This window comes from Paenibacillus sp. MT86 (assembly GCF_058792535.1).
Genome location: NZ_CM179499.1, coordinates 2,156,029 through 2,213,699, shown reverse-complemented (window position 1 = coordinate 2,213,699; position 57,671 = coordinate 2,156,029). Strand labels below are relative to the sequence as shown.

Annotated in this window: 52 protein-coding genes, 1 pseudogene and 1 riboswitch (2 of these 54 only partly in view); of the genes and pseudogenes, 17 read left to right on the top strand and 36 right to left on the bottom strand. The window is 51.6% G+C overall.

Going from position 1 to position 57,671, the window contains the following annotated elements; all coding sequences use genetic code 11:
- Positions 1 to 376: the 3' portion of an MFS transporter gene (locus AC3RCL_RS09545; protein ID WP_492535264.1), read on the top strand. The gene continues 863 nt to the left of window position 1, outside the view; the window shows 376 of its 1,239 coding nt (coding positions 864-1,239); its start codon lies beyond the left edge, outside the window; its stop codon occupies positions 374 to 376.
- Between the two features lie 124 nt (positions 377 to 500).
- On the opposite strand, the gene bcbE is transcribed toward AC3RCL_RS09545, so the two are convergent.
- The 5 genes from bcbE to AC3RCL_RS09520 form a co-directional block, all read right to left on the bottom strand.
- Entirely contained in the window at positions 501 to 1,805 is a 1,305-nt protein-coding gene (gene bcbE / locus AC3RCL_RS09540; protein WP_306436892.1) for a bacillibactin exporter BcbE, read from the bottom strand.
- A gap of 85 nt (positions 1,806 to 1,890) precedes the next feature.
- Entirely contained in the window at positions 1,891 to 3,594 is a 1,704-nt protein-coding gene (locus AC3RCL_RS09535) for a methyl-accepting chemotaxis protein (protein WP_492535263.1), read from the bottom strand.
- Between the two features lie 312 nt (positions 3,595 to 3,906).
- Positions 3,907 to 6,237, bottom strand: coding sequence for an RNA polymerase recycling motor HelD (gene helD, locus AC3RCL_RS09530; RefSeq protein ID WP_492535262.1), 2,331 nt, complete (start codon positions 6,235 to 6,237; stop codon positions 3,907 to 3,909).
- Between the two features lie 292 nt (positions 6,238 to 6,529).
- Complete coding sequence (locus AC3RCL_RS09525; protein WP_015736402.1) at positions 6,530 to 7,588, bottom strand: FUSC family protein; 1,059 nt, start codon at positions 7,586 to 7,588, stop codon at positions 6,530 to 6,532.
- A gap of 107 nt (positions 7,589 to 7,695) precedes the next feature.
- Positions 7,696 to 8,382, bottom strand: a complete 687-nt coding sequence (locus AC3RCL_RS09520; RefSeq protein ID WP_492535261.1) for a phosphatase PAP2 family protein — start codon at positions 8,380 to 8,382, stop codon at positions 7,696 to 7,698.
- A 185-nt stretch (positions 8,383 to 8,567) separates the two neighbouring features.
- On the opposite strand from AC3RCL_RS09520, the pseudogene AC3RCL_RS09515 reads away from it, so the two are divergent.
- Positions 8,568 to 9,165: pseudogene (locus AC3RCL_RS09515) on the top strand (SDR family oxidoreductase).
- 163 nt (positions 9,166 to 9,328) lie between these two features.
- Here AC3RCL_RS09515 and mnmH read toward each other — a convergent pair.
- Positions 9,329 to 10,381, bottom strand: coding sequence for a tRNA 2-selenouridine(34) synthase MnmH (gene mnmH / locus AC3RCL_RS09510; protein ID WP_492535260.1), 1,053 nt, complete (start codon positions 10,379 to 10,381; stop codon positions 9,329 to 9,331).
- A 45-nt stretch (positions 10,382 to 10,426) separates the two neighbouring features.
- The gene (gene selD, locus AC3RCL_RS09505; RefSeq protein WP_277746420.1) at positions 10,427 to 11,479 is read right to left on the bottom strand and encodes a selenide, water dikinase SelD; all 1,053 of its coding nucleotides are present in this window, start codon (positions 11,477 to 11,479) and stop codon (positions 10,427 to 10,429) included.
- A gap of 296 nt (positions 11,480 to 11,775) precedes the next feature.
- Between selD and AC3RCL_RS09500 the strand changes: the two genes are divergently transcribed.
- The 4 genes from AC3RCL_RS09500 (at position 11,776) to AC3RCL_RS09485 (ending at position 15,667) form a co-directional block, all read left to right on the top strand.
- Complete coding sequence (locus AC3RCL_RS09500; protein ID WP_192571237.1) at positions 11,776 to 12,846, top strand: permease; 1,071 nt, start codon at positions 11,776 to 11,778, stop codon at positions 12,844 to 12,846.
- A 131-nt stretch (positions 12,847 to 12,977) separates the two neighbouring features.
- On the top strand, positions 12,978 to 14,150 hold the full coding sequence (locus AC3RCL_RS09495; protein ID WP_015736408.1) for a peptidyl-prolyl cis-trans isomerase: 1,173 nt from the start codon (positions 12,978 to 12,980) through the stop codon (positions 14,148 to 14,150).
- A 152-nt stretch (positions 14,151 to 14,302) separates the two neighbouring features.
- A complete protein-coding gene (locus tag AC3RCL_RS09490; protein WP_009590070.1) occupies positions 14,303 to 14,647 on the top strand; it encodes a LytTR family transcriptional regulator DNA-binding domain-containing protein in 345 nt (114 codons plus the stop codon).
- Between the two features lie 198 nt (positions 14,648 to 14,845).
- A complete protein-coding gene (locus AC3RCL_RS09485) occupies positions 14,846 to 15,667 on the top strand; it encodes a YwaF family protein (RefSeq protein WP_096776749.1) in 822 nt (273 codons plus the stop codon).
- Positions 15,668 to 15,765: 98 nt separating this feature from the next.
- Here AC3RCL_RS09485 and AC3RCL_RS09480 read toward each other — a convergent pair whose 3' ends face one another.
- The 4 genes from AC3RCL_RS09480 to AC3RCL_RS09465 form a co-directional block, all read right to left on the bottom strand.
- A complete protein-coding gene (locus tag AC3RCL_RS09480; RefSeq protein WP_277746423.1) occupies positions 15,766 to 16,758 on the bottom strand; it encodes an aldose 1-epimerase in 993 nt (330 codons plus the stop codon).
- Positions 16,759 to 16,871: 113 nt separating this feature from the next.
- Complete coding sequence (locus AC3RCL_RS09475) at positions 16,872 to 18,602, bottom strand: glycerol-3-phosphate dehydrogenase/oxidase (protein ID WP_492535259.1); 1,731 nt, start codon at positions 18,600 to 18,602, stop codon at positions 16,872 to 16,874.
- Between the two features lie 187 nt (positions 18,603 to 18,789).
- Complete coding sequence (glpK, locus tag AC3RCL_RS09470) at positions 18,790 to 20,280, bottom strand: glycerol kinase GlpK (RefSeq protein WP_096776752.1); 1,491 nt, start codon at positions 20,278 to 20,280, stop codon at positions 18,790 to 18,792.
- A gap of 70 nt (positions 20,281 to 20,350) precedes the next feature.
- A complete protein-coding gene (locus tag AC3RCL_RS09465) occupies positions 20,351 to 21,553 on the bottom strand; it encodes an ROK family transcriptional regulator (RefSeq protein WP_249732814.1) in 1,203 nt (400 codons plus the stop codon).
- 431 nt (positions 21,554 to 21,984) lie between these two features.
- On the opposite strand from AC3RCL_RS09465, the gene AC3RCL_RS09460 reads away from it, so the two are divergent.
- The 6 genes from AC3RCL_RS09460 to AC3RCL_RS09435 all read left to right on the top strand — a co-directional run bounded on the left by AC3RCL_RS09460 (position 21,985) and on the right by AC3RCL_RS09435 (position 28,415).
- Positions 21,985 to 23,247, top strand: coding sequence for an ABC transporter substrate-binding protein (locus tag AC3RCL_RS09460; RefSeq protein WP_015736414.1), 1,263 nt, complete (start codon positions 21,985 to 21,987; stop codon positions 23,245 to 23,247).
- 47 nt (positions 23,248 to 23,294) lie between these two features.
- A complete protein-coding gene (locus tag AC3RCL_RS09455; protein WP_492535258.1) occupies positions 23,295 to 24,236 on the top strand; it encodes a carbohydrate ABC transporter permease in 942 nt (313 codons plus the stop codon).
- A 16-nt stretch (positions 24,237 to 24,252) separates the two neighbouring features.
- The gene (locus AC3RCL_RS09450; RefSeq protein ID WP_492535257.1) at positions 24,253 to 25,089 is read left to right on the top strand and encodes a carbohydrate ABC transporter permease; all 837 of its coding nucleotides are present in this window, start codon (positions 24,253 to 24,255) and stop codon (positions 25,087 to 25,089) included.
- Between the two features lie 42 nt (positions 25,090 to 25,131).
- Entirely contained in the window at positions 25,132 to 26,154 is a 1,023-nt protein-coding gene (locus AC3RCL_RS09445; protein ID WP_277746425.1) for a Gfo/Idh/MocA family protein, read from the top strand.
- Positions 26,155 to 26,273: 119 nt separating this feature from the next.
- Positions 26,274 to 27,257 (top strand): Gfo/Idh/MocA family protein, encoded by a 984-nt coding sequence (locus AC3RCL_RS09440; RefSeq protein WP_096776756.1) that lies wholly within the window; start codon positions 26,274 to 26,276, stop codon positions 27,255 to 27,257.
- Positions 27,258 to 27,452: 195 nt separating this feature from the next.
- Positions 27,453 to 28,415: a Gfo/Idh/MocA family protein gene (locus AC3RCL_RS09435; RefSeq protein ID WP_492535256.1), complete on the top strand. Its 963-nt coding sequence runs from the start codon at positions 27,453 to 27,455 to the stop codon at positions 28,413 to 28,415.
- 169 nt (positions 28,416 to 28,584) lie between these two features.
- On the opposite strand, the gene AC3RCL_RS09430 is transcribed toward AC3RCL_RS09435, so the two are convergent.
- From AC3RCL_RS09430 to AC3RCL_RS09410, 5 genes are all read right to left on the bottom strand, one after another.
- Positions 28,585 to 30,009, bottom strand: a complete 1,425-nt coding sequence (locus AC3RCL_RS09430; protein ID WP_452516124.1) for an NAD-dependent succinate-semialdehyde dehydrogenase — start codon at positions 30,007 to 30,009, stop codon at positions 28,585 to 28,587.
- A 186-nt stretch (positions 30,010 to 30,195) separates the two neighbouring features.
- Entirely contained in the window at positions 30,196 to 31,167 is a 972-nt protein-coding gene (locus AC3RCL_RS09425; RefSeq protein WP_096776758.1) for a siderophore ABC transporter substrate-binding protein, read from the bottom strand.
- A 205-nt stretch (positions 31,168 to 31,372) separates the two neighbouring features.
- A complete protein-coding gene (locus AC3RCL_RS09420) occupies positions 31,373 to 32,131 on the bottom strand; it encodes an iron ABC transporter ATP-binding protein (RefSeq protein WP_009589818.1) in 759 nt (252 codons plus the stop codon).
- Positions 32,128 to 33,075, bottom strand: coding sequence for an iron chelate uptake ABC transporter family permease subunit (locus AC3RCL_RS09415; RefSeq protein WP_009589942.1), 948 nt, complete (start codon positions 33,073 to 33,075; stop codon positions 32,128 to 32,130). The genes AC3RCL_RS09420 and AC3RCL_RS09415 overlap by 4 nt, the downstream gene beginning before the upstream one ends.
- On the bottom strand, positions 33,065 to 34,018 hold the full coding sequence (locus AC3RCL_RS09410; protein ID WP_015736422.1) for an ABC transporter permease: 954 nt from the start codon (positions 34,016 to 34,018) through the stop codon (positions 33,065 to 33,067). The genes AC3RCL_RS09415 and AC3RCL_RS09410 overlap by 11 nt, the downstream gene beginning before the upstream one ends.
- Before the next feature lie 522 nt (positions 34,019 to 34,540).
- On the opposite strand from AC3RCL_RS09410, the gene AC3RCL_RS09405 reads away from it, so the two are divergent.
- The gene (locus AC3RCL_RS09405) at positions 34,541 to 35,143 is read left to right on the top strand and encodes a nitroreductase family protein (RefSeq protein ID WP_009589776.1); all 603 of its coding nucleotides are present in this window, start codon (positions 34,541 to 34,543) and stop codon (positions 35,141 to 35,143) included.
- A 182-nt stretch (positions 35,144 to 35,325) separates the two neighbouring features.
- Positions 35,326 to 35,428: riboswitch (TPP riboswitch) on the top strand.
- An 85-nt stretch (positions 35,429 to 35,513) separates the two neighbouring features.
- The gene (locus tag AC3RCL_RS09400; RefSeq protein WP_492535255.1) at positions 35,514 to 36,116 is read left to right on the top strand and encodes a YkoF family thiamine/hydroxymethylpyrimidine-binding protein; all 603 of its coding nucleotides are present in this window, start codon (positions 35,514 to 35,516) and stop codon (positions 36,114 to 36,116) included.
- Between the two features lie 73 nt (positions 36,117 to 36,189).
- Here the strand turns inward: AC3RCL_RS09400 and AC3RCL_RS09395 are convergent, their stop codons facing one another.
- Positions 36,190 to 36,285 carry a hypothetical protein gene (locus tag AC3RCL_RS09395; protein WP_015736424.1) on the bottom strand — a complete coding sequence of 32 codons (96 nt, stop codon included), beginning with the start codon at positions 36,283 to 36,285 and terminating at the stop codon, positions 36,190 to 36,192.
- A gap of 116 nt (positions 36,286 to 36,401) precedes the next feature.
- Positions 36,402 to 37,100, bottom strand: a complete 699-nt coding sequence (locus AC3RCL_RS09390) for a nucleotidyltransferase domain-containing protein (RefSeq protein WP_452516130.1) — start codon at positions 37,098 to 37,100, stop codon at positions 36,402 to 36,404.
- A 142-nt stretch (positions 37,101 to 37,242) separates the two neighbouring features.
- Between AC3RCL_RS09390 and AC3RCL_RS09385 the strand changes: the two genes are divergently transcribed.
- The gene (locus AC3RCL_RS09385; RefSeq protein WP_492535254.1) at positions 37,243 to 37,965 is read left to right on the top strand and encodes a class I SAM-dependent methyltransferase; all 723 of its coding nucleotides are present in this window, start codon (positions 37,243 to 37,245) and stop codon (positions 37,963 to 37,965) included.
- A 183-nt stretch (positions 37,966 to 38,148) separates the two neighbouring features.
- Positions 38,149 to 39,399 (top strand): methyl-accepting chemotaxis protein, encoded by a 1,251-nt coding sequence (locus tag AC3RCL_RS09380; protein WP_492535253.1) that lies wholly within the window; start codon positions 38,149 to 38,151, stop codon positions 39,397 to 39,399.
- An 83-nt stretch (positions 39,400 to 39,482) separates the two neighbouring features.
- Here the strand turns inward: AC3RCL_RS09380 and AC3RCL_RS09375 are convergent, their stop codons facing one another.
- The 18 genes from AC3RCL_RS09375 to AC3RCL_RS09290 form a co-directional block, all read right to left on the bottom strand.
- Positions 39,483 to 40,055, bottom strand: a complete 573-nt coding sequence (locus tag AC3RCL_RS09375; protein ID WP_492535252.1) for a histidine phosphatase family protein — start codon at positions 40,053 to 40,055, stop codon at positions 39,483 to 39,485.
- Positions 40,052 to 40,510, bottom strand: a complete 459-nt coding sequence (locus tag AC3RCL_RS09370) for an NUDIX hydrolase (protein WP_096776764.1) — start codon at positions 40,508 to 40,510, stop codon at positions 40,052 to 40,054. Before AC3RCL_RS09370 ends, AC3RCL_RS09375 begins: the two co-directional genes overlap by 4 nt.
- Entirely contained in the window at positions 40,504 to 41,220 is a 717-nt protein-coding gene (locus AC3RCL_RS09365) for a class I SAM-dependent methyltransferase (protein WP_492535251.1), read from the bottom strand. The genes AC3RCL_RS09370 and AC3RCL_RS09365 overlap by 7 nt, the downstream gene beginning before the upstream one ends.
- Positions 41,221 to 41,325: 105 nt before the next feature.
- A complete protein-coding gene (locus tag AC3RCL_RS09360; RefSeq protein WP_452520500.1) occupies positions 41,326 to 41,874 on the bottom strand; it encodes a nucleotidyltransferase family protein in 549 nt (182 codons plus the stop codon).
- A 239-nt stretch (positions 41,875 to 42,113) separates the two neighbouring features.
- Positions 42,114 to 42,299, bottom strand: a complete 186-nt coding sequence (locus AC3RCL_RS09355) for a hypothetical protein (protein WP_081746334.1) — start codon at positions 42,297 to 42,299, stop codon at positions 42,114 to 42,116.
- Positions 42,300 to 42,449: 150 nt separating this feature from the next.
- The gene (gene rbsK, locus AC3RCL_RS09350) at positions 42,450 to 43,361 is read right to left on the bottom strand and encodes a ribokinase (protein ID WP_096776766.1); all 912 of its coding nucleotides are present in this window, start codon (positions 43,359 to 43,361) and stop codon (positions 42,450 to 42,452) included.
- 20 nt (positions 43,362 to 43,381) lie between these two features.
- Positions 43,382 to 45,502, bottom strand: coding sequence for an ADP-ribosylglycohydrolase family protein (locus tag AC3RCL_RS09345; protein ID WP_492535250.1), 2,121 nt, complete (start codon positions 45,500 to 45,502; stop codon positions 43,382 to 43,384).
- Positions 45,503 to 45,566: 64 nt separating this feature from the next.
- The gene (locus tag AC3RCL_RS09340) at positions 45,567 to 46,721 is read right to left on the bottom strand and encodes an ADP-ribosylglycohydrolase family protein (RefSeq protein WP_492535249.1); all 1,155 of its coding nucleotides are present in this window, start codon (positions 46,719 to 46,721) and stop codon (positions 45,567 to 45,569) included.
- Positions 46,722 to 46,734: 13 nt separating this feature from the next.
- A complete protein-coding gene (locus AC3RCL_RS09335; protein ID WP_096776769.1) occupies positions 46,735 to 48,228 on the bottom strand; it encodes an extracellular solute-binding protein in 1,494 nt (497 codons plus the stop codon).
- Positions 48,229 to 48,293: 65 nt separating this feature from the next.
- Entirely contained in the window at positions 48,294 to 49,166 is an 873-nt protein-coding gene (locus AC3RCL_RS09330; RefSeq protein ID WP_009589953.1) for a carbohydrate ABC transporter permease, read from the bottom strand.
- A 14-nt stretch (positions 49,167 to 49,180) separates the two neighbouring features.
- A complete protein-coding gene (locus AC3RCL_RS09325) occupies positions 49,181 to 50,074 on the bottom strand; it encodes an ABC transporter permease (RefSeq protein WP_009589957.1) in 894 nt (297 codons plus the stop codon).
- Between the two features lie 3 nt (positions 50,075 to 50,077).
- Positions 50,078 to 50,404, bottom strand: a complete 327-nt coding sequence (locus AC3RCL_RS09320; protein ID WP_015736436.1) for a DUF4387 domain-containing protein — start codon at positions 50,402 to 50,404, stop codon at positions 50,078 to 50,080.
- A 13-nt stretch (positions 50,405 to 50,417) separates the two neighbouring features.
- On the bottom strand, positions 50,418 to 51,767 hold the full coding sequence (locus AC3RCL_RS09315) for an acyclic terpene utilization AtuA family protein (protein WP_015736437.1): 1,350 nt from the start codon (positions 51,765 to 51,767) through the stop codon (positions 50,418 to 50,420).
- A gap of 91 nt (positions 51,768 to 51,858) precedes the next feature.
- Positions 51,859 to 52,557, bottom strand: coding sequence for a FadR/GntR family transcriptional regulator (locus AC3RCL_RS09310; RefSeq protein ID WP_015736438.1), 699 nt, complete (start codon positions 52,555 to 52,557; stop codon positions 51,859 to 51,861).
- A 291-nt stretch (positions 52,558 to 52,848) separates the two neighbouring features.
- Positions 52,849 to 53,145, bottom strand: coding sequence for a hypothetical protein (locus AC3RCL_RS09305; protein WP_492535248.1), 297 nt, complete (start codon positions 53,143 to 53,145; stop codon positions 52,849 to 52,851).
- Positions 53,146 to 53,193: 48 nt separating this feature from the next.
- Complete coding sequence (locus tag AC3RCL_RS09300; RefSeq protein ID WP_015736440.1) at positions 53,194 to 53,985, bottom strand: lipid II flippase Amj family protein; 792 nt, start codon at positions 53,983 to 53,985, stop codon at positions 53,194 to 53,196.
- Between the two features lie 95 nt (positions 53,986 to 54,080).
- Positions 54,081 to 54,992 (bottom strand): sugar phosphate isomerase/epimerase, encoded by a 912-nt coding sequence (locus AC3RCL_RS09295; RefSeq protein WP_492535247.1) that lies wholly within the window; start codon positions 54,990 to 54,992, stop codon positions 54,081 to 54,083.
- Positions 54,993 to 55,034: 42 nt separating this feature from the next.
- Positions 55,035 to 56,111 carry a Gfo/Idh/MocA family protein gene (locus AC3RCL_RS09290; protein ID WP_492535246.1) on the bottom strand — a complete coding sequence of 359 codons (1,077 nt, stop codon included), beginning with the start codon at positions 56,109 to 56,111 and terminating at the stop codon, positions 55,035 to 55,037.
- A gap of 521 nt (positions 56,112 to 56,632) precedes the next feature.
- Between AC3RCL_RS09290 and AC3RCL_RS09285 the strand changes: the two genes are divergently transcribed.
- Positions 56,633 to 57,671, top strand: the 5' portion of a protein-coding gene (locus tag AC3RCL_RS09285) for a spore germination protein (protein WP_492535245.1). Its footprint extends 494 nt past the window's final position; the window shows 1,039 of its 1,533 coding nt (coding positions 1-1,039); the start codon lies at positions 56,633 to 56,635; its stop codon lies beyond the right edge, outside the window.

Here is a 57,671-nt window from a genome sequence, read left to right as displayed (position 1 = left end):
TCTGATGGTATCCGGTTTGCTCCTGCTTACCTTCGCCACATCGACGGGATCCATGCTGTTATCGGCACTTTGCTACGGCATAGGCTTTGGGGCGATGCAGCCGTCCATCCAGACCTGGATGATTCAGGAGGTTCATCCGCTGCAGCGCGGCATGGCCAACGGCATGTTCTTCAACTCCCTGGATTTCGGCGTGGCCATCGGCTCGATCGCGCTCGGCGCCATCGCCAAATCTACATCCTATGCCATCATGTACCGATACTCGGCGATTGCGCTCGTGCTGTTGATCCTGATTTATATCATCATGCAGGCAGCCGGCAAGTCGCGTTCCCAATCCACCACGGCAGTCGAGGACACCGAGGCTACCGCGGCAGGTTAACGAACAAAGCGATAACGAAAAAGCTTCGTCAGCCGGAATGCACGAAAACCGGGATGATGCTTGGCCACAAGGAAAGGGATCGGCCATCCAAACGGACCCGGCATATGAGAAAAGGTCTTGTCCATTATTTATGGACAAGACCTTTCTTTTTCAATCCTTGCGGTTTCTTGAAATCGACCCGGTATGAATTCCCTCCGGAATCGTCTTCTTTTGCCTCCGGCTTCACCGCGAACAACGTAAGCAGGCCGCCTACAGCCGCCACGGCTGCCAGCGTGCCAAACATCACCCAGTGGTTCGCGCCCAGCAGGAGAGAAACGACCGGCGGCCCCAGCGATACCCCGATAAAACGCATGCTGCTGTAAAGCGAGGTGATGGTGCCGCGCTGCTCCTTCTCCACGCCTTCCGTCAGCAGCGTATCCATGCACGGCAGCACCATGCCGATCCCGATACCGCCAAGCGTCATCATACCGACGACAAAATAGATCTGTTCGCTAAAGCCGGTGACGATCAGGGAAGCCGTCAAAATAACCATGCCGGCGAAACCGGTCCACTTCTTTGCCGCTTTGTTTTTGCCCGTAAATTTACCGGCTAAATAAGAAGATAGGCATAATAAAGCCAGTGGAATTGCAAGCACCAATCCTTTTACTACGCCATGTAATTTGTAAGTGCTTTCCAGCGTCTCCGACAAATAAAAAAGAACGCCGAATACGCCAAACATTGCGATGCCGCCGATGGCGAATATCGCATACAACCATCTTCCCTTCTCATGCAAAACCCCCTTGGTCGTTTTCAAAAACTCACGCAGAGATTGTTTATCATTGTTATTCGACTTTGGCGTCTTCACGAGAAAAATGACGAGCACGAGTGAAATCAGGCATAGAACCGGAATCGATATGAAGGGCAAGAACCAGATGAAGCTTCCCAGCAGCGCACCCAATATCGGACTGACAACCTTACCGAACGTGTTGGAGGTTTCGATGATTCCCAGGCTTTTGCTAACCTCTTCTTCCTCTTTGAACATGTCGCCGACAAGCGGGATGACGATCGGGAAAGCCCCCGCTGCGCCGATTCCCTGTAGAAACCGGCCGGCTAATATGACATAATACGCCCCTGTCCCGCTTAGCAGCCAGGCAGCTACCGCGGACACAGCTCCGCCTAACGCCGCAATAATCAGACTCGGGATGATGATCTTCTTTCTTCCATACCGATCCGACAAATACCCGGCGATCGGAATCAGCAAGATGGCTACAACAGCATACACCGTTATCAGCATACTCACTTTGAAGGAGCTGATCCCTAAAACTTTGGAAATTTGCGGCAAAATGGGAATCAGCATGGAATTGCCTAACGTCATGATGAGTGGTATGGATGCTAGGGCAACCAGATCCCATTTCTTGTTTTCCATGAGAGAAGACCACCTTTGCGTTATCTGTCATCCATATTGTAGGTTCTTTCGCCCAGAATATGCATGACGGCAAGGTGGCCGTTTTTTCCCATATGCAATTTTTCCTTAATTATACTTTAAAGCCGGACATCAACTGACGAAGCTTGCCAGACATCACGTTAAGATCTTCAACGGAATTTGTGATTTCTTCCATGGACGCCAGTTGCTCTTCCGTTGCGGCACTGACGCTTTGCGTACCGCCTGCCGTCGTCTCCGTGACCTCCTGGATTCGACGGATCGCTTGAACGAGCTCCCCGGCTCCCGAATTCATCTGTTCGGTTGCAGCGGTGACGCTTTGAATCTGACCGTTCAATTCGCCGACCGACTGCTCGATTTCCTTAAAGGCTCGCTCGGCTCCTTGCGCCACGTTCATGCCTTCGGTTACTTCGCGGGTTCCCTGTTCCATCACGCCGGCCAGATTCACGATGTCTTGCTGCAGCTCGTGAACGAACTGTCTGATTTCGACGGAGGAGTTCGATGCCTGATCAGCCAAATTCCGGACCTCTGCGGCGACGACCGCAAAACCTCTGCCATGTTCGCCAGCCCGAGCGGCCTCAATGGAGGCATTCAAGGCAAGCAGTGAGGTCTGCTCCGCAATTTCGATGATGATCTGTCCCATCGCCCCGATGTTGGAGGCCTTCTCTCCGAGCGCACGCACGGATTGCGCAGATTGGTCCACGCTGGTACGGATGCCTTCCATCTGGGTTAGCGTATGTACAAGTGCCTGTTCCCCTTCAGCCGCAAGCTTGTTCGCCGCTGCCGCCAGCCCGGAAACGTCTTGGGCTGCAAGCGCGATATGCTTCATGCCTTCCGCCATATCCGTAACGGTCGCCGTCGTTTCCTCCGTATCCTGCAGCTGGTTCTCTACCCCGGCAGCCAGCTCTTCCATAATCCCGGACGTTTGGTGGGAGGCTTGACGGATTTCCTCTGTCGTCGAATGCAGCGTCGAAGCAGCGATACCCACTTTACCTGCAGTATCCTGCACTTGGACGACCAGCTCCCTGAAGCCATCGACCAATTTATTATAAGCATCGGCTACATCCCTGATTTCATCTTTCGTTGTAATGTGTAATCGGGTAACCAGATCACCCCCGCCTTCGGCAATCTTCAGAAGCTGACTGCTCATCTGGTTCAACGGACGGATCGAACGGGTCAGGAGATAGCCCTGTATGGCAAAATAAACGACGGCGGCCGCTCCGATCAGCATGATGATCAAATTCTGAAACCGGCTGCTGGCCGCAATCTGATCAGCCTGCTTCGCCAGGGTTTCATTTTTATGTACCGTAAACTTTGCGATCAGCTCGCTAAATGACTTGCGCACTTCCCGCTCCTTGTTAAAGGCAGCTTCGTACACCCGGAAAGGGACCGCCTTGTAAAAACCGGTGTCATACCCCAATTTGTTCAATACCTCGGCAATGGCCTCGGAGTATACGACATAACCGGCTTCAATCTCGTTAAATACCTTCTGGTCTTCTTCTGCCGTCATTAAGCCTTTGGTTTCGGCCATGAGTTTGACGACGGACTCCTGTTTCGATTTCAATGAATCTGCAAAGGTCGAATCCCCGGTCAATAAGTAGCCCCGCTCATCATTGGAAACGCCCGTCAACAGGGTCTCCAATTGCGTCAGGTTATAAATGACCTTCTGGTCCTCTTCAATAATCTTGCTGAACCTCTTCTCCGTCATATTCGATGTGATAAACGCAATGATTACGATAACCGCCGTAACCGTCGCAAGTATCGTAGACGAAAGAATTAATTTTGTTTTTATCTTCATCCGCAAGCACCCGACCTTTGATATAAGTAATATACCCCCATTCCTTTTTTCGTCAAATTTGTGTCAAGAGTGAATAGGCAGGACTACCGTGAAATCGCTTAACTCGAAAATAATTGAAAAAAATTTATTAATCACCGGTCAAATGTTGATAAATTTTGGATAACTCCCTCCTTATGGTATAACAAATGCCATAAATTACTTACAATACTACATTCCATTTTTTACCTCCGCTATGAAAACGGGTTTGACTTTCATATAGTCATCATGCAAAAAGAGGCCCGCCTGAGACGGGCTCAGGCAGACCTTTTTCCTTTAAGCTTGATCGGAGATAAAGTGACTCTTCTCCCCGATATGATAGACATGCAGTTTATGCATGGCACGCGTACATGCCGTGTAGAACAGCTTACGATCGCTTTCCCGGTGGTACACGTCCTCGGCGCCGTTATAGATAATCACCGCGTCAAACTCCACGCCTTTGGCCAAGTAGGCGGGAACCACCAGCGTTCCCTTTTCAAAGGCCGGCGTGGTTTTGGTGATTAAGCGGGCGGAGATATCCGCCGACAGCTGCTGATGTACGCGCCTGCTCTCCTCTTCTGTCCGGCAGATCACCGCAACGTATTGGAATCCCTGCTCATGAAGCTCGCGGATATCGGATACGATCGCGCCATGAAGTTCTTCTTCATCGTTCACCCGAACGACTCGAGGAGCTTCGCCTTGCCGGTTGAAAGGAACGATCCGCTCCCCGCCCGGTATCATTTGTCGCGTGAAGTTAACGATTTCATACGTCGACCGGTAGCTTTGGGTCAGATTAATGACCTCCGTATCCTCTTCGCCATACAGACTCACCAGATTCTCCAAGCTTCCGAGTGCCTCTCCATGAGCATAAATGGCTTGGTTGAGGTCCCCCAGCACCGTCATTTTGGCCCGCGGGAACAAACGCTTCAGGAACTCCAGCTGAAATGCGGAATAATCCTGAACTTCATCGACAATGACATGGCGTATCGACGTATTCGTACGGAACCCTTGCAGCAGTTCCTTCAAATAGAGAAACGGCGTGGCGTCTTCGTAAAGCAATGCTTTGTCGTCCAGGGACGCAACGGTAAGATTGCATATTTCATCCCAATGTTCAGGGAGCGTCTCCAAATTTCCCGCCGCCCGGCGGAATAAGGATTCGTCCGTGTACAATTTACGGTACATACCCTTGACGTCCACATACCGGAACCGCTTGATCCAACGTCGAAGCGGCTTGAGCCGGCTGCTGACCACCATTTTCGCAAGGACGTCTTTTTCCTTATCGAAATCGTCAAACGTGTCTGCCTTCCGGTTTTGCTTGCGTCTCATCGTTTGAAAGGCCCGTTGGTAATCTTCCGTATCCAGCAGCTGAATTTGCTCTTCTACCCACGGGGCATCTTTCTCGGTCTGGGCAAACTCCGACAGGCGCTTAAGCATCCATTCCTTCATCAGATCAATGCGGCCAGCGAGCTTAACCGCCGAATCATAGCCATAGAACTGCGATGCCATCTCCTCCGAGCTGACAATCACCTTCCCCTGGAATACGACCGGCTTAAAGAGCATGCCTCCCTTTTCCAGCAGCTCCTTGTATCGTCTGATGGTGTCCAGATAAGCCCCCGAGGATTTATACGATATGCTCTCCAAGCGTGCCCGGTAACGCGGCGAATCATCCGCGTTCAACAGGGTTTCCGTCTGAGTGAACACGTCTTCGAGATCGAACTCCTTACCGAGCCGGTGCTCCAGATAGGACTGGAAGGTCGTCTGCTGCATATTGTCCTCGCCGAGCTCGGGAAGCACCGTGGACACATAGCTGTTGAACAGCGGATTCGGGGAGAACAGGATCATCTGGTCGGCCCGGAGCGTCTCCCGGTACTTGTACAGCAGATAAGCCACCCTTTGCAGTGCAGCCGAGGTCTTTCCGCTTCCGGCAGCCCCCTGCACGATCAGCATGCGGGTTTTGTCATTTCGGATGACCGCGTTCTGTTCCTTCTGAATCGTAGCCACGATACTCTTCATGCGGTCATCCGCGCTATGGCTGAGCACCTGCTGCAGCAGTTCATCTCCGATGGTCACGCCGGTATCGAACAGCACCTTGATCTCGCCGTGATGGATAACGAATTGGCGCTTAAGCAGCATTTCGCCCTTGACCGTACCCGAAGGCGTCTCATATTGGGCAGGGCCCGGCGCACCGTCGTAATACAGGCTCGAGATCGGTGCGCGCCAGTCGTAAACCAGAAACGTCTCCATCTTTTCGTCCAAAAAAGAACCTGTTCCCAAATAAATGGTTTCCGTCTCCGCAGTTCCATCCTCCTGAAAGTCAATGCGTCCGAAGTATGGGGATTCCACCAGCTTCCTGTACTTTTTAAGCAGCTTGCTGGACTGCAGATGAGCATGCTCGCGTTCGGCGAGCACCTGCGACTGCTGTCTCAGGTTGGTGGACGTTTCGCCCAAATCGTCCGGGTTGCTGAAGTTTACCGTAACTTCGTCCCAGAAGTCCTTCCGCATGTCAATGACGACTTCACGGATATCGCCGACGCTCGCTTCCAGCTGGGATATTTTATTTCCGATTTTTGCTGTTACTTCCGTTACCCGCGCCTGTTCCTCTTTCCAATCTTGATCGCTGATAGCCATTTGTTCATCCCCCTAATATACCGGTTGACAGCGTTATTTAATCGTGATAAAATACAATTGTGATATTCTAACCACATATCAATAATTTAATGACAAAGCATTGTTAATTATAGCAAGCTGCCGTACATAATTCAACATGGAATTTCAGTAACCGACCCGCCGGGGCGGTTTTTTTATGTTCATATACCATACCATTCCCGAGCCTCAAATGCCAAACTTGCTGCTTGCTGAGATGTATAAAAACAGCCGATCAAATGTGAAATCTTGATCGGCATCCTCATGGCGAGCTCCCTTATTTTCGCAGCCACGAGAACATGGCATCCTCTTGCTCCTTATCATCCACGACTCGGCTGATTTGATCCGCCACCCGATTCAACCGGTCAAGCTGATAGCCGTAGTCGTACATGGAGGCGGCCACCACCGCCAGCCGGAGTCCGCCGGGATTTGAGCCGGGCCCGCACATCACCTGCTCCATGAAAGCTTCATTGTTCTCCGCCATGGTCTCGGCCTCATCCTCGTTCGGCTTAAGTTTATCTTCGAATTTCCACAAAATATGCTCATGGTACTTCATTAACCGCTCCAGATTGTGATCAAACTGTTCGTCGATTTCATCGGATCGATCCGCCTGGAAATAGTGGTTCTCCACCGCATCCAGCACTTCATACCCCTTGCGAAGGGATTGGAGCAGCTGCTTATACACCACGAGCTGTCTTGCTTGACTGTATTTCGCCCGCTTCAGCTTCTTCTGCTCTTCCTCAAACAAATTGTATTTGTCGGACAACGATTTGATGGCCGATTCCAGTTCTTTCTTCTCCGCACGGTAGACCGAATCCTTCATTTCATGGGAGATCGCCGTGCGCAGCAGCAGCGACATTTTGCCAAATACAATATGAATCCGCGTGATGTACTGTTCCTTCGGTTTCGGTGGAAACACAAGAATATTGATGAGGAATGCAGATATGATGCCGATAATCGTCAGAATAAAGCGATTGAGGGCAAAGTCCCATTGTCCGGAAGCTTCCATCACGGATATGACCGTAACAAGCGTAAGTCCGATGGTCTCGCCCATTTTCAGCTTCATGCAAATCATGATCACTAGAATACAGACCAAACCGACGGAAATCGGTTGATTCGATAAAAAATACCCTCCGAGCATGGCCAGAATCGCACCGAGCGTACTGGTCTGCAGCTGGTCCAGAAAATATCTCCACGACCTGTATATCGATGGCTGCATCGCGAAAATCGCGGCGATGGCGGCTACGACAGGTGATTTAAAGTCAAACAGCATGGCTAAATAAAGAGCCAGCGTCACGGCTAGGCCGGTTTTGAACATTCTTGCTCCAAACGCCACGGACAGCCCTCCTTACGCAACCCAACTTCACGTCTATGCCTACACACCATGATTCATACTCCTCCGTTTGAACCGCTATTACATGAATTACCCTTACGCTTCCAATGTTATGCAGTCTCTTCATTGACATCATCCGGGTCGGCCCGCTTCCCCATCCTTTTCTCGTAAGATCGGATCACGAACCCAAGCCAAGCGCAAGAAGCCAGATATCCGCCAACGATATCGCTCGGGTAATGGACGCCGAGATAGATTCGACTAAGTCCGATGCTTAGAATCATCGCGATGGAAACGGCAATCAACGTCCCTCTCCCCGCTCTGCTGTCAATATGTCTCCACAACAAGTAAGCGAGCACGCTGTAGAACGAGAAGGCCCCCATCGAATGGCCGCTGGGATAGCTGTATCCCGTAATTTCGATCAGACGATTAATGTCCGGCCTTGCACGTTGAAACACCCATTTTAATAATAAATTCAGAATAGATGAACCGAAGACGACCACAATAAGGAGAAGAATCTCCTTGCGGTGGCCCAGAATCCAATATAGCACGGCGATCACGATCAGGCTTAACACGATCACCGGTCCGATGGAGCCTATGAACGACAGCCCGATGGCAATATCCGTAAGCAGCGGATGTTCAAGGGCTTGTACCGTCGTAATGATCGCCAAATCAAGCGCTGCCAGGCTTTCCCGCTTTACCAGCGCCGCCAGAATGACAAAGCCGATGAAGCTGATCATCGATATGAGGAATATCCAGCGTTGTCTTCCTGAAGCAGGGTATATCTTCTCTCCGCTCAACTCTCTGTTCTCCTTTGACCTTGTTTCGAAACCGTGCGATTTGGTGAAAACAAGATAATATCATTTTCCTGTCATAAAGGAAAGTCCCAAAGGGATTACATGACAAATATCCCGTAGTCTATGTCAAAATCGCAGGGATTACTCTTTACGAGAATATATACCCAAAAGAAAAGGAGCATGTCATGATGAAGGTCCTAGTGGCCGGCGCGAACGGCCAGATTGGCAAACAGCTTACGTTTCTCCTGCATGAGCATGATGCCTATAGCGTAAAAGCCATGGTGCGTTATCGCGAATTTGGAAGGATCGGTCAAGGAACTGGCGGAAGCAGCACGAGATTGCCAGGCAGTGGTATTCACGGCTGGTTCTGGCGGAGCTACCGGATACGACAAAACGCTGCTGATCGATCTGGACGGAGCCGTCAAGATGGTGGAAGCTGCCGAAGAGGCGAAGGTCCCGCGCTTTGTGATGGTTAGCGCGATTGGGGCCCATCATCGAGAATCTTGGAACGGGGACATCAAACCGTATTATGCCGCCAAGCATTACGCGGATCGAATGCTTCGTCACAGCAGCCTCTCCTATACGATCATTCGTCCGGGAGGACTTTTGAATGAGCCTGGTACCGGCCGCATTACGGCTGCGGAGAATATCAAGGGCGGCTCGATTCCGCGCGAGGATGTGGCGAAAACGATCTTGTTGGCGCTGGACGAAGAACATACCTTCCGGCGTTCCTTCGACCTGATTTCAGGTGAAACGCCTATCTCGGAAGCTCTATCGTCACTCTAAGAGCAATTCATATTCAAAAGCAAAATCGCCCCTCAAGCAAAAGCGATACCTTCGTATCTGCTAATGCTTAAGGGGCGATCTTCTATTCGAAGCAGGACCGGATCGCAAAATAAAGAGACATAGGGGAACTCCTTCTCGTTACGCACTCAACCGATCCTGGCATTTACGCGCCTGTCTTGTGCAGCATTCGGCTTCGCAGTATGTCTTTTACGGCATCCACCGCTTCTTCTACCCGATCTACCGCTACAACGATAGGAGCGTTGTCCTCATATTGACTGAAGGAGTAATTATATTTGGGATCATAATAATGCTCAAGCAGCAGCTGTATTCCCTGAGCATACCTTCCCTCCTCCAAAGACTTGCCAATTTCCGCGGCGATCGGAGTGTGGATTCGGTTCTTGATTAATTGAAAGGCTGCCAAATATTGCTCTTTATAAGCCGCAGGGCTGTAATCCTCCAGTATCTGGCGAACACGCTCCGCCATCGGCAATTCCAACACGATGGCTGCCCCCGACTCCTTCTTCTTCATTAGGAAATCGGGAACGACGATTTTGCCGATCCGTTTGCTCTCGGCCTCAAATAACAAATAAGGCGAATTTTCCAATTGCTTCAGCCGTTCAACCAACTCCGCATCGAAAGTCTTCTGATTGTTGGACGGCAGTCCGATATGCCCGAAGATCGAGCCGCGGTGGCCTGCGAGCCCTTCCAGGTCCACGACGGGGTAGCCTTCCTGCTGAAGCTGCCTTAGCACTGCCGTCTTGCCCGTACCCGTCAATCCGTGAAGGACAAACGCTTCCGCATCCAGACTCTTCTGCTCAAGCGTATCCAGCACATACTTCCGGTAAGCCTTAATCCCGCCCGTAATCCGATTGACATGGATATCCATCAGGGACAGCACCGTTGCAGCCGTTCGGCTGCGCATGCCGCCGCGCCAGCAATAGACCGCCTTATCTCCTTCGATCTCTTTGAACTGCTTCACGAAGCTGGGTAGCTTGGCCGACATGATGGCGAGCCCCCGCTCTTTGGCGGCATCCACGCTCACCTGCTTGTAAATCGTCCCGATCTCCGCCCGTTCTTCATCATTGAAGACCGGAATGTTCAGACTGCCCGGAATGGTGGAGTCCTTGTATTCCGAAGGGGAACGGACATCAATCAAAGTAATCTTCTTGCTGTTTTGCAGTTCCAATAATTCTTTTACGGTGATGTCTTGAAACATGTCTGTTCGCTCCTTTATGGTTACACAAACAAAACCCGGCTCATGTTACGCCTCAACGACAATGCGATTCGGATGGTCATGTACGACTTCTCCGATTCTGCCGGCTTCCAGCCCGGCTTGGCGAAGCTCTGCCAGTAATGGTTCGGCCTGCGAGCCGTCAACGGCAATGAGGAGTCCCCCTGACGTCACGGCATCGCACAATATCCATTTATCGATCTGGTCCATGCCATCCGGGAAATCCACGTCGTCTTTCACGTGTTCATAATTGTTTTTGGTGCCGCCCGGAATGACGCCCCCGTCGGCCATTTCCCGAACCCGTTCCAGAACGGGAACGGAAGGCTTTGAAATCCGGATGCCCGTGCCGCTGCCTTTGGCCATTTCGAGCGCATGGCCAAGGAGACCGAACCCCGTCACGTCGGTGCAGGCATGCACATCGTAAGGCTCCATCGTCTCGGCAGCCGTTTTGTTCAGTGCCGCCATGACGGCGGTAACGCGGCGAATCTCATCTTCAGTTAAGAGATCCTTCTTAATGGAGCTCGTCAGGATGCCCACGCCAATCGGCTTCGTCAGAATCAAGGCATCGCCCGGCTTGGCTCCGGCATTGGTTCTTACCCGGTCCGGGTGAACGGTCCCCGTTACGGCAAGGCCGAACTTCGGCTCTTTGTCATCGATGGAGTGTCCGCCAACCAGGGTAACCCCCGCTTCCTTCAATTTATCTCCTGCACCTCTCAAAATATCCGTCAAGACCTGCTTGTCCAGCGTCGAAATCGGGAATGCTACGATATTCAAAGCGGTCAGCGGTTTGCCGCCCATGGCATAGATATCGCTGATGGCATTCGCCGCGGCCACCTGACCGAAATCATAAGGGTCATCCACGATCGGCGTAAAGAAATCGACGGTCTGCACCATGGCCAGATCATCCGTGAGACGGTATACGCCCGCATCATCGCTGGTATCCAGACCAACCAATAAATTAGGATTCGGCTCGGCTTGCGGAAGCTTGCGGATGACCTGCGCCAGATCGGCAGGTCCGATCTTGCAGCCGCAGCCACCTTTGGAGGAATACGAGGTTAGTTTTATTTTGTCCGATTGACTCATCACGGATCTTCCCTTCGTCTTAAGAGTGATTTTAGGCAAAGCACATGCAACAACCCCGGCGTGGATGCTTGGATAACGTCTCATCTACACCGGGGATCATCTGATATTCATCCGTTTAGCTAACACTTGTTCAAGCACACAATATCTATATTATATGGAATCGGCTGCTTCAAGTCTAACGGTCTTCCTATTTCTTGCAATTACCGGGAATATCTTTCTGCAATCTGCCGGCAATGTGATATACTATTTGATTGGATATGTAAATAATTTCACGATACATCGGGGGAGTACGGATTATGAATCACTCAAGCGACGGTGGAAGGGCCTTGAATCATACGGATCGCAGAAGAACCGTCTGGCTCATCACCATCTTCATCATCATAGCAGCAACAGGCCTTACCTATGTGAAGTGGTGGCCTTACTACGATAAAGCGCTCAAAGCTATTATGGAACACAGCATCGGCTCTTCCATATTAGGCATGGATCCGGCCGATGCCGCCCCTTCTTGGCAGGCAGCCTGGAATTATGCGCTCACCTATTTTAAAGCGGTTTGGAAAGCGGCGGTGCTCGGCATTCTGCTCGGGACTCTGGTCCAGTCGCTGCTGCCATCCCAATGGCTGCTTCGGGTCCTTGGCAAAACGACCTTCGGCAGCACGGCGATTGGAGGAATCGCCTCCATTCCGGGCATGATGTGCTCCTGCTGCGCCGCACCGATCGCGATCGGTCTGCGCAAGAAAAAGGTGTCGGTCGGCTCTGCTCTCGCGTTCTGGATCGGCAATCCAACCATCAATCCGGCAACGCTCGTCTTCATGACGTTTGTTTTATCATGGAAATTCACCGTGCTGCGATTGATCTTCGGCATCCTGCTAACCTTCGGCGTCAGCTACCTGGCAAACCGCTTCGCCAAGGAAGCGGATCCCGTGGAGATCGATGCGCCTCAGAGCACGGATCAAACCGATGAGCGTCCGCTGTGGAAACGCTGGTTAACCAGCATCGGGCAGATGCTGGTTCGGGTGGTCCCGGCTTACTTTATAGCCGTGCTGCTCCTTGGCGCCATGCAGGCATGGATGTTCCCGCATTTGGGAGCGGCAGCGGGGAACACGCTCTTGGCCGTCATCTTCTTCTCCGTGATGGGAATGCTGTTCGTCATTCCGACCGCGGCGGAAATCCCGATCATCCAGGCCTTTATGGCAGCGGGCCTGGGGGCGGGTCCGGCCGCGGCGCTGCTTCTGACGCTGCCGGCTGTCAGTCTTCCGTCTCTGCTTATGGTGAGGCGTTCATTCCCTAAAAGAGTTTTGTGGTTTGTTACTGCCTCCGTCGTCCTGCTTGGGATTCTTTGCGGCGTGGCGGGAATGCTGATTCTGTAGGCAGGAACCACTTTTCCGTTTATATTTTCAATTTTTATTTTTTCTTAAGGTAAACCATAGGCTTATCTGGTAAAGTGATAAAAGAATGAACAACTCATTATTATATGCAGTCGAAGGGAGTCAATCATTACATGAAAGATAACGATTTGCAGCCAAACCATCCGGGACAGCCCGAGGATGATCAGGGACAAGCCCAAGAGAAAGAGAATAACCAACAAGATCAAGGCGGCTTGCCTCATGAAGAAGAAAGAATAGATTCCACCTATCCGGAGTCCGACGAGCTGTACAAGGATGAGAACGAACACCCAGCCGTTATGCATTCGGGAGATCAACCGCATTACGATGAACAGCCACCTGCAGATGGCGGCGGCAACGGAAGCAAAGGCTGGATGATCGCGTCGCTGGTTTTGGCGGCTGCCTTAATCGTCGTCCTGATCGTACCTCCGTTTGCCAAGGGATCCGGCAATGAAGCTATAGCTAAAGTCAACGACGTTAACATTACCAAGGATAATCTGTACGATGAGCTTGTCAGCGTAGGCGGCAAACAAACGCTGAATTCCATGATTACAGAGGAATTGATCCAGCAGGAACTGAAGAACAAGTCCATTACGGTGACCGATGCCGATGTGAATAAAGAAGTGGATGCGCTGAAGGCCTCCTTCCCTTCCGAGGAACAATTCAATATGGCTCTGCAGCAAAACGGCATGACGCTCGACAACCTGAAGGAGCAGACCAAAACCCAGGTTGAGCTTAAAAAGCTGATGGCCGACAAAATCAAGGTAACCGACGAAGAAGTCAAAGAAGTGTATGACCAAAACAAAGAAAGCTTCGCAACGCCTGAGCAGGTTCGCGCTTCCCACATCCTCGTTGAGACCAAGGAAGAAGCCGAAGCCATCGTGAAGCAGCTGAAGGAAGGCGCTGACTTCGCAACGATTGCTAAAGAGAAAAACCAGGATGCAACCAAGGATACCGGCGGCGACCTGAATTTCTTCGGACGCGGCGAAATGGACCCCGCATTTGAAGAAGCGGCGTTCAAACTGAAGAAAGATGAAATCAGCGAACCGGTGAAGAGCTCCTTCGGATACCACATCATCAAGGTTACCGATCGTAAGGAAGCAACGAATCCTACCTTGGAAGACAAGAAGGAAGAAATCCGCAGCCAGCTTGAGAACCAAAAGGTCTATGCCGAATCCACAGCCTACATTCAAGAGCTGAAGGATAAAGCTACCATCACGAATACCCTGGAAGAAGCTCCTGCTGAAGCTCCAGCAGAAGCACCGGCAGATGCTACAGAGACACCTTAACACCTGCTGCGCCTTGAACACCAGGCAAAGCCCCTACCCTCGCGGTACGGGGCTTTTTTTTCATGCAAAATAAAAAGTTCTTTAAACCCCAAGCAAAACATGTTAGAATGTAAGCGTTATCAAATGTTGATCTTGGAAAAGGGGGAAGCAGAATGATGAAGCACGTATCGGAATCCCGCAACATGTATGAGGACTTCGTGGTGGAGACAGACATTCTGTTCTTTAAAACCGGATCGCACGGTTTGGTCAGCTTTCACGGCAGGAACTATAATATTAAAAAGAGAATGACTGCCGAAAAAATCGCATCCCTGCTGTCCGGTAAACAGTTCTATCATGTCGGCGGCAACTGCTACGTCAACGTAGACAAAATAACTACGGTAGAGCAAGGCATCGTTTATTTCGGGGAAAAGGCGCCTTCCGCTAAACATCTTCGCATTCCCAGATGGAAGCAGGAATCGCTGAAGCGCCTGGTTGCTGAAGTCAAACAGCCGGTTTGAGCGAGCAGCGGCGTATACCTAATCTGGCGCAGGACAAGAGAAGATCCCGTATCCGTTACATTCGGAGGCGGGATCTTCTTGCGTTGGCATGATTTTAGCAGCCTTTTTGTTCTTGGCGTCTGTTCTACATAGATACGTTAGCGACGCGGACGATTTCCTTCCCCAACGCGCTTCGGGTATATATGAACAACCCACATTATGGTAATATCGAATAAAATCTTATGTACATTCAAAAAGGAGTGGTCATGCATCGAATCCTATTTTGATCCGCAATACCCGGAAGCGTTTGCTGCCTTTTCCGTTGAACATTGGATAGCCATTGGCATATGCATCATCCTTGGCCTGCTGCTGTACCTGTTCAGGACTGCCATCGCCTCCAAGCCTTCTCTGCAAAAGACCGTAAGATGGGGCTTGCTCGCTGCCCTTGCGTTGCCAGAAGCTTCCCTTCATGTCTGGTATGTGTCAACGGGAATATGGGATCCAGCCACTTCGCTTCCCTTGGAGTTGTGCAGTCTGACCCTGTTCCTTTCCATCGCCATCCTGCTTACGGATAAACGCCGCTTATACCCGCTGGTTTACTTTGCGGGAATCGGGGGAGCCCTGCAAGCTGTATTAACCCCTAATTTGGGATACCCTTTTCCGCACTTCCGGTTCTTTCATTTCTTTGTTGTCCATATCGCGATCATCATGACGGCATTGTATATGACATGGGTTCGGGGGTACCGTCCCACCTGGAAATCCATCGCCTGGACGATGGTCTTTCTTAACGTGTCCGCACTTTTAGTCGGTCTGGTCAACCTCGCTGTCGGTTCGAACTATATGTTCCTGATGCGCAAGCCGGATACGGCTTCGCTGCTCGATCTGCTGGGGCCGCATCCCGTTTATATTGTTGTAGAAGAACTTATCGCGTTATCGCTGTTTATCCTCATGCATCTCGCCTTCTTCGTCATCCCGGATCGGATGAGGCGCAGCCGCCGACGCAAACACGAGCGGGCTTCCTTGTCTTCGACAGGCGGTTGAACAAGGCATCATACAAACATAAAGCGTATGGATCGTTAACACCCCTGTCGTTTCGGGTGCTTCCATCCATACGCTTTTTTAAGGAAGGGGTCCTTCCCCTAATTCTTAAGATACAAACGGGAGCTTGCCTCCCAAATCTCGCCCGGCGCCAAACCGAACAAACCGATCTCGTCCGCAGGCAAGTCCGTGTTCGGTGCATTAACCAGGTTGATCTGCGGTTCAGGACAGAAAAATTTGCGGGACGCTTTGCTGTTCCATACCATCCACTGCTTATACGAGTTGCCGACATCGTAAACGAATGTTTTGCCTAGCTTGGTATCCGTCAGCTCCATGCGGTTTCTGCCGTTTTGCGGAACGGCCGTATAATGGTTGTCCATCGAATCGAAATAGGGATTCACGCCGCTCGTGCGAAGCAGCTTTTCTTCTGCCGTCAGCGCTTGGAACTTGCCGGTCGGCAGCATCCGGTCGCTCATCTCCCACCGCTCGCCAATGGTGATTCTCACGACGCAATCATCCGCCGTGCTTTCCGGGGCAAAGGGAGCATTGATCGCCGTATGAAAGGCAAGTAGGCACGGCATGCTGCTGGTACCCTGATTCCGTATAAACACATGCTGGGCCAAGCCGTCCTGATTCAGCGTGTAGCGAAGCCGGAAGGTGAAGCGATGCGGAAGCATGGCGTACACCGGATGATGCTCATCAACCGTGACGGAGACCACCACATAACTCTCGGTCTCGCTGCTGCCATAATCCTCGACACTCCAAGGGGTCGTATGTAAAAAACCATGGAGGTGATTGCCCGTCTCTTCTTCATTTACCGGGAATTGATAGGTTTGTCCGTTCCAAGGAAACCGTCCGTCCTCATATCGGTTAGGCGGAAACAGAACAGGAATGCCGTGAACGCCCGGACTGGCTTTGAACGCTTCCATTTCGTTCTCTTCCGGCTCGCGTAGGAACCGGTAACCGCTTACGTTATCCCTGAAAGCGATGAGATTGCCTCCGATTTCAGGCAATATCGCCGCTTCATAAGGGCCATGCTGGAGCCAAACCGCACGCTCTCCCTGATACGATCCTTCATACGCTTTGTGGTTCATCGGGTGATCTCTCCTCTCAAGTGTGAACGTATATAGATTATCATACCAGTGCCCTTACTTCTATATGTTCGGGGTAGATGGGCTGACCCATCCCCCCTCTCACGGCCGGCCGGTTAAGACGAAAGTTTGGCCTTTGAAACGTTTGGCGGAATCGGTGCCTGGGCCGGCGGTTCGTTAGCGGCCGGCTGCGCGGCCGAAGCCAGCTCCTCATCCAGTTCCCTGGTGTACTCGGTTCTCTGCTGTTCGCTCCAGCCCAGTACGGTAGCCATATAATTGATCACGGGCATCTTCCATTTTCTCGTCCAGTCGATATGAAACAAGAGAGACCCCGTGCGACGGATAAAAAAGTCGGCCGGCTTCGATGCCATCTCATGCTCAATGGCATACATCAGCGGAACCAATACCGACACCGGAAGCGCCGATGCCTCCGCCTGATCGGAGCCTTCCTTGGCCAAGCGGAACAATTCCGCTGCGTTTGAGCCGTACATTCGCGCCCAGTGCTCGGCAAGCTTACGGTCAATTCCTTGCGCCGCGCCGATCTCCGTCTGCTTGCGGACAAAATCCGGGAATTGGCTGGAACCGCCAACCTGACCGCCGGAAATCGGCAGATTTTTCGTTACGCTGGCGCCATAAGCCTTCCCGCCGCTTTCTTGAATCCGTTTCGCTACCAGGTCAACGACGGTGTCCGCCATTTTCCGATACCCGGTCAGCTTCCCTCCCGCAATGGTGATCAGGCCGGAGGGGGATTCCCAAATTTCATCCTTGCGGGAAATTTCGGACGGGCTCTTGCCTTCCTCCAGAATCAGGGGCCGGACCCCGGCCCATCCCGATTCAACGTCTGCCGGACTTAGCTTTACGCCCGGAAACATGTAATGGATGGCCTTCAAAATATAATCCCGGTCTTCCACCGTGATCAAGGGACGTACGGGATCCGCCTTATAAACCGTGTCGGTTGTGCCGACATAGGTTTTCCCGTCCCGGGGAATGGCAAACACCATCCTGCCGTCGGGCGTATCGAAGTAGACCGCCTGGCGAAGCGGGAACCTCGATTGGTCGATGACCAGATGAACCCCTTTGGTCAGCTGAAGCATTTTTCCCTTCCTGGACTTATCCATTTCGCGCACTTGGTCCACCCAAGGCCCGGCCGCATTTACGATTTTGGTGCCGGAGACGGACTTCACAGCACCGCCGAGCATATCCCTTACCGTAACCCCGGTAATCCGCCCATTCGCATCATAATTCAGCGACTCCGCCTTGGCGTAGTTAAACAGAACCGCCCCTCTGGCGGCCGCCTCCTTCATGACCTCCAGCGTCAGCCTGGCGTCGTCCGTCCGGTATTCCACGTAATAGCCGCCGCCCTTCAGGCCCTCCTGCTTCAGAAGCGGCTCCCGCTTTAACGTCTCGGAGGCGGACAGCATGGATCGCCGTTCTCCCCGCTTCACGCCGGCCAGGAAATCATACACCATCAAACCGATGGAGGTGCTAAACTTCCCGAAGGTGCCGCCCTGGTGTATCGGCAGCAGCATCCATTCCGGGGTCGTTACGTGCGGCCCGTTCTCGTACACCACGGCCCGTTCTTTGCCTACCTCGGCCACCATGCCGACTTCAAACTGCTTCAAATACCGCAGCCCGCCATGCACCAGCTTGGTGGAACGGCTGCTCGTTCCCGCGGCAAAATCCTGCATTTCCACCAGCAGCACCGACATGCCGCGCGTGACCGCATCCAGTGCAATCCCCGCTCCGGTGATTCCGCCGCCGATCACGATCAGATCGTAGGTGTCCTCTGCTATTCTTTGAAATCGATGCCCGCGGTCCAAACTTGAAAACGACTGTGACTGCTCCACATTGAATCCCTCCCAGTATGCTTTACCCTGTTTTTATCTATCGTTACCTTTCCCATGAAAAAAGACAGCAAAAAAGAGACCACGAAACACGCGGTAACAACCCCATAACATGAGGTATCCGCGCCTAGTGGTCTCTCCAAGTCTCCAGACATCTATTCACTTATTGATCATTATACCATATAAAATGCTAATGAAAAGCCATTGCCGCATAAACGGCTTTTTTCCAGCCGCTGTATAATTGCTCCCTTGCGCTTTCCTCCATGGTTGGTTTGAAGCTTTGCCCCATGCTCCACTTGCTGCATATCTCCTCCTGATCCTTCCAGAAGCCGACTGCGAGCCCTGCCAGGTAAGCTGCACCGAGCGCCGTTGTCTCCGTAATGTCCGGCACTTCCACCGGGACGTTCAGGATGTCGCTTTGGAATTCCATAAGAAAGGTGTTGGACACCGCTCCTCCATCCACCCGCAGGGATTCGATATGAAAGCCCGAATCCTCTTCCATCACGGAGAGCACATCGCGCGTTTGATATGCAAGCGACTCGAGGGTTGCACGGATGAAATGCTCCTTCGACGTGCCTCGCGTCAGGCCGAAGACCGCCCCCCGCACATCGCTGTTCCAATACGGACTGCCAAGACCGACAAAAGCCGGCACCACATAGACGCCTTCGGTGGATTGGACCCGTCTTGCATAGGGCTCGCTGTCCTTGGCTTCGCGGAACATTCGAAGCCCGTCGCGCAGCCACTGTATCGCGGAGCCCGCCACGAAGACGCTGCCCTCAAGCGCGTATTGTACGCGGCCATCCAGTCCCCAGGCGATCGTGGTGATCAGCCCATGCTCGGATTGAACCGGCTTATCGCCGGTATTCATCAGCATAAAGCTGCCTGTTCCGTAGGTCGTCTTCACCATGCCTTCGGAGAAGCAGGTCTGGCCGAACAGCGCCGCTTGCTGATCGCCGGCCGCTCCGGCAATCGGAACCTCTCGCCCGAAGAAGTGATAGGATGCCGTATTGGAATATATTTCGGATGACGGCCTGACCTCAGGCAGCATGGCCTTGGGGATGTCCAGCAGCTGCAGCAGCTCCTCATCCCATTTCAATTCGTGGATGTTATAGAGCATCGTACGCGATGCGTTGGAATAATCGGTTACATGCACCTGGCCGCCCGACAGCTTCCAGATCAGCCAGGTGTCGATGGTCCCGAATATAATCTCTCCTCGCTTGGCCCGTTCGCGCGCACCGTCCACATGATCGAGGATCCATTTGATCTTCGTTCCCGAGAAATAGGGATCGATCAGAAGTCCCGTCTTCTCCCTAACCGTGGCGTCATGGCCTGCTGCAATGAGCTCCTCGCATATGCCGGCCGTCTGGCGAGATTGCCATACGATGGCGGGATAGATCGGTTCACCGCTCTTGCGGTCCCATACCACCGCGGTCTCCCGCTGATTCGTAATTCCGATGCCGGCAATCTGCTCCGTCTTCACGCCCGCTTCGGATAAGCAAGTCGCAATGACCGCCAGAATCGAGCCCCATATTTCGTTGGCATTCTGCTCCACCCAACCGGGCTTCGGAAAATACTGCGGAAATTCCCTTTGAGCGGAGTGAACGATTTGCCCTTCGCGGTTAAACAGGATCGCGCGCGAGCTTGTCGTTCCTTGGTCAAGCGCCAGAATGTACTTCTCCAAGCATCTTCTCCCCTTTCTGCTTATGCATTTAACCAAAGATAACGTGCAGATGGAAACGTTGTCAAATCCATTATTCCATCAAAGAGAAGCCCAGCAGGTCCTGCAGCAGGACCGAAGCCGCACCCATCAGCTTGTCCTCCTCGCCCAGGGAAGCCAAGCCGAAAACCATGTCATCCTTCAGAATCGGCATCGCATGCCGGTCGATATATGCGCTGACCATGTCCAGCAATTCCGGATTACCATGCGCCAAATCCCCGCCTAATATCAACGCCTCGGGATTAAACATGTTCACCAGGTTGACGATGGCCGCCCCCAAGTGTTCGGCCACTTCTTCATTCAGATCCCTCGCCAGCTTGTCCCCCTTGCGAAGGGCTTCCTTGAATACGGACGGAACAATTTTACTGTAATCCCCTCCGCTCAGCTCCTGGATCAGCGTCGGCCTTCCCGTTGCGATTGCCGTAATAATGCGGGAATACACGGCAATCCAGCTGATATAGCTGTCGAGGCAGCCTGCATTGCCGCATTCGCAGCGGATTCCGCTGCGATTCACGCTCGTATGCCCGAACTCCCCGGCACCGCCATGCTTGCCTCTTAGGAGATGATCGTTAATCAATATACCGGAACCAAGCCCGTCCCCGATGGATATATAGATCAGATTCGCGAACGCGTAATCGCCGAACCGGCGTTCGGCAAGCACAACGGAATTCATGTCATTCTCAACCCAGGTCCGCATTCCGTAGCGGTCTTCAAATATCCGTTTCAATGGAACATTCGTCATCCGCAGTTTCGTGTTATAGTGCACGACGCCCTGGCTGTCGCTCACAATGCCGGGGACGTTAATGGAAATACCGACGCACCGTTCCAGATCCTCTTGACCTGCCATGAAATCATCCATCAGCTGCAGCAGCCGTTCGATAACCGCTTCTCCCTGGAGTCCGGCTATAGGGTGCGTTTCCTTCGCGAGCACCTTCGCCTCCAGATTCATCCGGGCCAGTATCATGACCGAATTCGTTATGCTTACGGCTAACAGGAAGTGATTATCCGGATTGAATTTAAGCAGTATGGGTTTTCTACCGCCGCTGGAGGAGCCTGTTCCAATTTCCGAAACGTAGCCTTCCCTGATCAGTTCTTGAACGGCCGATGCCACCGTGGAGGGACTCAGCTTGTTTTTTTTGGCCAGTTCGATTCTGGATATAGGGCCTTCCGTACGGATCTTGTTCAGCACCTTGGACCGGTTTAGCGCCTGGATCAGCTTGTGATTGCCTTTTTTCATATTGTTCAAGCAAGTTCAACCTTTCTATGGGTTCTTCATTGTAGTGCGACTTTCTGTATCGGAAAAATGAGGTTAGAACCACTATAACATTTTCAACAAGCGGATATAAACTTATTCCATCCATCGAAATAACATACGGCGTAAGATTTGATAATGACTCTCTCATATTGTGAAAAAAAGAATTTAAAAGGATTTGAAATCGCTATCTTGAAAAATAAACAAGGTAATTATATAATCTTTCGCAATAGAAGCTGGTTATTCTGTCAAGATAGATAGCATATGGATGTTAACTTTTTTCGACAATTGGAATAACTATCGCTTTTTATACTCAAACACAAAGGGGGCGCTTTGGGGGATCGATTCGCTTCGAACAAGCCACACGACCATCAACGCTTGATCAAAAACCATGTGAATTCAAGGAGGGTTATTTGATGAAAAAAAGAATGTCTGTCCTGATTTCGGTACTGTTCGTGTTCTCCGCCCTGCTGTCCGCCTGCGGGGGCGGCAATGCCTCCGGAGGAGATAATGGCAAGAAGGTCATCAACGTTGCCCTGTGGGACGAAAATGTGCGGGACACGCTGGACAAATCCATCAAAATTTTCAATGAGAAGCACCCCAATGTACAGGTGAAGGTGACCTACACCCCATGGGCGGATTATTGGACCAAGCTGAAAACCAGCCTCGCCGGCAACAGCGGTCCCGACGTCTACTGGATGAACGGACCCAACTTTCACTCGTATGCCTCCTCCGGTCTGATCAAAGACCTGTCCCCCCTGATCGAGCAAAGCGGGCTCGACACCTCGGTTTATACCGAAGCGCTCGTCGATATGTATACCTATCAAGGCAAGCTTCACGGACTTCCTTACTTCCAGGATTCCGTAGGACTATTCTACAACAAAGAATTGTTTGACAAGGCCGGGCTGCCCTATCCGGACGATACCTGGACCTGGGAAACGGTAGAAGAGAACGCAGCCAAGCTGACGGATAAATCGAACGGAATCTACGGCTACATTACGCCGATCGACAGTCAAATCGGTTATTACAACTATATTGCCCAGGCCGGCGGATTCGTGATATCCGACGATAAAAAAACGTCCGGTTACGATACGCCGGAAGCTCTTTCGGCATTCAAATGGCAGCAGAGCCTGATTGAAAAAGGCTACTCTCCGAATGCGCAGCAGCAGCTTGAAACCAAGTCGCGCCAGCTGTTCGGATCGGGCAAAGCCGCCATGTTCCCGGGAATCTCCGTCAACTCTCCGGAACTGCACAAGCTGCTTGGCGACAAGCTGGGCGTCGCGGTTCTGCCCGCCGGAAAGGAAAAGGCGTCCATCGTCCATGGGCTCAGCTGGGCCATCAACGGCAAAACCAAGGTCGAGCAGGAGTCCTGGGAATTGATTCAGATTCTATCCGGCAAGGAAGGACAGGAATTGCTGGCCGACTCGGGCTTCTCGATGCCTGCTTACAAAGGCACGGAGGGAGGATGGCTGAAATCCATTCCTTCGCTTGATCTGCAAGTGTTCGTCGACAGCCTGGAGTTTGCCGTCCCGTATCCCGTATCCCAAAAAACCGCAGAGTGGCAGGACGCGGAAGTGAAGGAAATCCAGGCCGCTTTCCTCGGCAAGAAAACGTTTGAAGAGGCGTTGAAAAATGCGGGTGAGCAGATGAATGCCATCCTTGCGACGGAAACCAATTAACGAACAGCCCCTTCCAATACGGAACCTAAGAAAGGACGGTGCAGCCTGTGAGCTCTCCCATCACTGTGACCACGAAACCTCCTGAAACGACGGCCAAGCGAAAGGTCGGGAAACTTGCCTTTCACGAAGCCATGTGGGGATACATCTTCATTCTGCCTGTCGTGCTGGGCCTCGGTCTGTTCTACATGGCACCTTCCGCCGCCTCCCTGTTTCTGTCGTTCACTTCCTGGGACGGATTGACTGCCCCCCAATTCATCGGGCTCGATAACTTCGCGAATTTGATGAAGGACGACAAATTCACCGGCTCCATGCTGAACACGACGCTGTATACCATCGGTACGGTACCGTTATCCGTTGCACTGGCAACGGTGCTGGCGGTGCTGCTGAATCAGAAGATCAAGGGTATGGTCTTCTACCGCACGTTCTATTTCATTCCCGTCATCACCATGCCGATCGCGGTCGGCATGGTGTGGAAATGGTTGTACAATTCCGAATTCGGATTAATCAACCATGTGCTGGGCGTCATAAACCTGCCGCAGCCCAACTGGCTGTTTGACGAGAAATTCGCCTTGTTCTCCATCGTGCTTGTCAGCGTGTGGAGCAGCATCGGTTATAACGCCGTCATTCTGCTCTCGGGTCTGCAGGGCATCTCCGGCAGCTACTATGAAGCGGCTTCGCTTGACGGAGCGGGGACGCTGTATAAGTTCTTCCGGATTACGCTGCCTCTGCTCACGCCCAGTTTGTTCTTTGTTTTGGTCATGTCCTTCATCAATTCGTTCCAGGTGTTCGACCTGATCTTCATCATGATGGATCAGCAGACCACGATGCTCGAGTCCACCCGGACGGTGGTATACAGCATCTGGGAAGACGGATTCAAATACTTCAACATGGGGTACGCTTCGGCGCAAGCCTTCATTCTCTTCGTGGTCATTCTGATCATCACCATGGTTCAGATGTACATTCAGAAGCGCTGGGTCCATTACCAATAACAGGAGGTGCGTAGACGTGACTTCTTCAACCCAAGCTGAAAAAGCAAGCCGCCTGGCGGTACACATCCTGTTAGCCGTCGGGGCGCTGCTCATGATCATGCCGTTTCTGTGGATGATCTCGACATCCTTCAAGTCCTTTGCCGACTCCATGTCCGTTCCGCCGAAATGGCTGCCTGTGGAATGGCATCCGGACAACTACCTTCGTGTCATCCAAACCATTGATTTCGGCACTTATTATTTGAACACCGTCATCGTGACGGTGGGTCGCACCGCGGGCCAGCTCATTCTGTGCTCGCTGGCAGCCTATGCATTCGCCAGCTTGAGGTTCCCGTTCAAGAATGCCATTTTTCTCGCCCTCCTGGCCGTATTGATGGTACCTTCCCAAGTCGTTATGATTCCGAGCTTTGTCATCATGCGCGAGTTCAACTGGCTCGATACGTTTTACGTGCTCATCGTACCCGGCATATTCAGCGCCTTCGGCACGTTCTTGTTAAGACAGTTCTTCATGACGCTGCCGAAGGATCTGGAGGAGGCTGCCAAAATCGACGGCTGCAGTTATTTCCGAATTTACTGGAATATCTACTTGCCGTTATCCAAGGCCGCACTCGTCTCGCTGGCGATTTTCACCATCTTAGCTTCATGGAACGATCTGCTGTGGCCGCTCATTATGACGAGCTCCGAGGAGATGCGCGTCCTTTCGATCGGGATATCCAGCTTCCAGGGGCAGCATTCCACCGATTATCCGCTGCTTATGGCCGGGGCCTTGATGGCCACCCTTCCCATCATCATCCTGTTCATCTTCCTTCAGCGGTATTTCATTGAAGGCATAGCCATGAATGGGATCAAAGGATAACGGCTGAATCAGCCCACCAAGTAAAAAAGGAGTGTACGATAAATGTTACACGTGTTAGTCGTTGGGGCAGGCGCCATGGGAAAAACCCATGCCGCCGCCTATGCTTCGATGCCGGGAGTGAAGCTTGCCGGCATCGCCGATATCCGGCTGGAGAAAGCGAGGCAGCTTGCGGACGAATATGAAGCAGGCGCCTATCGTTCGTTCGAAGCCGCGGTAGAGGATTTGGGTGCAGGGCAGATTGATGTCATCGACGTCTGCCTGCCAACACCGCTTCACAAGGACTACGTTGTCAAAGCGGCGGACATCGGCAAGCATGTCATATGCGAGAAACCGCTGGCAAGAACCGAAGAAGACGCGCGATTCATGATCAACTACTGCCGTGATAAGGGCGTACGCTTGTTTGTCGGTCATGTGCTGCGCTTCTTCCCGGAATACGTGAAGGCCAAGTCGCTGCTCGATCAAGGCAGCATCGGGAAGCCTGCCGTCATCCGGGCTGGCCGCGGCGGCGGTTATCCGATCGGCTGGAACCATTGGTACAGCGATTTTGGAGCGAGCGGCGGCATTACGCTGGATGCGATGATCCATGATTTTGATTACCTGCGCTGGTGCTTCGGAGAAGTTGAGCGCGTCTATGCCAAGGGGCTGAACGGCCGCCTCCAGGCTCAGCTGGATTATTCGCTGGTGACCCTTCGCTTCCGCAGCGGCGTCATCGCTCATGTTGAGGGCACCTGGGCCCATGACGGCTTCTCCATGAATTTGGAGATGGCGGGCACCAGTGGCATCATTGACTACGATAGTGCCAAGGACAGCCCGCTTCTCTTCAAATCGCGGAGCAGTGCCGCGACGATTCCCGGCGTCGCCGTTCCGGAAAGTCCGCTTGAACGAAGTCCCTATTACCGGGAACTGGAACACTTTATGTCGTGCATCCGCGACGGCAGCGAACCGCTGGTTTCCGCCGAAGACGCATATGAAGCGCTTCGCATCGCACTTGCCGCTCTAGCCTCCATGGCTGCAGGCGAGCCGGTGGTTGTCGGGGACGCTGCGCTTACCCTCGCCTCGACATGAAATAAACGCGATCGATGTATTATCTGAGAGAGCCCGCATCCTGCAGATTTTGTTGCTGGATAAGGAGGGCAAGCCTCTGCGGGATATACTTTCATATCACTAAACAAGGAGAGAAAGTCATGAAATTGGGAGTGATCAGCTTTGCGCATATGCATGCGTTCAGTTATGCCAAAGCCCTTCTCGGGATTGAAGGCGTGGAGCTTGCCGGCATCGCCGACCCTGTAGAGGAGCGCGGCCGGAAATACGCCGAGCATTTCGAAACCGCCTATTATCGGGATTATCGCGAGCTGCTGGACCAAGGCTTGGACGGCGTCATCGTGACGTCCGAGAACGCGCATCATAAGGAGCACGTGCTGGCCGCCGCTGCGGCCGGGGTTCATGTGCTCTGCGAAAAACCGCTCTCGACCAACATACAGGATGCACAGGACATGATTGATGCCTGCAAAGCAAACGGCGTGCTGCTGCAAACGGCGTTCCCGGTGCGTTACAATACGACGGTCGTGCGGGCCAAGCAGATGATCGATGAGGGAAAACTAGGCCGCATTCTGGCCATGAAGGGAACCAACCGCGGACGCAATCCCGGCGGTTGGTTCATCGATCCGGAGCTCTCCGGCGGAGGAGCCGTCATTGACCATACCGTACACGTCGCCGATATTATGCGCTGGATCACCGGTGCCGAGGTCAAGGAAGTGTACGCCGAGGTCGACCATCTCATCTCGGAAGCTCCGATTGATGACAGCGGCATCCTGACCATGGAATTCGACAATGGCGTATTTGCTACGCTGGATTGCAGCTGGTCCCGCAACAAGGAGTTCCCGACCTGGGGCGACGTCACCTTGGAAATCGTCGGTTCCGCCGGGACCCTCAGCGTCAATGCCACCAGTCAGAAGCTGCACGTATACACCGATGAATCCGGATACCGCCATCAGGCTTGGGGTGACAGCATGGATGCCAGCCTGATCAGGGATTTCGTGGATGCCATCTCCTCCGGCGCCGCGGAGGCATCCGTTACCGGCGAGGACGGGCTTCATGCGCTGGCCGTGGCCGTAGCCGCCTACCGATCGTCCGCGGACAAGCGGACGATCGCGATGTCGGAGCTGTGATTCGATAACCGGCACAGAAGTCGTTTTCTCGTCGTATACGAGAAGGCCTTCTGTGCCTTTTCTCATAGCGGATCCGTGAATCCGGGCCCAAATGAATGCTTGAATAATATGGATGGCGGGGCTATAATCACGTGTGAGTAATCGAGTTACCGGAACTTGGAGCCAACATTTATACGATCGGGAGTGAAGCAACCTATGATTAAAGCAGGCGTGATGGGAGCGGGCGGCATGGGCGCCGTCCATATTAAAAATCTTCACGGGAACGAACATGTCCAGCTGGCCGCGATATGCGATACGAATGAAGCGTTAGCCAAACAGCAGGCCGAGCTTTACGGTGCGGCCTATTATACGGACGGCAGCACGATGCTGGAGCAGGAGCCGCTCGATGTGCTGTATGTCTGCATCCCGCCCTTCTGCCATGGCGACATTGAAGAGCAGGCAGCTGCCAAGGGCATTCACCTGATGGTGGAGAAGCCGCTGGGACTGGACGTCGAGTCCGTTCGCCATAAAGCCAAAGTCATTGCTGAAAGCGGAATCATCGCCGCCTCCGGTTACTGCCTGCGGTACCTGGATACGGTGGCGATCGCCAAGGATTTTCTCAAGGACAAAAAAATCGGCATGGTCCGCGCCCACTACATCACAACGCCTGTGCCGACTCCATGGTGGCGCAAAAAGGCATTGTCCGGCGGGCAGCTGGTTGAGCAATCCACGCATACCATGGACTTGGTCCGTTACCTGTGCGGCGACATCACCCGCCTGTATGCCGATATGAAACTGCTGCTGGTCAATGACATCCCGGATCTGGACATTCCGGATGTGGGCGCCATCCAATTCGCCCTGGATTCCGGAGCCGTCGGCCATATGCAAACCGGGTTTATCCAGTTCGATCACCGCAGCGGCATCGAGATTATGGGCCGGGATTTCCGGGTCGTCCTGGACGGAACCACGCTCTCCATCGTAGACAAGGAGAAGGAAGTGGTGTACCGCAGCAAGACGGACTTTTACAAAAATCTTACCAATGCCTTTATTGACGCCATTCGGAACAATGACCCGAGCCTGGTGCTGGCATCCTACGAAGACGGCTTCAAGACGCTGGAAGTGACGCTGGCGGCCAATGAATCCGCCGAGACCGGCCAACCTGTAACGATTCAGCCATAATGCAATAAGGGCGTTCTCGCGGTCTGCAGACTTTGAGGACGCCCTTTTACTTTTCGTTTAACAACAAGTTTCGTTCTGTTCATGCAGCGCAGTAAGCTGCCGCTTCCCTGTCAGAGGCTTCTTTCCGCTTGCGCTATCACTGGGAGCGTGAAGATGCCGGGTTCCACTCTTATAATCCAAGCGAAATGTATTTTACCTCCAGGAACTCCTCCATTCCGTAATGTCCGCCTTCCCGGCCGAGCCCGCTCTCCTTAAAGCCGCCGAACGGCGCTTGCGCTGTCGAAGGCACCGGATCATTCACGCCTACAATCCCGTAATCCAACGATTCGGCAATGCGTACCGCTTCACCCAGATTTTGCGTAAATACATAGGCGGCCAAGCCATACGGACTGTTATTGGCACGCTGCACGGCTTCGTCTATCGTTTCGAAAGTGGTAATCGGCGCAAGGGGGCCGAAGGTCTCCTCGTTCATGCACTCCATGTCGTCCGTAGCGTTCATGATGACCGTGGGCTCCACATAATTGCGGCCGAGCTCGGGCAGGGCTTGACCGCCTGCCAAGACGATGCCGCCTTTCTCTTTCGCATCCTTGATCTGTCGTACGACTTTATCCACGGCTTCCCGATTAATCAAGGGACCGATATCGACCCCCTCCTCCATTCCGCTGCCCACCTTCAATTGCTTGACAAGCTCAGTAAACTTCGCAGCGAATTTCTCCGCGATCCCTGCCTGAACATAAACCCGGTTGGCACATACGCAGGTCTGTCCCCCGTTGCGGAACTTGGAAGAAATCAATCCCGCAGCCGCTTGATCCAGGTCCGCCTGATCGGTCACGATAAACGGGGCATGGCCGCCAAGCTCCAGCGATATTTTCTTGACGTTGGCCGACGCGCCGGCCATCAGCTGTTTCCCTACTTCGGTGGATCCCGTAAAAGACAGCTTTCTAACCCGGCTGTCCTCTTGCCACACGCCGGAAATGTCGCTTGAAGACCCGGTTACGATGTTAATGACCCCGGCCGGAATGCCGGCTTGATCCGCTAGCTCCACCAGCTTGATCGCCGTGAACGGCGTCTCGCCGGATGGTTTGATCACCACGGTGCATCCCGCCGCCAAGGCCGGCGCTACCTTACGTGTAATCATGGAGGCCGGGAAATTCCACGGCGTGATGGCGGCAACGACGCCAACAGGCTGCTTCGTTACAATGATGCGCTGGCGGCTGGATGATCCGGGGATGGTCTCGCCGTAGATTCGCTTGCCTTCTTCCGCGTACCATGCCACGAAACTGTTGGCATATTGAATCTCGCCCGCCGCTTCCTTCAGCGGTTTCCCCTGCTCCGTAGTCATAATCCTTGCCAATTCGTCCGTATGTTCCGCGATCAGCTCATGCCAGCGGCGCAGCAGCTCTCCCCGCTCGTTCGCCGTTCTGCGGGACCATGCCGGAAAAGCATCGGCGGCCGCATCGACGGCAAGCCGGGCTTCCTTCTTTCCGCCTTTGGATACGGTACCGATAACCGTGCCGTCCGCCGGGTTATATACATCCATCTGCTCCTCGGTCTGAATCCATTTTCCCGCGATATAGATTTGATTTTGAAACATAAGAATGACCTCCTAATCGATTCTTCTAAGCTGCGATTATTTGATATCATGATTGACTAACATCTATTTAACGTTAGGGTCTGTCAGCCTATTATCCGATATCCACTTACCCTAATGCAAAAAAATAAAACACCGGAGCTTCGTCAAGAAACTCCAGTGCTTCCATATTCATAGCTTAGCGTCCGTCTATTTAACGGCTGCGTCTACTTCCGTGATCATTTCGGATACGGATGTCAATCCGCCGCCGGACAGATACCAGAAGTCAGGGTTCAAATACACGATGTTGCCCTCTTTCGCGGCATTGGTTGTGTTGACAAGTTCGTTCTCGACAACCGCTTTGGCGCCTGATTCTCCTTCACCCGTGGCTACCGCTGCACCGCGGTCCACAACAAAGAGATAATCCGGGTTCATCTCAACGATGTATTCATTGGAAATATCTTTACCATGCGTACTCACTTCAATGTTAGGATCGACGGCACCGAAACCGAACACGTCATGCAGAATGCCGAAACGGGAGCCTGGGCCGTATGCGCTGATTTTGCCTTCGTTTGCCAGAATGATCAGGGCTTTCTTGCCGGTTGCAGTAGCTTTCTCATTCAAAGCCTTGATGTTTTCGTCGATCGTGGCAAGCTCTTTTTCAACTTCGGCTTCTTTACCGAAAATTTGACCCAGCGTATTCATGTTCTCTTTGAAGGATTCCATGTATTTGCTTGTGTCCACGCCAAGGAAGATCGTCGGGGCAATTTTGCTGAGTTCCTCGTATGCATCCTGCTGTCTGCCGGAAATAATGATCAGATCCGGATCGATGCTGTTGATTTTCTCAAAGTCAGGCTCTTTCAGGCTGCCCACATTCTCATATTTCTTGTCTTCGAATTTGGACAGGTATGCCGGGATATTCGCTTGCGGAACGCCCAAAACCTCAACGCCCAATTTATCCACGGAATCCAGAATGCCAAAATCGAATACGACGACGCGGGAAGGATTTTTCTTGACAGGCGTTTCGCCCAGCTTATGGGTAATCGTAATTTCTTCGGACGAAGGCGGCGTTTCTCCCGCAGCGTCGCCTCCACCCGCACCGCTAGTTTTATCGTCCTGCCCACAAGCCGCGAGCACAAGCGTGAACATTGCTACCATAAATAAAGCCAACCATTTTTTCATTCCTAACACCCCATTTTTTATATTTAAAATCTTTATGATTCAACATATATTTGAATTTATGGTTGAATATGTAATTCAATTTGGACAGAGGAAACCATGCCGTCCTTTGACCAAGGCGGCCTAGTCCTTGTGCAGGGAGTGAAGCTCGCACGCTTCATCAGCATCTCCCGGAGTCCATATCATATTTTCGAATCCCGCTTATCGATTAACCGTAGTATACGCACACCCGATTGTCGTTAATCTCTTCGATCTCGATGTCCATGTCGTAGATGCCCCGAAGAACATTGCTCTGAATGATGTTCTCGGTTTTCCCTTCGCTTTCAATCGCTCCGTCCTTCAATGCCACGATGTAATCCGAATAGAAGGAAGCGAAGTTGATGTCATGAATCACGATCACGATCGTTTTGTTCAGGTCGGCGACAAGCTTTCGGAGAATCTTCATAATCTGTACGGAGTGTTTCATGTCCAGATTGTTCAGAGGTTCATCCAGCAGGATATACTCCGTGTTCTGGGCGATGACCATCGCGATATAAGCACGCTGGGTCTGACCGCCGCTGAGCTGATGAAGATATTTATGCTGCATATCCTCAAGCTCCATATAGGAGATGGCTTCATCCACGAATTTCTCGTCTTCCGCGTTCAATCGGCCTTGGGAGTATGGAAAACGCCCGAAGGATACAAGCTCGCGCACCGTCAGGCGGAGGCTGATATGGTTCGATTGCTTCAGAATCGAAACCTTCTTCGCCAGGTCCCCGCTTTTCCATTGGCTGACCTCTTTGCCGTCCACCGTAATTTGACCGCTGTCCTTGCCCGTTAGTCTGCTTATCATGGACAGCAAAGTACTCTTACCGGCGCCGTTCGGGCCGATAAAGGACGTAATTTGACCTTTCGGGATCGTAACCGACACGTTATCAACGACCTTTTTGCCGCCATAGACTTTCGATACGTTCGTAACCTGGATCATGCTTTACTCTCCTTTAGTAGCAGGTATATGAAGTAAACGCCGCCGATGAAGTTGATGATGACGCTTAGCGTAGTAGAGAACGTAAACACCCGCTCTACCACCAGCTGACCGCCCACCAAGGCGATAATGCTAATCAGAATGGACGCCGTGATTAAGTGTGAATGCCGGTATGTTTTCATGAATTCATAAGCGACGTTGACCACAAGCAGTCCAAGGAACGTGATCGGTCCTACCAATGCGGTGGCCACCGAAATGAGAACCGCGACAACGATCAGAAGCCTCTTCACAACGTAATCATAGTTTACGCCAAGGTTGATCGCCTGATCACGACCCAGCGACAGCACGTTCAAGTACTTGGCAAACCGGGCAAAATACAGCAGGGTCAGCGCAACGACAATGACGGACAGGATGAGAAGCTCGGTCTTCACATTGTTGAAGCTGGCAAACATCTTGTCGGACACGTACTGGAACTCGTTCGGATCGATCAGCACTTCCATAAAGGAAGACATGCTGGAGAACAGGGTTCCAAATATCATGCCGATTAGCAGCAGGAAGTAAATATTGTTTCCTTCCCTCTGAAACAAAATCTTATATAGGATCCCGGCAAACAGGATCATCGCGCCGACATTGATCAAAAAGTTAACATTGCTGCCCAGTTTATACAGCGTGAAGGAGCCGAAGACAAAGATCACGGTCGTCTGGATCAGGATATACAAGGAATCCAATCCCATCACGCTTGGCGTCAGTATCCGGTTATTCGTGACCGTTTGAAACACCGTGGTAGACAGAGCGATCGCCCCGCCGGTCAGAATAATGGCAAGAACCTTCTTGATTCGTCTTGGAAGGGCGTAATCCCAATTGCCGCCAAGATCAATGAACAGAAAGACTGCCACCAGGATGATTGCCGCCGCGGCCAACAGGCCGAGTTTGGCTTTATAAGTCATAAGCCTTTCTCCTCATCAGTAAGAAAATGAATATACCGCTTCCGAGTACGCCCACGGTCAGACTAATCGGAATTTCATAGGGATAAATGATGATCCGGCCAAGGATGTCACAGAACAGTACGAACCCGGCCCCCAGCAGCGCGGTATGCGAAAGGCTTTTTTTCAAGTGGTCCCCTAAGTACAGACTGACAATATTAGGTATGATCAGACCAAGGAACGGAATCACGCCGACGGTCAGCACAACGGAAGCCGTAACCAGCGCAACGATGACCAATCCCAGGTTCACGACTCGCCGATAATGAAGTCCCAGGTTGGTTGCGAATTCCTCTCCCATTCCGGCTACCGTAAACTTGTTGGCAAACAGGTAAGCCAGAATCACAAGCGGGATACTGAGATACAGCATTTCATATTGGCCCTTCATGATCATGGAGAAATCGCCCTGCAGCCAAGCCGACATATTCTGTATAAGATCATATTTGTAGGCAAAGAAGGTCGCGACCGAGCTGACGATGTTACCGAACATAAGCCCTACCAGCGGGATGAAGATCGCGTCCTTGAACTTGATCCGATCCAGTATCTTCATGAAGATAAAGGTTCCTGCCAGTGCGAATACGAATGCCACGAGCATTTTGATAAGCGGGCCGCTTGTCGTAAAGACGAGCATGGCAACCAAGATCCCCAATCTGGCGGAGTCCATAGTGCCCGCGGTCGTCGGCGATACGAACTTGTTGCGGCTGAGCTGCTGCATGATCAATCCGCAGATACTCATGCTGACTCCAGCCAAGATGAGGCTGACAAGCCGTGGAATCCGGCTTACAAGCATAATATGCTGTTGTTGTTCTGTCATCGAGAACAGTTCCAGTGGCGAGATATCTTTAACTCCAATAAATAACGAGATTATGGAGAGTACCACAACGGCTGCGAATAAGTATCTAATCTTCATGGTTCTTCCTTCTATGCGTATGTCTGTCGAAACTCCGGCAGTCAGCAATTCCCCAACCATTCTCATTGAGATTGATTATCAATTGCGTTCTGATATGGATTATATCATTCTCATTCTCAGTCGACAAGTATAATTGAGAATCAAAATCATTTAATTTGTTCATCCAAGTATCATTTGTTCATGATTTGTTCATAATATGGAGTTTCGCAGAGATAAACTTTATATCACCGAGGCTGAGCCGCTTGGATTCGCGGTTCCCGAAATACATTCGTATGTAGAAGCTGATTTAATTCTCAGTAACCGGGTATAAAAAATATAAATTAACTTTCCCTCGAAGCGTTGACAATCCCTCTAAGTTATATTAATATGCTAACATAATTATTATTTCTAACTAAACGTAAGTTAATGTGGAATGATAATTCAACGACAGCAATTCAACTCAACATGCATATTTGCTTGAATTAAAGGACATCTTTGTTATCAGGCTTATGCAAACATGATTACATCAGGAGGTTTTTTTCAATGTCTAAAGATTTTTCAGCAGCACTTAAGCATCGCCGTTCCCATTATGCCATCAGCAAAGACCCGGTCATTTCCGACGAACGCATCCAGGAGATTGTTAATGAAGCCGTTAAATATACTCCGTCTTCTTTCAACTCCCAAAGCGCACGCGTCGTTGTACTGCTTGGCGAACAGCATGACAAACTGTGGAACCTGACCGAAGGCATTCTGAAAGAGGTTGTCGGAGACGAAGAGGCTTTCAAATCCACAGCTGAAAAAATGGGTGCATTCCGTGCTGGATACGGCACTGTTCTCTTCTTCGAGGACAATAACGTAGTTGCCGACCTGCAGCAAAAGTTCGCGCTGTATGCCGACAATTTCCCGGTTTGGTCGAACCAATCCAACGGCATGCTGCAATTCGTGGTATGGACGTCCCTCGAGGCAGAAGGCCTGGGCGCATCCCTCCAGCATTACAACCCGTTGATCGACGAGAAAGTGAAGTCCGAATGGAACATTCCGGAAAACTGGAAGCTGATCGCTCAAATGCCTTTCGGCAAACCGGTTGCAGATCCGGGCGAAAAAGAATTTGCGCCGCTTGAAGATCGCGTGAAGGTATACAAGTAAGCCATAGCCGGCCTAAGCCGCCTACCCAAGCCCTGAGGATTGGAATAGGCGGCTTTTTTATGGTGCCCTGCCATTGAAAACCTGCCGGCAAAACGATACAATAACACAGGAAGCAGGCCTTTCGCCTTCTGATCTTCGGAAGTTCTTGGAGCCGGCTTGATACCAACTGCATATTTGATGTTTGGCTGTACTAGGGGTGCCATGTGCTGAGAGACGGCGGACCGCCGTTAACCCTTATCACCCGATCTAGATCATACTAGCGTGGGGAAGTGTAGCATTTATGTTTATTTCTTTGCGTAGGCATAACTGCACTTCTTCATGGGGTGCGGTTTTTTTGCGTGGACTTATACAATGGGGAGGAAAAAAATTTATGAATGAGCTTGTATGCGGAACCAGCCGGATCGTGGGTTGCCGGTTCTCGGTATTTCCCATGACGGATCGGTTCGTTGAAGTGATCACGGAAGCGCTTCGTTCCGTGGATTCGGAAAAGGTCTCGATCCAAACGGATGATGTAAGCACTTGTATTCGCGGACGTGCGGAGCATGTGTTTGATGTGACGAGAGCAATATTCGCTTATGCCGCGGCTAGCGGCGTGCACACGGTGTTTAACGGTACTTATTCTATCGGCTGCCCAGGCGATACGGATGCCGATGCGTATATGAATGAGGATTCGACCCGCTTAAACCACGATATCGGGGAACGCGCCGATATCGAAACGGCCTGCCAATTCGCGCTTTACCCGATGGGTAGCGCCAATTACATGGATGTCATTTACGCAGAAGTGGATCGTGCGAAGGCAGCGGGCACATTCGGTGGAAGCGTACATTACGCCAGCCGATTGGACGGGACGTTGTCCCGGGTGTTCGGATCACTCGAAGACGCGTTCCAACATGCGATTCAATCCGACAGCAGCCATCTGGTCATGACTGCGGTGGTTTCGGCCCACAGCCCATCCCCCAAAGCCAAAGCTTAAGGTCCTTTCCAACAGATAAAGGCCCGGCACGCGCCGGGCCTTTATCAATTGCAGGCAAGAATATTGACGGTGTTTAAACCCAAGCACTCAAGATGATTACGAGCAGGATAAAGAGAACCAATATAGTTCCTACTGAATTGCCCCATGCGCCGCCATATGCTCCGCTCATGAAGATCCCTCCTGGATTTAAAAGAATGACGTGAGTTAATCACGTTATTATCTTATTGCTTATGGCGGGCGAGCGTCACGGCTAATGTACCCCCCTCTTTTTTATGCAGGGCTTATTTATTCCTCATAACCGACCAGCAGCCTGCCTCCGTACGGCCTGAGCGCTTCCTCCGTCACTGCAATAAGGTCCGCAGGATCGTCCTCCCGATAAATCGCCAGAAGCGCTGCCTCCAGTCGATCCCCCATAGCTGGGCTATAGCGGTTGAATAAACGAAACAGCATCTTCCCTTCACCCGTCCACTCCCGGTTTGCCCTCAGCACGAATTCGCATAGAGTCGACGCTATTTTGTGTACAGTAAACCATTTTTCGCCTTCCCTGCGGGGACTTGTCAAGTCCAGCAAAAACTCGGTCAGGATGTAGCGGTATTCGGCAATATCGCTCGACGACAAGGGCATGGGGCCGTAATTCAAATCATTCCGGGCATCCGCCCGCACCTCTTCTCCCTCAGGCAACGAACGCAGCACCGTACCTTCGGCGACCATCCGCTGCAAAGACGGATTCGCCGCCAGCACTCCCTCGTCGAAATATTCGCGATAGGAGGATAAAGACAATATGAATATTTCCGCGATCCAGCCATGCGCCTCGATCGTCTTCCTGCTGAAGTCATATCCGTCCCGTTCAATGACGATGATGTCCAGATCGGATTGTTCATTATATTCACCACTGCTCGCGCTGCCGCCAAGTACGGCAAGCAAGCAGTCGGGATAATTTCGTTGCATGACGCGTATCGCTGCCTCCGTCGGTTCCAGTCTCATGGCCGTTTCCTCCAGTAATTCTCTCATCCGCCACAAAAAAGGGCTCAAAATATTAAATTCAACGAAAACCCCAAACGTACCTGAATCATATGGTAAATAAACGATTACCCGCATTGACGATAAGGAAGAAGGGATAGATGAGATGAATTACATTCACATGCTCTCCAGATTAGGCATGGGCAGTGCCCACCCGGGAGGATTCGAGGCAACCCTCAGAATGCTGAAGAATTATCCCATTCAACCGGGCAGCCGCATTTTGGAGGTAGGGTGCGGAACCGGCAGAACCGCCTGTCATCTTTCGGAGATGGGTTATCAAGTGACCGCCATTGACCTGAACGAAAATATGATCAAAAAAGCCCGCGCAAGAGCCGAAGCCATGGGTATGGACGTGGAGTTCCTGCAGGCGGATGTATGCGCGCTGCCTTTCGAAGACAACCGGTTTGATCTGATCATGGCCGAGTCCGTCACCGTATTTACGGATACCTCGAAATCGCTGCCCGAATATTACCGCGTTCTGGATCGCGGAGGCGTCCTGCTGGACAGGGAACTGCTGCTGGATAAGCCGATGCCGGAGCCGAAGCTTAAGGAGCTGCTCGAATTCTTCGGCATTCCTAATCTGATGATGAGGGAAGAATGGGCGGCGTCCCTTTTGTCTTGCGGTTTTAAGCAGGCTGAATTTTTGGAGTACAACCACTTCAACGAGCAATTAAAGGAAGAGCAAACCCGTCATCTGGATGCGTTTGAGCAGCGCGATAAAGGACTCCTGTTCGATGCTGCGCTCTGGGAAACGCTGTTCAAGCATGACCGCATGATTCTGGATAATACGGATTATCTCGCTTCCGTCTTATTTCGTGCGGTGAAATAATCCGGCTTCATCTCTATGCATCAAGAGGGGATCTGCATATGGCTATGCTTCCCCTCACTCCCATCACATTCAGTTCTTTCGACCTAATTCAACACTTTTTGTCAATTCGTTATATCTAGTTTAGCCCGTCGATGCTATAATCATGGTAAATATATCCTATGTTGTTGAGGAGGACTCATTCTTATGGCATGGTTCAACAGACTCCCTATGTCTCAAAAAATCACCGCAGCCTGTTATCTCATTGCCGCTTTGTTTGCGGTACCCATGCTGCTTGCGTTTATTCTGATGGGTAAAGCAATCATTGGCGTGGTCATCGTCGTGGTACTAACCGGGCTTACTTTTCCTCTTTCTCGCCTCATTGAGAAAACGCTTACGAACTCCTTCGCGGAAATCTCCAGCGTTTCCGCCAAAATCGCCAAAGGCGACTTCACCTTCCAGGTGGAGGAGGTGGGAGGCATGAACGATCTGAGCAGAACCTTCAACAGCATGGTGGACAAGCTTCGCAAAATATTGCAGGAAACCTCGGATATCACCCGTCAGGTGATGACGTCAAGCTCAAGCATCTCGATTAAAAACCAGGAGCTTATTCAAGTGATGAATCAAGTCTCCCTTTCCTCCAACGAGCTGGCCGTCGGCGCCAACGAAATTTCGGAAGACGTATCCGAAATGACGCATTCCATCCGTGAGATCGAAGAGAAGGTCAGCAATTATACGCATTCGACTCAGGAAATGAATACCCGCTCGATCGAAACGCTGGGACTGGTTGAACAAGGAAGGGATTCGGTAGCCAAACAGTCAGCAGGGATGCAGCGAAACATTGAAGCGACAGCCAAGGTTTCGGAATCCATCAATGCGTTGGCCCAAAGCGCCAGGGGAATCACGAAGATTACGGAGACGATCTCCGAGCTTGCCGATCAGACCAACCTGTTGTCCCTGAACGCATCCATCGAAGCGGCCAGAGCTGGCGAGCATGGCGCAGGCTTTGCCGTTGTCGCCCAGGAGGTGCGTAAACTGGCCGAAGAATCTACGTCTTCAACCCGGGAAGTATTCAATCTCGTTCGGAGCATCGAATCGGACATCAAACACGCGTCCCAAAACATCAAAATCAATGAGGAGGTCGTCAGGCAGCAGACCGAGATGATCCGCGAAGCAGAGCTTGTGTTTATGGAGATCGTAAACAGCGTGCAGTATATTTCGGAACAGATCGCCGCTTTCTCCAAGGAAAGCCAGTCCATGCTGGATAGCGCGCAGAGCATTTCTTCCGCGATTCAGAATATATCCGCGATCACGCAGCAATCCGCTGCCGGAACGGAGCAAGTGTCGGCCTCCATGAACGAAGGCATCTCGTCGATCCAGAAGATGGCTGAAGAAGCGGAAGCGATGAATAACGCCGTTTTCCGGCTGCAGAAAACCATCAATATTTTCAAATTTTAAGCAGCGAAGCAGTCTACATAAGCTCGCATTTATAGTAACTAAACTTAAAGGCCAAGAATCTATCGAGATTCTTGGCCTTTTTATCATCCTTCCTCTTGATGCTCGCTCCATAACCGCGCGAGGTTCACAAGCCGCCCTTCCTCAAATTCGGCGCGGTAAATATCAGGCAATGTGGTTCCCAGCCAAAAATGATAATCGAAGCGCTCATCATAATGCTGGAGCATGAGTGTCATGATATCGCCGTGCGCCCCGATCGCTACCCGCTTGCCTCCATATGCATTCAAAATTATCTCGAAGGCCCGGATCGCACGGCTTTGCGCGGCTTTACCGGATTCTCCTCCGGGGAAGGAGAAGGCCGAATCCTGGAACAGTTTCTTTTTGGCATCAAGGAAGGAATGTCCCTGCAAATCGCCGGCCATCCGTTCTCTTAAGTCCTCCTGCTCCGCAATCGGTAATCCTAAAGCGTCCGCCAATGGTTGGACCGTGTCCTTCGCTCGCTGATAAGGGCTCGACAGGATCGCGTCAATCCCTTCATCCAGCAGCATCTCTTTCACTCGCTCCGCAGCATGAGATCCCTGCGCCGACAATCCACGAGACCGTTCCTTCCCCTCGATAAATGGGGATTCCGCATGTCTCACAAAATATATAATCGTCATTCTTCGATCCCCGCTTCTGGATTCGTCTCTAATTCGGGCTCCATCATCATCTCGACAAACGGCGTTAACGGCAGCAATCCCAGTGTGTCAATCGGAATCCATTTGGCTCCCAAGGAGTCTTGACCGTCACCGTCCGTTTGGATTCTAGCTTGATCATCCAGCAGCTCGACATCATAAATAATGCCGATATGATGCAGCTCTTCCATCTGATTCGCTTCATACTGATACACGATCGTATAAGAGACGGCCGTCCGAATGCTTCCCTTAATTGAACCAAGTCCGGTCTCCTCCATAAATTCGCGCTGAAGGGTATGCTCCGGCTCTTCGCCGAACTCGATCGAGCCGCCCGGTAAATCCCACTTCCCCTTATGCGGCCCTCTCGCTTTCTGGATCAACAGGATATGATCATGCTGAACCAGTATTCCATAAACGCCGAGATGCGTATGTTTCACCATGGTCCATCCCCTCCCTTTCTCGCAGTGAAGGTCATCCATTGACTTCGGAAAAGAACGTCTCTCCCCTCCTTCACTTCTTGAATATCCTGCTGCACCTGCCGCCTCGTTAAGATTTCCCATTCCGAATACAGCTCATCAAGGATGGAAAAGGCCCTTTCGGTCGACAGATTCAACTCGATTAACCCCTTTTCCTCCAAACCAGTCTTCCGATCGATTTCCTTCACTTCCGTACTCATCATGATGCAGTGAATGCCCTGGTCCACGGTTCCAGCCTGCATTTGTTTGACCTTACATACGAAGGCTTCTTCCGAGCTCAAATGCTCCAGGCATGAACAGGCAATAATGTAGTGATAAGTCGCCTCGGCAATTTCGTAATGCTCTACGTCTGCTGCAAGTGCCTCGATGCTTGAGCTTAAGCCGTACAACGCGGCATACTGCACCAGCTTGTCGATAGCCGATGGCAGCAAATCCACGCAGATGACCTGCCCGTTCCCCGATTGGATCCGCTGCGCAACCGGGATACTGTTACGCCCGACGCCACATCCCAGATCCAGTACCCGCAGATCCGGAAACGGCAATAAGTCCAAAAAATCCAGAACGGTCTGAACGGGCTTGGCTAACCAGCTCCCAGGTTCAAACAATACGACTTCTTCATACAATTTCTCGTGATACGACTTTTCCTTTTCACGCGCTCGGTCGAATATGTTCAATGTTATAACCCCTTGTTTCTGCCGTTATCAGCCGCTTTCCAACAAATTCCACATAAGAATGCCTAAATCCTTGCCGATCGTATCTCTTACTCGGCAAACTCTAATCTAATCCTCGATGATCGATAAACGCGGCCACTGATCCTTCCATTGTTTCTTGCGTACCCGTTCCAAGTAATAGCCCCGTTTATCAAAGTTAGGACTTCTTCGAACCCGAAGCGCGAATAAATCATCCAATCCGTAAGGACAGCAAAGCTCAAGCTCCCCTGCGACGTTCAGTCTGGCCCCGACCGCGGTGGCCGTCTCCGGCCAATGGGTTAGCGCTGCATGGGTTGAATGATAGGGCTCGTCTCCATTCTTGGCATGCATTCTGGCCTGATTCTTGACCGACCATTTCGGGTTCGCCGTCGAGGTCCTTAAGTGCTGCTCCAGGGCAGCATCCCGTTCTTCGGACACATCATCCGGATCGAAGTAAACGACATCGATATCGGTATGCCGGTCCGTCCCGTCTAATCCATGCAGGATGTCCCATACATAATTTCGAATGTAACCCGCGGCAATATAACATTGCGGCAGGGCTAAATCCCGAACGATGCCCAAATCCGCCATCAATGGCTTGTGCTGCCTTATGTATTCCTTTAACCGTTCCTCTAACATGCCTTCACCGCCCATGAATGGTTGATATGAATCCCAGCTTGCTTGTAATCGCGTCGTCTCCAGGTCCCTCACGTTTACGAACCCCGCCGAATATGCGCGAGTATGCCCCAGAGAACCTTGATCCGTGTAAAAAAGCATAGACCGCTTCACGAGGAAACCGGCCTATGCACGCTTAGATAAAACTATTATATTCCAAATAATCCCTGACTTCTAGTCCTTCCTTGGTATCGGGAAGCTGCTTACACAGCCGCATCCACCCGCTCCTGCGATGCCCCGTCGCAGCGCTTGCACACTTTCAGGGCAGTTCCGTCCGATTTGGTCCGAGGATACAACAGTTTGGTCCGGGTACTCTTGCACACCGGGCATGTGCCGCGCGCGCGAGTCGGTAAGTGCCATAAGGATTTGCCTCTTTTTTGTTTTGCCATTTGCCAGATCCCCCATTCCATAGATTCATTATCGTCACTCTTACATATATGAAAGGGTTCGGCATAACATGTCGGCAGCTCCCATGGAATCTTGCATTATACAACAAAAAGAGAAGGCATCCGTAAACGCCCTCTCTTTAGCAGCATGATTCATGTATTCATAAACGCCACAATCTCTTCCTTAGCCGGTATGGAGGATTGAGCACCCGGACGGGTCACCGTCAATGCAGCAGCTGCGGTCGCAAACCGCAGCGCTGCTTCCGTATCCAGCCCCTCCGTGCAAGCTGCCGCATAAGCACCGATGAAGGTATCCCCTGCCGCCGTGGTATCCACGGGTTTGACGCGGAAAGCCGGAACGTTAAAACGCTCTCCGCGCGCATTCCCATAGAAGCACCCTAACTCGCCAAGGGTGATGATCACGTTGGAGGTGCCTCTTCCGATGATCGATGCTGAAGCTGCCTCGGCCGAAGCTGCGTCCTCCACCCTCAGCCCGCTAACCACGCTTGCTTCCGTTTCGTTTACAATCAATGTATCCAGCAGCGGAAACACCTCGTGCGGAATCGTTCGCGCGGGGGCCGGATTCAGCCAGACGCGAACGCCTGCCTTGCTGGCCGATCGGATGACATGCTGTGTCGTCTGCCACGGAATTTCATTCTGCAGCAGCACCGCATATACGCCGTCCCAGTTCACTTCGGCGGCAACATCCTCTTCGGTCAGCCGCCCATTGGCTCCTTCCGAGAGCACGATATAGTTCTCGCCTTCTTCGTTGACCGTGATGATCGCGATTCCGGATGTGCCTGCCTTGGTGAGAACGGACGAGACGCCAACGCCGCGCTCCTCCAAGGAAGCAACCAAAGTGCTTCCAAAAGGATCCAGGCCCACGGCGCCGACCATGCTGCAATCGGCACCTGCCAAGGCTGCGGCCACAGCCTGATTCGCCCCTTTGCCTCCGGGAAAAAACTGTGCATCCCTGCTGTGAATCGTTTCCCCCGGCTGGGGAAACTGCGCTACATTACTTACAACATCCATATTAATGCTTCCAATGACAACCAGCTTGCGCAAAGTTAACCCGCTCCCTTCTGTTAAACCGGCTTCGGCTCGAATGTACGGACGCGAACTTCCTTGATCTCGTTCTCGCCATCCTCCAGACAACCGAAACCGAACATGCCGTGAGCATAGGCGGTTTCCTTGCATTCCAGCACATTTTCTCCATTAATATACAAAATGAACCTGTCCTTCTCGGACACCAGCTTCAGGCGGTATTCTTTACCCAATGCCCAATCGAATTTTGCCGTAATCAGACGCTTGATCCCGAAATCCTGTTTGATAAACGATACGGAGTTCGGTCCGTCGAAGCCGGCCAGATAATGACGCATGATGCCTTGCGCTCTTGCAATCAGACAATGGCTGGTGCCGGATATCGGTTTGATGGTTGCCTCAATCTCCATATCTCCGGCATAATAATTGCCGGAAAAGGAGGAGGTATCCCCTTCTGAGGAACAATGCAGGGCACCGTCACGCAGCTCCCATTTCCCGCGATGATGCGAGAATGGGGTGACGGAAGCGAACTCTTTGGCCTGCTTGGCAAAATCGATCGTATAGTCTGAAGCCCCCGTGATGCGGAATTGCCCGATGAACAAACTTCCGATGGCACGGTTCAAGAGCGGCGACGGGCTCTCCAAGATCCAGCCGATCTCATCGATCATGGCACCATCCGTATCCGGGATGACGAATTGCACCGCGTTCCACTCTCCGCATACGGGAGTCAACGCAGCCAAACGCACGTCCTCCTGCGTATAGGTATTGCGCACATACGGAGTCAAGGTAACCGGTTCGCCTTCCCACTGATCCACATAAATGCGGGCGGATACGGTTTGTCCGCTATAGGCCAGCGGCGCAAAGGTCGGCTTATACTTCTCATCGTTGAACTCGGCGCGCCGGTAGAACGGTTTGAAATAGATTTTGCTGCTGTCGCCTTCAACTAGTCTGTCAAAAACCACTTCCAGCGATCCTCTGCTGTCATAAACATGTTTCGTCGAATGGCGAACGACCGGCGTTTTGAAGGAATTGCTCGTCCGGAAGCCATGCGTAGATCCCGGCAGGTCGAAATCAAAGTATACCTCGCCCTGCTTCACCCGACGAAACAGCTCTTCAGGTGCTTTCTCTCCGTTAAGGCGATAACCTAGCAGTGCAAGCTCTTTGGCGAATGTCGGAAAATCGACCAGATTCAAATAGCCGGACACGCTGGAAGCCACGATGAAGTCATTGATCGGCTTACGGTAATGTTCCGGGATTCCCGCCAGACCTCCGTAAACGCCGAGGATCGTTCCCACATTGCCTGCGTTGCAATCGGTGTCCCAGCCGCACATCGACGCGATCTCGACCGTGCGCGCATAATCTCCCTCGCCATACAGAAGGGCAAGCACGCACACGCCCGCATTCGGGATAATGTGGCATACGCCCGTATATTTATCGTATCCCCAGTGGTCCTCCAAATACTGGCGGCAAGCGCGGAAATCGGAAGGCTGCTCCCGGTGGAAGTCCATCACCGCATGGACCACGCGCGCATAGGTGGAGTCATCCGGAATCATGCGCAGGCCTTCCGCGATAATCTCATCCATGGATGAAGCATCAAAGGCTTTGGCTATGCAAGCGGCCATGAAGCGGGCGCCATACAGCCCGTTGCCGTCATGGGAGACACTGGCCGCTTTTTCCGCGTAATCCGCCGCTTTCTCCGCTTGCCCCGGGAACAGCAGGCCCCAGGAATCGATGAAGATCTGGCCGCCGATCTGCTCCGCCATCTCCGTGCCGTTGACCTCGATCGAACCGGAACGAGGGGCCGGGATGCCTTTGCGCAGATTCACATAGGCGCGGTGCTCGGTACTGATATCCTCGCCGCCCCACCAGAACATGCCAATCCCTTCCCTAGCGTAATTGAGCCATGCCTTGCCCACATCCTCCGGCGAAAGCTCACGGTCCGTCGCATCGTCATATAGCGCGCGAATAAAGAAAACCGGACCATTTGCGTCATCGTCCGCGGCAAAGGTTTTGTACGGCTTCACGTAATCCCGGATATCGCCGTATACGTCCCGAATGCGTTCATACGTCCAAGCTACCGGTTCGATGGGAGCACCGAGCCTTATGCCAATGTTCATGCCGATGAATCCCGCATATACCGTCTCTACATAATGTTTAGGTATCATTTGCTCTCCCTCCTGTATCAACCATTCCTCTACATCCGCTGAGATCCAATAGCTTGCAAAAAAACTATGGGCTCACAATATCCTTCCGAGATTCATTGATGCGAAGATCCTCCTCGATGATCTTCGCGGCAATGCCGCTGAACCGGTCGGCGATGGCACACAGGTCCAAACGATTCACCTTATTCAGCTGTTCGATATCTTCCTTGCGGATGACCTCGCTGCCATACATGGCGCCCAGGATCACCCCGGCCATAACACCGATCGAGTCCGTATCGCGCCCGGAGTTAACCCCGTCCAAAATCGAACGGTAGTACTCTCCATCATTGAGCACGATGAACGCCAGTGCCATCGGCAGCTCCTCAATCGACCATAAACGGCTTGGCGTATAATGGTTGCTCGGGATGCCGACCTTGTCGATATGGCGGCTCACGTCATCGCCCATCGGCGAATATTTAAGCATGATCGCTTGCAATACCTCGATCACTTTGTCCATGTCATCCCGCTCCTGCCGCAGATCGCGCGCGGCTTGCGTCATCTCCACAATGGCCGCTTTCGTGCCGTCTTTCGCCAGGCTGATGGCGGTGCGGACAATATCGTCAACACTCACCCCTGGCTCAAAGGCCTTCGCCACGCAAGCGGCCAGCACGCCCGCGGCTTCCAGGCCGTAGCTGCTCTGATGACCCATCGCAAACAGGATGGCTTCATCATAGGCCGCCTTGGGATTGCCCGCATTGACGATCCCGATCGGGGCGATGTACATTGCCGCCCCGCAGTTCACCATATTCCCGATGCCGCCTTCTCTCGGATCGCAATTGGCCAGCACATGACGCATGAAGATGTATTTTTCCGGATAGAACAATCGGTCAATAATCAGCGTCTCCTCATTCAGCTCAGGGACAAACGTCTTGCGGAACGCAATCTCCTTCACGAACTCGTTTCCCATATCATAGGCATCCAGATGCCTGCCCTCGGTAAGATACACGTTCATGAGCGCAATGGTCATCAGCGTATCGTCCGTGACAATGCCATCGCCCCTTACCCGGCCAAGCCGGACGTCGGGGGGCAGGTCCATCTTATGCCATCTTGTCATGAGGGATTCCACGCGTCCGTACTTGGACTTGATCTCCCTGTACGTCAATTTCTCGATTGGAGCTCCCATTGCGTCTCCGAGCGCGGTGGATATCACCACGCCCCTCACCCGGTCACGAAACGAAGTCATAGTTATAGGCTCCTTACTTGATGTTTTCGTTGGCGTATTTCGTTATCTCTGCTCCGCCTGCAGCATTCCATGCTTCAACGAATTGGTCGAATTGGGACAAATCCTTCTTGCCTGTAATAAAGTCCGTCGAATATTCCTTGTACAGATTGTTCATCGCATCCCAGTTCGCAATGAATTGCTCAGGGATGATGAAATTATTGTCTTCCGTGTAGAAATCGCCAGCCATTTTCAACGATTCGGTTCCAGGCTCACCCAATAGCGGCGTTTTCAAAGGCGTTTCGGATTTGATCTCGGTCGGCTCCCAGAAACGCGCATACCATTCGCTGTAATATTTCTCGTTCAGCTCGATCTCGCCGTCAACGACTTTATAATGCTCGTCTTCGAAACCGAGACGGTCCAGCATTTGCCCCTTCGGACTTGCAAGGTAATCAAAGACCTTGAACGCCACGTCTTTATGCGGTGACTGGGAAGAGATCGCAAGTCCTCTGGATTCCTTCGTTACATCGGTTGCCCCGAAGCCTTGAGCTTCACCCTTGGCAGGCGGCAGCACGATCAGGTTAGCGTCTTCTCCGCCAAGCTCCTGCATTCTTCCGTCATACAAATCGATGATTTTGCCGGCTGTGCCCGTAATAACGGCAGCTTCCCCTTTATAGAAGGCATCTTCCTTGGTATCCCACTGCTTCGTAATGAATTGCGGGTCCAGCAGCCCTTCCTTGTAGAGCTTGTTGTAGAACGTCAGCTTTTCTTTTTCATTCTGGGAAACCTTGGAGTACTCATAAGTGCCGTCTTCCTTCTTAAGCCAAGTCGTATCCAAACCGAAAGCCGTATTGAAAATGAAATTGATCTCGGCAATATCGCCTGCTGCCGTCAGCGCGTAGCTCGGCTTGCCTTCACCCGGCTTCTTCTCCACCAATTCCTTAAAGAAGGCGTAATAATTGTCGACGGTCGGATTCTCCATCAAGGCCTTGGAGCTATCCATGGCATTAAACCAGTCGGCCCGGATGACCGGTGTCTTCGGTGCGAGCGGTTTGATCCACAGCAGATACGGATAGCTTGCCATCCGCGTTTGGTTATGCGGCTCGATGATATCTTTAATGTAAGTGGATTTTTCAATGTAAGGCGTCAGATCCTCCAGCAGGCCTTGTTCGGCAATTTGCTGGTCGCCGCCTTGGAAGTAGATGATATCCGGAATGGTTCCGCCCAACAGCAGCAGATTCAGGTTCTCGGCATAACTGCCCTGTGCCAGATCCACTAGCTCGAATTTCACGTTTAAGCCTTCGTCTTCGGCCAGGGATTTCTCCAAGGTCTCGAAGAATTTAACGGAAACGGGATTCGCCGTTCCTTCATCCTTGTACACGATCTTCAGCGTAACCGGATCACCGCTTCCTTCAGGCTGCGCGGTCCCGGGCTCGGTCTGGCCCGCTCCCGGCGTCTTCGAATTCGATGTACATGCCGACATGACCATAACCAGCATGGCAACGATTAATAACAGGCTTAATTTTTTCATGTTCATCTTTCTCCCCTTTTTTGAATTTGAACATTCATGCCTTAAGTTAAGCTGCCTTCCTTAGCTTAATCCTTGACTCCGCCCTCCAGTTCGCCTTTGGCGTAATATTTCAAAATGAACGGATATAGGAATAACAGCGGCACAATCGCGATCATGATCGTACCTGCCTGCAGGGAAGCGAAATCAAAATTGATCGAGCTGTCGAACATGTTCTGGTTCCCGATCAGGGACGTATTGTCCTTACGGACAACAAACTGCCTGAGCACGACCTGCAGCGGCCATTTGGTCGGGTCCGAAATATAGAGCGTCGCCCGGAAATATTCATTCCAGTGATACACCCCGTAGAACAAGCCCAAGGTCGCCAGCCCCGGTTTGGAGAGCGGCAGGATGATGCGGCTGTACAAGCGGAAATGGCCTGCGCCGTCGATTCGGGATGCCTCCAGAATCTCCTCCGGAATGTCCTGAATGAACCGCATCAGAATAAAGAGATAGTACACGTTGATCGCTTTGTACAGGATCAGCGAGGTTAACGTATTCATCAGTCCGAGATCCTTCACGAGCAGGTATTCGGGAATCATGCCCGGCTCGAATACCATAATGACGATCAGGAAAAACAACACGACCTTTTTGCCGATAAACTCGGTTCTCGCCAGCACGTACGCTGCCATGGAGGTCAGCAGCAGATTCAGGAATGTGCCTGCCACGGTAATCCATACCGAATTCAGAATACTGCCCGTGATCAAGGGATTGGACAACAACAGCTGGTAATTGATCGTTGAGAATCCCTTCGGAATGATGTCCAGACCGCCCATCAGATGGGCTTTGCCGGGGTCGGTCAGAGACAGCGCCAGCAGATTCAGGAGAGGAACCAAGACCATGAGCGTAAATACAAACAACATCAGATAAATGACGATTTTGGAAATTTCAAGCCGTCTCATCGTAAATCCCTCCTTTACCAGACGCCCTTGCCCGAGAAGCGCTTCGATATGAAATGCGTGCCCAGGATGAGAATGATGCCGATCACGCCCTTGAACAGGCTCGCCGCGGTTGCATAAGCAAACTGTCCGTTTCCGATACCGATCCGGTACACATACGTATCCAGAATATCGACCACGCTGATGATGGAATCGTTCATAAAGTTAAACACCTGATCGAAACCAGCATTCATGAAGAAGCCCAGATTCAGAATGAAGACGGTTACAACTGTGCTGTATAAATGAGGAAGCGTGATGTACCTCATCTGCTGCAGCCGGGTCGCCCCGTCGATCTTGGCTGCTTCATACAATCCTGGGCTGATCTTCATGATGGCTGCCAGATAAATGATGGAATCCCAACCCGCGCTTCGCCAGATTTCGGAGAATACGAGCACCCAACGGATATGCTCCTTGCTGGTCATGTAATCCACCGATGGCAGTTGAAAGAAATTCGCAATCAAATTGACTCCGCCTTCGGCTGGGTTCAAGAGACTGATCCAGATCCCGGCAATCACGACCCAAGACAGGAAATGCGGCAGATAAACCACGGATTGCACATATTTGCGGTATTTCGAGCTCCGAACTTCATTAATCAGAAGCGACAGCATGATCGGAATCGGGAACACGAATACGATTTTCATCAAACTGATGATAATGGTATTCTGCAGCACGCTTGTGAAGGCGGGGGAGCTAAACAACGTCTTGAAGTGCTTCCACCCGACCCAAACATGATCCCCAAGAATCCGGTAATCCTGAAAGGCGAGTTTCATGCCGTACAGCGGAATGATATGAAAAACAAAAAAGTAGAGCAGAGGCAGCGACAGCATTGCGTATAATACCCAATCCTGCCTTAAGCGTCTTAACACCTTCATGGATTACCCCTCCTCCCCATGTTCGACGGATAACTTCATGAGGGGAGCATGCTGCTGGGCACCGTACACGTCGCGGTCGCCGACGCTGCCCGACGATATGTCCCGCGACATCGTGATCTTGAAACCCAGCGCCTGGTCGAAAAACACCAGATGATGAATCTGCTCCTCCCGTATCTGATACAGCTCGCATATGGTCCGTTTCGATATGATGCCGGACTGTTTCACTCTGTCATATTGCTCCTTGGAATCAAACAACACGTCTAATGTAATTTCGAAGGGGCCCGAGTTTTTGCTTCGCAGCACCTTCGCCAAATCGCCGAGTTGAGTCATGGTTTGATCCTCCTTATCGATGCTCTATACGAAAAGCATTATTTTTCATTTCCATCAGATGGTAGACGGAGAATTCATACACAGGACCGAACTCGATGTCGCTTGGCGCGAATGGAAACGCGAGATTGCCTGCCGTTGATTTCCGGCCTTCGTAGCCGTAGTGCAGGAAGGTGGAACGCACCGTCGCGCATATGCTGTTTGCCAACTCCTGCGTCTTGGCCACCACTTCGAACATGACGCCGATCTCGTGCCCGTCGAACGACTCGGGCTCCTTGCTTCCGAGAACGCCGTTCTTGCCGTAGTTGTAGAATTGAATCCGATAATCCGATTCCGGAATTTCCCGGTAATATTCCCGCGCCTGGTTGCGCACATATTCTTCAACCTCTTCCAGCTTCCCGATCAGGATCGGGTCCCGGATCCCTGCGACCACAAAGGTCCGATACGCGACGCGTCTTGCGCCTTCCAGCTTGATGAAATATTTCTCCGCCGGAAGGTACCTGCTGCCCGTCACGCGAACGACGCCTTTTTCCACTTCCTCGAATCGGCAATTCTCCAAATCAAGCGTGAATCCGGGACCATGCAGGATATACGGATGTTCCTTCTCATAGAAGGTATGGGCGGCAACGCTGGTCGGGCTGCACGTCCGGTTCGGGTTAAGCGATTGAACGGTAAACGAATCATCGCTGATCGTGCCAAGAATGCTGTCCTTGGTTGTGCCAGGTTCGGCGCACAGTGCGCCGCATTCCAATATTTTTCCCAGATGATAGGATAGCCCCGGGTCCTTGCCATGATAGATCCCGATCGCCGCGAATGGGGACGGATCATAAGCCCGGCCGCATACGATGATGTCTCCCCCTTGTTTAAGCGCTTCCACAATAGGCTCGTGTCCCATCTGGGCAACGATGCTGTTCGTGGAATCAATCCGCTCGCGGGTCAGTGGCGGAATGTTCGGGCTCAGTCCCTTGATTCTCCCTTCTTCGCTTGCCAGATGGATTTCCTCCTGCGTAAAATCCGCCCAGATAACGGACACCTTGGCCTGAAGACCCCGCTCATCCAAAATCTCATCAATGATATCCAGCGTCCAGTTCACATGGGTCCTTGCTCCCGAGCCGCCGGCCGATCCGATGATAATCGGAATGTTCCGAGGCAAACCCTGGGTGATCATGATGTCCAGGTCTTTCTTAACCGCACGCTTGCTGACGATCGATACGCCGGCGCCCAGCTTATGCGGTCCGCCATCCGTAGATCCTGCATCCACGACGATGCCGTGCAGATCAAACTCCAGTCCGTTCATAAAGGATTGTTCAGGAAAGCCATATCCCAGCATGCCGCAGGGTGATAGAATTCGAATGTCTGTATTCATCTGCAGTCCCTCTCTACCCACATATTCACCCATGACCATTGGATAATTGGATTATCCAATTTGTGCTAAAAGGGGGTGCATTTTCCCCCTCTTAAACATGAATGTGGTTTTTCTGTATGTTTTCTTTAACCCGGCTAAGATGGTTCAGCAAAGCCAGCTTCGCTTTTACCGGATCCCGTTCCTTAATGGCTTGCATAATAAGTAAATGCTCTTCGTAGACCTCGCTCTTGCGCCCCGGAATCTGGGCTGTTTTGCTCAGCGTCCGCTGAAGTAAATCCATATGCAGTTCAATCATATTGACAAGGACCACGTTATGCGTGGCTTTGGCGATCGACAGGTGAAACGCCTGATCCGGCTTCGAGCGATCCTCCGCGTTCTGATCGATCTCCCCCCATGTCGCGAAGGCGGCTTCAATCTCGGCAATATCCTCATCGGTTGCGCGCTTTGCCGCCAGCTCCACGATTCCCGTCTCGAACAATTCCCGCGCCTCCAACAATTCTATAATGGTAGCGCGTTCAATATTGTCCAGAATGCGGCTTCGATCCTCGGCTACATCCAGTGCTTTGCTCAGGAAACGTCCGCCGCCCGGTCTGGCTTCAATCAAGCCCTCACGCTCCAGAATACGAAAGGCTTCCCGCAATGTTCCGCGGCTAATGCCGAAGGACTGGGCCAACTCCCGTTCTGTCGGCAGGACATCACCCGGAGCCAGATTCCCTTCCAGAATCAGATTCTTGATCTGTTCGATAACATCCTCGTACACCCGATGATATTTAATCTTCTTAATGGTCATATGACTACCCTCTCTATCCCTACTTGCGCAAACGATAATTGGGTGATCCAATTAACCGCACGTTTAGCATAAACGCATCTGAATAGGCTGTCAAGCATAAAAATAGCGCTTTCATCGATAAAATCACGGTAGTTTTGACCTATAAGGCAGTGGAAACCGGATAATTGGGTCATCCAATCATCCGATATATTGGGCGATTGAGCGCCTCTAGACGGCGATCCATGGAACGAAATAAATAACCCTGCCGTGGACGAAAATCCATGACAGGGTTTGTGCTCTAAGACTTCAAATTTATGACTGCGATCTCCGTTTGGTCCATTGCCATCTTATGTAACCATATAAGCCGCCCAATAGAACGAAGCCTCCGATCGCTGCTGCTGTTTGCCACCCGCTGCTCCGTTCCACCATTCCAAACGTAACCTGGGTCTGCAGGATTTCCACCCGTTCATATTGCCTGGTCAGATCCAGATCCTGCGCATGTCTCTGTGTTAGCACCATCCCTTGCAGCATCATAAATGCAAAATAGCCTATATATATCGCTGCGGGAAACAGCACGGATTCCATCGCCAGACGTCTACGCGTCATCATGATCCCCCCTCCTCTCTCGTTCTTGTTTTCTAACCAATACCGCCGTCTTTATATCCATTTCACAATCTCACTGATGACGTAAGCCGCCGGAATAATCACGAGCTGGGCCAGCATCGTTCCGAAAAACCGCGAAACCATCAGCATCGTATACACCTTGCCCAGCTGTTCCCTCGCTTCCTCATTACGGGTGGCTTTGTCCGTAATCAAACCAAGCTGGGGATCGATAAATATCGTTAAGATAATTGTTGCAATCCCGTTGATCAGTCCGGACGCTTGGGAGGCCATGGTGCTGTACTGGGGAACGAGATGTGCGGCATACAGGGATGCCAGGACACCCACCGTGTAAAAAGCCGTGACCACGATATTCAGCAAAATAAACCGTTTAGGTACGCCTAAGTAACGAAACTGGCTCCACTTCAGATTCGGCTTCCTGATGTAATGTCGCGTATTCTTGAGCTGACCGATGGTCACGCTCGATACAAGCTTCGGTATGGATCCGGCGACCTCCAGCTTACTGATAATTCGGCTGAACAGATTGACGAAGGTAGGAAACAATGCGATCGCGACAATCGTTCCGATGGATGCGGCCAGCAATATCGCCCTGAAATAGGAGAGCACGTCAAACGAAGGATCCACTTTTGCATAATCCACGAATTTCCCCGTCAGCGGAGCTTGAACCAGATTGGACGTTCTGGAAACCAGCACAATGATTCCGGTCAAGGATAACGCCACCGCAATTTTGTTCAATTTCACTCCGGCATATCTCGCAGAGTATGACAACGTCTCCGCCGTATGAATAATCATCGTCAGGACAAACACAACGATCAAGCTCTGTATCATAGAGGGTTCCTCCCCACTGAGGTGCAAGCTAAGTCGTGCCATATCATGTCACCGATTGAATCTGCAGTCTGTTTCTCCCTATATGTCTATCGCGTTTACGGCCGAATTAGTACGTGCCCTCCCTGCTCTTGAAGCATGAATGCCGTCTGGTCATAGATCTGCTGCAATTGCTGCCGAGTGATCAGGCTTGCGTTATGTTCAAACGTCACATGGAACCGTGAATTACGGGCGGCAACGTATTGCAAATAGGCGTAGGCTTCTCCATAGTTCGAATCATGATCATGCTCCGGCAGCACCGGCAGATGATGCGTGAACTTGTCCTTTTCGTACCATACGTTACTGTAATGGACCAAATAAATCCGGGACGCCATCCGATCGAGAAACGGGTATGGATCAAAACCTTGAAAGGCCCTGCGAGCTATATCAAGCCTGGCCGTATCCAGCACAAACCCGATGTCGGGATAAGCGTAAAAGCTATCGATCAGCACATCCCCGTAATCTCCAAAGAAATCATGCTCTAGCACAATGCGCTGCCCATAGCGAAGCTGGAGTTCACAGAGAAACTCGAATAACCGCTTCGACATTTCCCGGAAATTTCCTTTGCCCAATTGGTTGTAACTGTAACGATCCTCGGGGCCAGGAAGTCTCGGGTACGGCGTGAAAGGCTCCTGAAAGACCGGATAAAACGGATAATGAAACAGCATATAATCTGCCCCCACACTGGAGGCTAACTGAACCTCTGCCGAGATTTGTTCGAGCGCTTCCCGAAAGACCTCGGGTTCAGGTGCATTGACTTGTGGCAACCGATATCCCGCTTCACGAAGAATCGGGGCATGAACACCGAACGCGATCCGCCGGTTACGGCAAAAATCGCTGACCTCAACCAACGCCTCCCGATTCGGAAAGCTGCATATTTCCATCCCGCTGATATGTTTGTCCGCAAGCCGTTCCCATCGCTCTTCCGTAAACTGATCCCACATGCCTATCTGTAAACGACGCTGAGTCATGTGCTTCCGCCTCCTTCGAGTTTTACTGCAGACTATACCGAATCATGGCAGTGATCCATAGTCAATGTTGATTCGACTGTGCGTCTCGGACGAAAGCCGCACCGCGTCAAGAACGGCTTGGGCCTTATGCCCATCAGCAAAAGTCGGTAAATCTATTATTGGGGTGTTTCCAGTTAAACTGTGGTATATGCCATCTATCATCTGATAAAAGCCGTTATAATAGTGCAATGCCGGAGCCTCCAGATTTGCCGGGGGATGAAACGGGTCGATATCGATCGATTCAAATGCACCGCCAAAGCTACATTCGATGTTTTGGTCATTTCGCATGATCAGCGTTCCCTTGGTCCCGTAAATCTCCAACGTCCAACCCATGCCGTGGATTCCTGGAAAAAACACATCCACCACAAGCGAAGTTCCACCTTTAAATCTGCCCGTGAAGGTAAACGCATCATCGGCATCCCTAATCTCAATCCCGGCATCCCCATTATAAGAGGGTATCTGAGTTTTCAAATCGCCGTACACTTCCGTTATCTCTTCGCCCATCCACCATATCAGTGAATCAACCATATGGGAACCCACCGCGAACAGGAATCCTCCGCCATTCTCACTTCGGGCTTCCCACCCCCTATATGACTCCGTCAGAACGGAGTATCCAGAGAAACTCCCGTTATATTTGATATGCTGAATATCTCCCAGCTCTTTGCCCATCAAAATATGTTTGATTCGTTGCCTAATCGGGTTCCATCTCCATTGAAAATTAACGAAAGCTTGTCGATCCAGCCGTTCTGACTCTCTTAGCATTTGTAACGTTTGCTCCGTATTCATGCCCAGAGGTTTCTCCGTCAGGACGTGGTAGCCGGACTGCAGGACAAGCATCGTCATTTCATAATGATGGCCTGGTGCAGATACGATCGATACCAGATCCAACTGCTCTCTATCCAGCATGTCACGCCAATTTCTGTAATACGGAATTCCATTCCACGTGCGGTCCACCGTGCGTTGTCGATGAACGCTGGCAATTGCTTTCACATGAAACCCGGGATGCATCTGAAAAATAGGAGCATGAACCGTTCTGCCAAATCCCGTCCCGATGATTCCTACAGACAGTGGCTTCATCATCCAATCACCTCATATAAAAAATCATGGTACCCCCGACTACTCTATCGTTAAAGAGAATCGCTAGTTTTGGTCAGATCTTCGCCGAATAGGAGCCCGTTTCACCCAAAAAATCCTGGCACGGAAATCACGACTCTGCCTTTATTCGCCCAAACTTATTTTAACATTATTTCCCTCCCGTGTATCCCGTTTCCTTGAGCAAAGCACACGGTTCAACGTTCCATGCACTCGCGTGACGATATGCAAGAGGGTAAGGAAACGGTTGCCTTTCCCTGGAACGGTGGAACCGTGTTTTAAGTTTAAACTGCTGCTGCATCGATAATAATGGAACTAGAGGGTCTATGTTTGAAACTTTGTTGCCTGAACAGGGGGATTCACATGTGGAAAATGGTGCTTTCCTACATTCCGGAATGGAAGGTTTTTATGCAAGGTTTCATCGCTTTTATGGTTCCATATATCATCTCAAGGTTTTTTAAATGGGTTCATAACTCAAAGGAAGACTGAGGAAATGGCAGGTATCCACAATGAAACAACATGACCATGAAAATAACAAATCATTGGATCCCGCTCAAACCTCACTAGATCATTTTACGGGAAAATTCGCCTTGGATCTTGAACTGGTGAGAAACGAGATCGGTCATAACTCGGATGTGCGCTTTAGGGAGTTTTACATTGGAGGCACAGGCATTTATGCGGCCATCGTTTTCGTAGACGGACTGTCGGATAAAGAACTCATCGACAAACACATTATGAAATCGCTTATGGCGAGCTTCTTCGAAAAAAATGATCGGGATCCCTCTCTTGTGCAAGGTGTCATTACTAAAGAGTTTATTAAAAATCAAGTTCTTACCATTAGTGAAGTAACAGAAGCCCATCATGTTCATGATTTGGTGTCCAAGATATTGACAGGTTCGACTGCACTGTTAGTGGATGGCGTGCAGAATGTGCTCATTCTCGGTACAACCAAAGGGAAATCGCGCAATAATGAAGAACCGTCATCAGAGCCATTGGTTCGAGGCCCACGGTTAGGATTCACAGAATCGTTAAGTGATAATACCGCCCTTTTACGACAGCATGGTGATAACAGCAGCTTATCCATCATCAAGTTTCAAGTAGGAGAACGTTCTAAAAAAGAACTTGTCATCGCCTATATCAAAGATATGGCGGATCCTGCTTTGGTGGAAGAGGTTCAGAAAAGAATCAAAAAAATCAATGTAGATGATGTACCGGAATCAGGCTATGTAGAGCAGCTGATCGAGGATAATTACCTCAGTCCTTTTACACAAGTACAGAATACGGAACGTCCCGACCGCGTTTACAGCGCCTTGATGGAAGGACGGGTTGCCATCTTGTTGGATGGGACGCCTTTCGCTTTGATCGTTCCGGTTTCATTAAGTATGATGCTGCACTCACCAGAAGACTATTATGATCGTTGGTTGCCGAGTTTTCTCATCCGCTTGTTACGTTATTTCGCGGCCCTTATATCGCTTTTTGGTCCCTCCTTGTATATTTCGTTTGTCTCGTTTCACCAAGGGTTGATCCCTACCAAACTGGCCTTGTCGA

Coding starts and splice junctions, on each gene's coding strand:
- AC3RCL_RS09535 (WP_492535263.1), bottom strand. CDS start 3,594: ATGAAGATAAAAACAAAATTAATTCTTTCGTCTACGATACTTGCGACG.
- helD (WP_492535262.1), bottom strand. CDS start 6,237: ATGGCTATCAGCGATCAAGATTGGAAAGAGGAACAGGCGCGGGTAACG.
- mnmH (WP_492535260.1), bottom strand. CDS start 10,381: ATGTTTCAAGACATCACCGTAAAAGAATTATTGGAACTGCAAAACAGC.
- selD (WP_277746420.1), bottom strand. CDS start 11,479: ATGAGTCAATCGGACAAAATAAAACTAACCTCGTATTCCTCCAAAGGT.
- AC3RCL_RS09500 (WP_192571237.1), top strand. CDS start 11,776: ATGAATCACTCAAGCGACGGTGGAAGGGCCTTGAATCATACGGATCGC.
- AC3RCL_RS09495 (WP_015736408.1), top strand. CDS start 12,978: ATGAAAGATAACGATTTGCAGCCAAACCATCCGGGACAGCCCGAGGAT.
- AC3RCL_RS09490 (WP_009590070.1), top strand. CDS start 14,303: ATGATGAAGCACGTATCGGAATCCCGCAACATGTATGAGGACTTCGTG.
- AC3RCL_RS09485 (WP_096776749.1), top strand. CDS start 14,846: ATGGTAATATCGAATAAAATCTTATGTACATTCAAAAAGGAGTGGTCA.
- AC3RCL_RS09480 (WP_277746423.1), bottom strand. CDS start 16,758: ATGAACCACAAAGCGTATGAAGGATCGTATCAGGGAGAGCGTGCGGTT.
- AC3RCL_RS09465 (WP_249732814.1), bottom strand. CDS start 21,553: ATGAAAAAAGGCAATCACAAGCTGATCCAGGCGCTAAACCGGTCCAAG.
- AC3RCL_RS09460 (WP_015736414.1), top strand. CDS start 21,985: ATGAAAAAAAGAATGTCTGTCCTGATTTCGGTACTGTTCGTGTTCTCC.
- AC3RCL_RS09445 (WP_277746425.1), top strand. CDS start 25,132: ATGTTACACGTGTTAGTCGTTGGGGCAGGCGCCATGGGAAAAACCCAT.
- AC3RCL_RS09440 (WP_096776756.1), top strand. CDS start 26,274: ATGAAATTGGGAGTGATCAGCTTTGCGCATATGCATGCGTTCAGTTAT.
- AC3RCL_RS09435 (WP_492535256.1), top strand. CDS start 27,453: ATGATTAAAGCAGGCGTGATGGGAGCGGGCGGCATGGGCGCCGTCCAT.
- AC3RCL_RS09430 (WP_452516124.1), bottom strand. CDS start 30,009: ATGTTTCAAAATCAAATCTATATCGCGGGAAAATGGATTCAGACCGAG.
- AC3RCL_RS09425 (WP_096776758.1), bottom strand. CDS start 31,167: ATGAAAAAATGGTTGGCTTTATTTATGGTAGCAATGTTCACGCTTGTG.
- AC3RCL_RS09420 (WP_009589818.1), bottom strand. CDS start 32,131: ATGATCCAGGTTACGAACGTATCGAAAGTCTATGGCGGCAAAAAGGTC.
- AC3RCL_RS09415 (WP_009589942.1), bottom strand. CDS start 33,075: ATGACTTATAAAGCCAAACTCGGCCTGTTGGCCGCGGCGGCAATCATC.
- AC3RCL_RS09410 (WP_015736422.1), bottom strand. CDS start 34,018: ATGAAGATTAGATACTTATTCGCAGCCGTTGTGGTACTCTCCATAATC.
- AC3RCL_RS09405 (WP_009589776.1), top strand. CDS start 34,541: ATGTCTAAAGATTTTTCAGCAGCACTTAAGCATCGCCGTTCCCATTAT.
- AC3RCL_RS09400 (WP_492535255.1), top strand. CDS start 35,514: ATGAATGAGCTTGTATGCGGAACCAGCCGGATCGTGGGTTGCCGGTTC.
- AC3RCL_RS09395 (WP_015736424.1), bottom strand. CDS start 36,285: ATGAGCGGAGCATATGGCGGCGCATGGGGCAATTCAGTAGGAACTATA.
- AC3RCL_RS09390 (WP_452516130.1), bottom strand. CDS start 37,100: ATGAGACTGGAACCGACGGAGGCAGCGATACGCGTCATGCAACGAAAT.
- AC3RCL_RS09385 (WP_492535254.1), top strand. CDS start 37,243: ATGAATTACATTCACATGCTCTCCAGATTAGGCATGGGCAGTGCCCAC.
- AC3RCL_RS09380 (WP_492535253.1), top strand. CDS start 38,149: ATGGCATGGTTCAACAGACTCCCTATGTCTCAAAAAATCACCGCAGCC.
- AC3RCL_RS09375 (WP_492535252.1), bottom strand. CDS start 40,055: ATGACGATTATATATTTTGTGAGACATGCGGAATCCCCATTTATCGAG.
- AC3RCL_RS09370 (WP_096776764.1), bottom strand. CDS start 40,510: ATGGTGAAACATACGCATCTCGGCGTTTATGGAATACTGGTTCAGCAT.
- AC3RCL_RS09360 (WP_452520500.1), bottom strand. CDS start 41,874: ATGTTAGAGGAACGGTTAAAGGAATACATAAGGCAGCACAAGCCATTG.
- AC3RCL_RS09355 (WP_081746334.1), bottom strand. CDS start 42,299: ATGGCAAAACAAAAAAGAGGCAAATCCTTATGGCACTTACCGACTCGC.
- AC3RCL_RS09345 (WP_492535250.1), bottom strand. CDS start 45,502: ATGATACCTAAACATTATGTAGAGACGGTATATGCGGGATTCATCGGC.
- AC3RCL_RS09340 (WP_492535249.1), bottom strand. CDS start 46,721: ATGACTTCGTTTCGTGACCGGGTGAGGGGCGTGGTGATATCCACCGCG.
- AC3RCL_RS09335 (WP_096776769.1), bottom strand. CDS start 48,228: ATGAAAAAATTAAGCCTGTTATTAATCGTTGCCATGCTGGTTATGGTC.
- AC3RCL_RS09330 (WP_009589953.1), bottom strand. CDS start 49,166: ATGAGACGGCTTGAAATTTCCAAAATCGTCATTTATCTGATGTTGTTT.
- AC3RCL_RS09325 (WP_009589957.1), bottom strand. CDS start 50,074: ATGAAGGTGTTAAGACGCTTAAGGCAGGATTGGGTATTATACGCAATG.
- AC3RCL_RS09320 (WP_015736436.1), bottom strand. CDS start 50,404: ATGACTCAACTCGGCGATTTGGCGAAGGTGCTGCGAAGCAAAAACTCG.
- AC3RCL_RS09315 (WP_015736437.1), bottom strand. CDS start 51,767: ATGAATACAGACATTCGAATTCTATCACCCTGCGGCATGCTGGGATAT.
- AC3RCL_RS09310 (WP_015736438.1), bottom strand. CDS start 52,557: ATGACCATTAAGAAGATTAAATATCATCGGGTGTACGAGGATGTTATC.
- AC3RCL_RS09305 (WP_492535248.1), bottom strand. CDS start 53,145: ATGATGACGCGTAGACGTCTGGCGATGGAATCCGTGCTGTTTCCCGCA.
- AC3RCL_RS09300 (WP_015736440.1), bottom strand. CDS start 53,985: ATGATACAGAGCTTGATCGTTGTGTTTGTCCTGACGATGATTATTCAT.
- AC3RCL_RS09295 (WP_492535247.1), bottom strand. CDS start 54,992: ATGACTCAGCGTCGTTTACAGATAGGCATGTGGGATCAGTTTACGGAA.
- AC3RCL_RS09290 (WP_492535246.1), bottom strand. CDS start 56,111: ATGATGAAGCCACTGTCTGTAGGAATCATCGGGACGGGATTTGGCAGA.